The sequence below is a fragment of the Shinella sp. CPCC 101442 genome (genome assembly GCF_024704725.1).
GTDB lineage: Bacteria > Pseudomonadota > Alphaproteobacteria > Rhizobiales > Rhizobiaceae > Shinella.
Map to the genome: position 1 here is coordinate 114015 of NZ_JALIQS010000007.1, position 56361 is coordinate 170375.

52 protein-coding genes and 1 pseudogene (1 of these 53 cut by a window edge) are annotated in these 56361 nt (G+C 62.6%); 23 read left to right on the forward strand and 30 right to left on the reverse strand.

The genetic code is table 11. The annotated features are described in order from the left end of the window. Positions 1–232 precede the first annotated feature (232 nt). On the forward strand, positions 233–760 hold the full coding sequence (locus tag MUO32_RS22915) for a GNAT family N-acetyltransferase (protein ID WP_257950694.1): 528 nt from the start codon (positions 233–235) through the stop codon (positions 758–760). Between the two features lie 189 nt (positions 761–949). After that, positions 950–1372 (forward strand): DUF4864 domain-containing protein, encoded by a 423-nt coding sequence (locus tag MUO32_RS22920; protein ID WP_257950695.1) that lies wholly within the window; start codon positions 950–952, stop codon positions 1370–1372. A 12-nt stretch (positions 1373–1384) separates the two neighbouring features. On the opposite strand, the gene tgt is transcribed toward MUO32_RS22920, so the two are convergent. From tgt to coaD, 6 genes are all read right to left on the reverse strand, one after another. After that, on the reverse strand, positions 1385–2515 hold the full coding sequence (tgt, locus tag MUO32_RS22925) for a tRNA guanosine(34) transglycosylase Tgt (RefSeq protein ID WP_257950696.1): 1131 nt from the start codon (positions 2513–2515) through the stop codon (positions 1385–1387). Beyond that, positions 2512–3573: a tRNA preQ1(34) S-adenosylmethionine ribosyltransferase-isomerase QueA gene (gene queA / locus MUO32_RS22930; protein ID WP_257950697.1), complete on the reverse strand. Its 1062-nt coding sequence runs from the start codon at positions 3571–3573 to the stop codon at positions 2512–2514. The genes tgt and queA overlap by 4 nt, the downstream gene beginning before the upstream one ends. A gap of 8 nt (positions 3574–3581) precedes the next feature. Beyond that, positions 3582–4031 (reverse strand): DMT family transporter, encoded by a 450-nt coding sequence (locus MUO32_RS22935; protein WP_257950698.1) that lies wholly within the window; start codon positions 4029–4031, stop codon positions 3582–3584. A 76-nt stretch (positions 4032–4107) separates the two neighbouring features. Further along, on the reverse strand, positions 4108–4623 hold the full coding sequence (locus MUO32_RS22940; RefSeq protein ID WP_257950699.1) for a peptidylprolyl isomerase: 516 nt from the start codon (positions 4621–4623) through the stop codon (positions 4108–4110). Between the two features lie 79 nt (positions 4624–4702). After that, the gene (locus MUO32_RS22945) at positions 4703–5269 is read right to left on the reverse strand and encodes a peptidylprolyl isomerase (RefSeq protein ID WP_257950700.1); all 567 of its coding nucleotides are present in this window, start codon (positions 5267–5269) and stop codon (positions 4703–4705) included. A gap of 35 nt (positions 5270–5304) precedes the next feature. Next, entirely contained in the window at positions 5305–5799 is a 495-nt protein-coding gene (coaD, locus tag MUO32_RS22950; RefSeq protein ID WP_257950701.1) for a pantetheine-phosphate adenylyltransferase, read from the reverse strand. A 248-nt stretch (positions 5800–6047) separates the two neighbouring features. On the opposite strand from coaD, the gene MUO32_RS22955 reads away from it, so the two are divergent. Beyond that, complete coding sequence (locus MUO32_RS22955) at positions 6048–6173, forward strand: hypothetical protein (RefSeq protein ID WP_257950702.1); 126 nt, start codon at positions 6048–6050, stop codon at positions 6171–6173. 14 nt (positions 6174–6187) lie between these two features. After that, positions 6188–6334 carry a hypothetical protein gene (locus MUO32_RS22960; RefSeq protein ID WP_257950703.1) on the forward strand — a complete coding sequence of 49 codons (147 nt, stop codon included), beginning with the start codon at positions 6188–6190 and terminating at the stop codon, positions 6332–6334. A gap of 121 nt (positions 6335–6455) precedes the next feature. Here the strand turns inward: MUO32_RS22960 and gyrA are convergent, their stop codons facing one another. Next, entirely contained in the window at positions 6456–9245 is a 2790-nt protein-coding gene (gyrA, locus tag MUO32_RS22965; protein WP_257950704.1) for a DNA gyrase subunit A, read from the reverse strand. Between the two features lie 217 nt (positions 9246–9462). Between gyrA and MUO32_RS22970 the strand changes: the two genes are divergently transcribed. Then, positions 9463–10089: a MarC family protein gene (locus tag MUO32_RS22970; RefSeq protein ID WP_257950705.1), complete on the forward strand. Its 627-nt coding sequence runs from the start codon at positions 9463–9465 to the stop codon at positions 10087–10089. 7 nt (positions 10090–10096) lie between these two features. On the opposite strand, the pseudogene MUO32_RS22975 reads toward MUO32_RS22970, so the two are convergent. The 3 genes and pseudogenes from MUO32_RS22975 to MUO32_RS22985 form a co-directional block, all read right to left on the reverse strand. Beyond that, positions 10097–10629, reverse strand: a pseudogene (locus tag MUO32_RS22975) (RNA 2'-phosphotransferase). A gap of 322 nt (positions 10630–10951) precedes the next feature. Then, positions 10952–11353, reverse strand: coding sequence for a cupin domain-containing protein (locus tag MUO32_RS22980; RefSeq protein ID WP_257950706.1), 402 nt, complete (start codon positions 11351–11353; stop codon positions 10952–10954). A gap of 86 nt (positions 11354–11439) precedes the next feature. Next, entirely contained in the window at positions 11440–11976 is a 537-nt protein-coding gene (locus tag MUO32_RS22985) for a single-stranded DNA-binding protein (protein WP_257950707.1), read from the reverse strand. A 292-nt stretch (positions 11977–12268) separates the two neighbouring features. Here MUO32_RS22985 and uvrA point away from each other — a divergent pair, with 292 nt between their 5' ends. The 3 genes from uvrA to MUO32_RS23000 are packed head-to-tail and all read left to right on the forward strand — an operon-like array spanning position 12269 to position 16658. Continuing rightward, the gene (gene uvrA, locus MUO32_RS22990) at positions 12269–15187 is read left to right on the forward strand and encodes an excinuclease ABC subunit UvrA (RefSeq protein ID WP_257950708.1); all 2919 of its coding nucleotides are present in this window, start codon (positions 12269–12271) and stop codon (positions 15185–15187) included. A 6-nt stretch (positions 15188–15193) separates the two neighbouring features. Continuing rightward, positions 15194–15817, forward strand: coding sequence for a glutathione S-transferase family protein (locus MUO32_RS22995; protein ID WP_257950807.1), 624 nt, complete (start codon positions 15194–15196; stop codon positions 15815–15817). Positions 15818–15854: 37 nt separating this feature from the next. After that, entirely contained in the window at positions 15855–16658 is an 804-nt protein-coding gene (locus tag MUO32_RS23000; protein ID WP_257950709.1) for a DUF72 domain-containing protein, read from the forward strand. Positions 16659–16856: 198 nt separating this feature from the next. Here MUO32_RS23000 and MUO32_RS23005 read toward each other — a convergent pair whose 3' ends face one another. Then, positions 16857–18344 carry an NAD(P)H-hydrate dehydratase gene (locus MUO32_RS23005; protein WP_257950710.1) on the reverse strand — a complete coding sequence of 496 codons (1488 nt, stop codon included), beginning with the start codon at positions 18342–18344 and terminating at the stop codon, positions 16857–16859. A gap of 364 nt (positions 18345–18708) precedes the next feature. On the opposite strand from MUO32_RS23005, the gene MUO32_RS23010 reads away from it, so the two are divergent. Together MUO32_RS23010 and glnA are read left to right on the forward strand one after the other, a co-directional pair. Next, positions 18709–19047 (forward strand): P-II family nitrogen regulator, encoded by a 339-nt coding sequence (locus MUO32_RS23010; protein WP_003515720.1) that lies wholly within the window; start codon positions 18709–18711, stop codon positions 19045–19047. A 60-nt stretch (positions 19048–19107) separates the two neighbouring features. Next, positions 19108–20517, forward strand: a complete 1410-nt coding sequence (gene glnA, locus MUO32_RS23015) for a type I glutamate--ammonia ligase (RefSeq protein WP_257950711.1) — start codon at positions 19108–19110, stop codon at positions 20515–20517. Positions 20518–20618: 101 nt separating this feature from the next. On the opposite strand, the gene MUO32_RS23020 is transcribed toward glnA, so the two are convergent. After that, the gene (locus tag MUO32_RS23020; RefSeq protein ID WP_257950712.1) at positions 20619–21656 is read right to left on the reverse strand and encodes a TAXI family TRAP transporter solute-binding subunit; all 1038 of its coding nucleotides are present in this window, start codon (positions 21654–21656) and stop codon (positions 20619–20621) included. A gap of 40 nt (positions 21657–21696) precedes the next feature. Next, entirely contained in the window at positions 21697–22743 is a 1047-nt protein-coding gene (locus MUO32_RS23025; RefSeq protein ID WP_257950713.1) for a hypothetical protein, read from the reverse strand. Positions 22744–22898: 155 nt separating this feature from the next. Between MUO32_RS23025 and hspQ the strand changes: the two genes are divergently transcribed. Next, the gene (gene hspQ, locus MUO32_RS23030) at positions 22899–23231 is read left to right on the forward strand and encodes a heat shock protein HspQ (protein ID WP_257950714.1); all 333 of its coding nucleotides are present in this window, start codon (positions 22899–22901) and stop codon (positions 23229–23231) included. Positions 23232–23308: 77 nt separating this feature from the next. On the opposite strand, the gene MUO32_RS23035 is transcribed toward hspQ, so the two are convergent. Further along, positions 23309–23932, reverse strand: a complete 624-nt coding sequence (locus MUO32_RS23035) for an invasion associated locus B family protein (protein ID WP_244758875.1) — start codon at positions 23930–23932, stop codon at positions 23309–23311. Positions 23933–24238: 306 nt separating this feature from the next. Here MUO32_RS23035 and MUO32_RS23040 point away from each other — a divergent pair, with 306 nt between their 5' ends. Next, on the forward strand, positions 24239–26017 hold the full coding sequence (locus MUO32_RS23040) for an extracellular solute-binding protein (RefSeq protein ID WP_257950808.1): 1779 nt from the start codon (positions 24239–24241) through the stop codon (positions 26015–26017). Positions 26018–26172: 155 nt separating this feature from the next. Continuing rightward, positions 26173–26844 carry a DsbA family oxidoreductase gene (locus tag MUO32_RS23045; protein WP_257950715.1) on the forward strand — a complete coding sequence of 224 codons (672 nt, stop codon included), beginning with the start codon at positions 26173–26175 and terminating at the stop codon, positions 26842–26844. 61 nt (positions 26845–26905) lie between these two features. Here the strand turns inward: MUO32_RS23045 and mfd are convergent, their stop codons facing one another. Then, complete coding sequence (mfd, locus tag MUO32_RS23050; RefSeq protein ID WP_257950716.1) at positions 26906–30412, reverse strand: transcription-repair coupling factor; 3507 nt, start codon at positions 30410–30412, stop codon at positions 26906–26908. Next, a complete protein-coding gene (locus MUO32_RS23055) occupies positions 30409–30717 on the reverse strand; it encodes a succinate dehydrogenase assembly factor 2 (protein ID WP_257950717.1) in 309 nt (102 codons plus the stop codon). The genes mfd and MUO32_RS23055 overlap by 4 nt, the downstream gene beginning before the upstream one ends. 103 nt (positions 30718–30820) lie before the next feature. Here MUO32_RS23055 and recG point away from each other — a divergent pair, with 103 nt between their 5' ends. Next, complete coding sequence (gene recG / locus MUO32_RS23060) at positions 30821–32926, forward strand: ATP-dependent DNA helicase RecG (protein WP_257950718.1); 2106 nt, start codon at positions 30821–30823, stop codon at positions 32924–32926. A 112-nt stretch (positions 32927–33038) separates the two neighbouring features. Next, positions 33039–33254, forward strand: coding sequence for a hypothetical protein (locus tag MUO32_RS23065; RefSeq protein ID WP_257950719.1), 216 nt, complete (start codon positions 33039–33041; stop codon positions 33252–33254). Positions 33255–33321: 67 nt separating this feature from the next. Here the strand turns inward: MUO32_RS23065 and MUO32_RS23070 are convergent, their stop codons facing one another. The 5 genes from MUO32_RS23070 to MUO32_RS23090 form a co-directional block, all read right to left on the reverse strand. Beyond that, the gene (locus MUO32_RS23070) at positions 33322–34026 is read right to left on the reverse strand and encodes a DUF502 domain-containing protein (protein WP_257950720.1); all 705 of its coding nucleotides are present in this window, start codon (positions 34024–34026) and stop codon (positions 33322–33324) included. A 35-nt stretch (positions 34027–34061) separates the two neighbouring features. After that, positions 34062–34556: a GNAT family N-acetyltransferase gene (locus MUO32_RS23075; protein WP_257950721.1), complete on the reverse strand. Its 495-nt coding sequence runs from the start codon at positions 34554–34556 to the stop codon at positions 34062–34064. Beyond that, complete coding sequence (gene glmS, locus MUO32_RS23080) at positions 34553–36379, reverse strand: glutamine--fructose-6-phosphate transaminase (isomerizing) (protein ID WP_257950722.1); 1827 nt, start codon at positions 36377–36379, stop codon at positions 34553–34555. The genes MUO32_RS23075 and glmS overlap by 4 nt, the downstream gene beginning before the upstream one ends. Before the next feature lie 123 nt (positions 36380–36502). After that, positions 36503–37882 carry a bifunctional UDP-N-acetylglucosamine diphosphorylase/glucosamine-1-phosphate N-acetyltransferase GlmU gene (glmU, locus tag MUO32_RS23085; RefSeq protein ID WP_257950723.1) on the reverse strand — a complete coding sequence of 460 codons (1380 nt, stop codon included), beginning with the start codon at positions 37880–37882 and terminating at the stop codon, positions 36503–36505. Between the two features lie 72 nt (positions 37883–37954). Next, the gene (locus MUO32_RS23090) at positions 37955–39601 is read right to left on the reverse strand and encodes a Na/Pi cotransporter family protein (RefSeq protein ID WP_257950724.1); all 1647 of its coding nucleotides are present in this window, start codon (positions 39599–39601) and stop codon (positions 37955–37957) included. Positions 39602–39879: 278 nt separating this feature from the next. On the opposite strand from MUO32_RS23090, the gene MUO32_RS23095 reads away from it, so the two are divergent. From MUO32_RS23095 to MUO32_RS23120, 6 genes are all read left to right on the forward strand, one after another. Further along, positions 39880–41769: a peptidylprolyl isomerase gene (locus MUO32_RS23095; protein ID WP_257950725.1), complete on the forward strand. Its 1890-nt coding sequence runs from the start codon at positions 39880–39882 to the stop codon at positions 41767–41769. A gap of 15 nt (positions 41770–41784) precedes the next feature. Next, positions 41785–42807, forward strand: a complete 1023-nt coding sequence (gene trpD, locus MUO32_RS23100) for an anthranilate phosphoribosyltransferase (RefSeq protein WP_257950726.1) — start codon at positions 41785–41787, stop codon at positions 42805–42807. Between the two features lie 8 nt (positions 42808–42815). After that, the gene (gene trpC, locus MUO32_RS23105; RefSeq protein WP_257950727.1) at positions 42816–43631 is read left to right on the forward strand and encodes an indole-3-glycerol phosphate synthase TrpC; all 816 of its coding nucleotides are present in this window, start codon (positions 42816–42818) and stop codon (positions 43629–43631) included. Next, on the forward strand, positions 43631–44125 hold the full coding sequence (moaC, locus tag MUO32_RS23110) for a cyclic pyranopterin monophosphate synthase MoaC (protein ID WP_374708711.1): 495 nt from the start codon (positions 43631–43633) through the stop codon (positions 44123–44125). The genes trpC and moaC overlap by 1 nt, the downstream gene beginning before the upstream one ends. Beyond that, positions 44125–45348 carry a gephyrin-like molybdotransferase Glp gene (gene glp / locus MUO32_RS23115; protein WP_257950729.1) on the forward strand — a complete coding sequence of 408 codons (1224 nt, stop codon included), beginning with the start codon at positions 44125–44127 and terminating at the stop codon, positions 45346–45348. The genes moaC and glp overlap by 1 nt, the downstream gene beginning before the upstream one ends. A 164-nt stretch (positions 45349–45512) precedes the next feature. After that, complete coding sequence (locus MUO32_RS23120) at positions 45513–46133, forward strand: GntR family transcriptional regulator (RefSeq protein ID WP_257950730.1); 621 nt, start codon at positions 45513–45515, stop codon at positions 46131–46133. A gap of 53 nt (positions 46134–46186) precedes the next feature. Here MUO32_RS23120 and MUO32_RS23125 read toward each other — a convergent pair whose 3' ends face one another. The 5 genes from MUO32_RS23125 to cysG all read right to left on the reverse strand — a co-directional run bounded on the left by MUO32_RS23125 (position 46187) and on the right by cysG (position 51174). Then, entirely contained in the window at positions 46187–46999 is an 813-nt protein-coding gene (locus tag MUO32_RS23125) for a ferredoxin--NADP reductase (protein WP_257950731.1), read from the reverse strand. Positions 47000–47222: 223 nt separating this feature from the next. Further along, positions 47223–47723 (reverse strand): DUF934 domain-containing protein, encoded by a 501-nt coding sequence (locus MUO32_RS23130; RefSeq protein WP_257950732.1) that lies wholly within the window; start codon positions 47721–47723, stop codon positions 47223–47225. Between the two features lie 11 nt (positions 47724–47734). Next, the gene (locus MUO32_RS23135; protein ID WP_257950733.1) at positions 47735–49408 is read right to left on the reverse strand and encodes a nitrite/sulfite reductase; all 1674 of its coding nucleotides are present in this window, start codon (positions 49406–49408) and stop codon (positions 47735–47737) included. A 10-nt stretch (positions 49409–49418) separates the two neighbouring features. Next, positions 49419–49733, reverse strand: a complete 315-nt coding sequence (locus MUO32_RS23140; protein ID WP_257950734.1) for a DUF2849 domain-containing protein — start codon at positions 49731–49733, stop codon at positions 49419–49421. A 1-nt stretch (position 49734) separates the two neighbouring features. Beyond that, a complete protein-coding gene (gene cysG, locus MUO32_RS23145; protein ID WP_257950735.1) occupies positions 49735–51174 on the reverse strand; it encodes a siroheme synthase CysG in 1440 nt (479 codons plus the stop codon). 197 nt (positions 51175–51371) lie between these two features. On the opposite strand from cysG, the gene MUO32_RS23150 reads away from it, so the two are divergent. Both MUO32_RS23150 and mazG read left to right on the forward strand, forming a co-directional pair. After that, entirely contained in the window at positions 51372–51959 is a 588-nt protein-coding gene (locus MUO32_RS23150; protein ID WP_257950809.1) for a nucleoside deaminase, read from the forward strand. Between the two features lie 8 nt (positions 51960–51967). Next, positions 51968–52819, forward strand: a complete 852-nt coding sequence (mazG, locus tag MUO32_RS23155; RefSeq protein ID WP_257950736.1) for a nucleoside triphosphate pyrophosphohydrolase — start codon at positions 51968–51970, stop codon at positions 52817–52819. Positions 52820–52826: 7 nt separating this feature from the next. Here mazG and hflX read toward each other — a convergent pair whose 3' ends face one another. The 4 genes from hflX to trkA form a co-directional block, all read right to left on the reverse strand. Continuing rightward, positions 52827–54146 (reverse strand): GTPase HflX, encoded by a 1320-nt coding sequence (gene hflX / locus MUO32_RS23160; RefSeq protein ID WP_257950737.1) that lies wholly within the window; start codon positions 54144–54146, stop codon positions 52827–52829. Positions 54147–54223: 77 nt separating this feature from the next. Further along, positions 54224–54466, reverse strand: coding sequence for an RNA chaperone Hfq (gene hfq, locus MUO32_RS23165; protein WP_023514954.1), 243 nt, complete (start codon positions 54464–54466; stop codon positions 54224–54226). 98 nt (positions 54467–54564) lie between these two features. Next, positions 54565–55428: a D-amino-acid transaminase gene (locus tag MUO32_RS23170; protein WP_257950738.1), complete on the reverse strand. Its 864-nt coding sequence runs from the start codon at positions 55426–55428 to the stop codon at positions 54565–54567. Between the two features lie 7 nt (positions 55429–55435). Next, positions 55436–56361 carry the 3' portion of a Trk system potassium transporter TrkA gene (trkA, locus tag MUO32_RS23175; RefSeq protein WP_257950739.1) on the reverse strand. It continues 451 nt past the right edge of the window, so only the last 926 of its 1377 coding nucleotides appear in the window; its start codon lies off the right edge, out of view; the stop codon is at positions 55436–55438.

Genomic DNA, 56361 nt, shown 5'->3' on the forward strand with positions numbered 1-56361 from the left:
TTTCCAGCGTCTTTCAGGCTTTTGGTAAATCAACTGGTTCCATAATCTATCTTATGTGATTGTTGTATGTAGCCGGGTGGGGGCAAGTTTGAAGTGCGAATTGCCTCCCTCCATACCGTTATAGCAGCGTGATTTTGGTGATGGGAGTTCGCCGGCCCGGTGTCGACTATGACTGATGATCCATGTAGCTTGCCACTCCGTTACCCCTTTTGCGTTCACCAGCGATACCGAAATGACCGACATCCCCGTGCTCGAAACCGACCGCCTTGTCCTGCGCGGTTTTCAACCTGACGATCTCGATGCCATGACAGCCATGTGGGCCTTGCCCGAGACCGTGCGCTATATCGGCGGTGTGCCGCTGACGCGCGAACAATCCTGGACCCGCCTCCTTCGTCATATCGGCATGTGGGCGGTCATGGGCTTCGGCTTCTGGGCGATCACCGACAAGGCCACGGGGCATCTTGTCGGCGAAGCCGGGTTTCATGAGATGCGCCGGGAAATGATACCGAGCATCGAAAACACGATGGAGGCCGGCTGGGGGCTGCTGCCGGAAATGCATGGCCGCGGCTATGCCAGCGAAGCGCTTGAGGCGATGTGGGTCTGGGCGGCGGCGAACCATCCCGACATGCCGATCACCTGCATCATCGATCCCCGAAACACCGCGTCGCTCAGCCTCGCCATGCGCCACGGTTTTCGATCCTTTGCGCGATCGGTCTATCAGGACTCCGACATTATCGTCCTGAGCCGAGCCTCGTCCTGAAAGAAGACGTCTTTCCTCTAGATATCACGAACAAGTGATATTCGTCTTTTTAATTAAAAAAACTTTTCCAATATATTGGTTTTAAATAATTTTATCGCGCATGATTTTGTCTGGATTCCTGTTTTTCGGCAGCAGCCCTAGGCGACTTCACGTGCTACTCTAACTTCCGTTGAAACGGGAGTGTGCGCCATGAGATTGCCTGCCGCCGTGTTTCTTTGCGTTTCCATGCCCTTGTTTTCGCTGGCGACCGCGCGCGCGGAAGAGCCCGTGGACACGGCGCAAGGCATCATCCAGAGCCAGATCGGCGCCTTTCTGAACGACGATGCGAAGACCGCCTACTCCTTCGCCTCGCCCACCATCCGCGGAAAATTCCCCAATGAGGCCGTCTTCTTCGAGATGGTGAAGAAGGGATATGCGCCGGTTTACCGGCCGGGTAATTTCGCCTTCGGCCGCTCCAAGGTCGAGGGCGACATGGTGGTGCAGGAAGTGCTGATCTCGGGGCCTGACGGCAAGGACTGGACGGCGCTCTATCAACTCCTGAAGCAGCCGGACGGCAGCTACAAGATCAACGGCGTGCACATGGTGCGCGCAGCACCTGGTCCCGAAATCTGACCGCCTGTTTTCTCAGAGAGGGGCGAGATCGCCCCTCGCCCACTCTTCCTGCGTCTGCGCCATGAAGTCGGCGAAGCGGCCTTCCTCGATCGCCTTGCGGATACCGGCCATCAGGTCCTGGTAGTAGGAGAGATTGTTCCAGGTCAGCAGCATGCCGCCGAGGGATTCGTTGGCGCGGACGAGGTGGTGCAGGTAGGCGCGCGAATAGTCGCGCGCGGCCGGGCAGTTCGATTCCTCGTCGAGCGGACGCATATCCTCCGCATGGCGGGCATTGCGCAGGTTGATGCGGCCGCGGCGGGTGAAGGCAAGGCCGTGGCGGCCGGAGCGGGTCGGCATCACGCAGTCGAACATGTCGATGCCGCGCGCGACGGATTTCAGCATGTCGTCCGGCGTGCCGACACCCATCAGGTAGCGTGGCTTTTCGAAGGGCATGTGCGGGATGGTCGTGTCGATCATGTCAAGCATGACCTCCTGCGGCTCACCGACGGCGAGGCCGCCGATGGCGTAACCCTTGAGGTTCAGGTCGGTGAGCGCCTGAGCGGAGCGCACACGCAGATGCGGGACATCGCCGCCCTGCACGATGCCGAACATCGCCTTGCCCGGTTGGTCACTAAAAGCCGCCTTGCAGCGCTCGGCCCAGCGCAGCGACATTTCCATGGCGCGCTCGATTTCCTTGGGCGATGCCGGCAGTGCCACGCATTCGTCGAGCTGCATCTGGATATCGCTGCCGAGCAGGCCCTGGATCTCGATGGAGCGCTCCGGCGACATGTGGTGCAGTGCGCCGTCTATATGGCTCTTGAAGGTGACGCCCTGCTCGTCGAGATTGCGAAGACCGGACAGCGACATGACCTGGAAGCCGCCGCTATCCGTCAGGATCGGATGCGGCCAGCGGATGAGCTCATGCAGGCCGCCTAGGCGCGCGACGCGCTCCGGGCCGGGACGCAGCATCAGGTGATAGGTGTTGCCGAGGATGATGTCCGCGCCAAGCTCGCGCACCTGGTCGAGATACATCGCCTTGACCGTCCCCACCGTGCCGACGGGCATGAAGGCCGGCGTGCGGATCGTGCCACGCGGCATGGAAACCTCGCCGCGGCGGGCCTTGCCATCGGTGGCGAGAAGCTTGAACTGGAAGGTTTCGGTCATCGGTGGTCCCGGAAAAGCAGGCTGGAGTCGCCGTAGGAATAGAAGCGGTAGCCGGTCGAGATGGCGTGCGCATAGGCGCCGCGCATCGTCTCGAGACCGGAAAAGGCCGAGACGAGCATGAAGAGCGTCGATTTCGGCAGGTGGAAGTTGGTCATCAGCATATCGGCCGTGCGGAAGCGGTAGCCTGGCGTGATGAAAATGCCGGTGGCACCAGACCATGGCTGGATCGTGCCGTCGTCGTCGGCCGCGCTTTCGAGCAGGCGCAGCGACGTGGTGCCGACGGAGACGATGCGCCCGCCCCTCGCCTTGACGGCGTTGAGCGCGGCGGCGGTCTCCTCGGAGACATAGCCGATCTCCTCGTGCATCACGTGCTCGGTCGTGTCGTCGGCCTTGACTGGCAGGAAGGTGCCGGCACCGACATGCAGCGTCACGAAATGGCGTTCCACGCCGAGCGCATCGAGCTTTTCGAAAAGCGCGTCGGTGAAATGCAGGCCTGCGGTGGGCGCAGCCACAGCGCCTTCCTCGCGGGCATAGATCGTCTGATAGTCCTTCCGGTCCAGTTCGTCCTCAAGGCGCTTGGAGGCGATATAGGGCGGCAGCGGGATATGGCCGACCAGGGCGATGGCGCGATCGAGATCGGGGCCGGCAGCATCGAAATGCAAGGTGACTTCGCCGCCCTCGCCCTTCTGTTCGACGATTGCCGAGAGATCGTCACCGAAGGTGATGCGGTCGCCGAGCTTGATACGTTTGCCCGGTTTGGCGAAGGCCTTCCAACGGTCGCCGGCAATGCGCATGTGCAGTGTGGCGGAAACCTTCTGGTCGCCTGCCCCTTCACGAAGACGGATGCCTTCCAGCTGGGCTGGGATGACGCGCGTGTCGTTGAAGACCAGTGCGTCGCCGGCCCTCAGCAGCGAAGGCAGATCGCCGACGGTGCGGTCCGTATAGGGCGTGGCGTTGTCCGGCTGCACGACGAGCAGCTTCGCGGCTTCCCGCGGCGTCACCGGGCGAAGCGCGATATTCTCTTCCGGCAGATCGAAATCGAAGAGGTCGACACGCATGGCAGACCTCAGAGAAAGCGGATCATCAGCGCGCCGGCGACGAGCAGCATCGCGCCACCAACGCGGCCGACGGAGATTTCGCGCACGGCCATGCCGAGGAAACCGATGCGATCGAGTAGGATGCCGGCAAGCAGTTGGCCGGAAACGGCAAAGGCCATGACGGCAGCTGCACCGATGCGCGGCGTGAGAAAAATGGCGGTCGTGACATAGACCGTGCCGAGCGCGCCGCCGGCAACATAGAGCCAGAGGTCCGGACCGCGCCAATCCGGCGAGCGGCCTTCGAAGGAGGCGGTGGCGAGAACGACGAAGCCGAGAATCAACGCCCCCGAAAGGAACGAGACGCAGGCGGCGGCCACCGGCATGCTCAGGCCGCGGCCGAGCATGGCATTGATGGGAGCCTGAATTGCGATGCACGCGCCGGCCGCGATGGCGAGCAGCGCCCAGAGGAAAGCAGCCATATCGCCGGTCCTTGAAAAGCGCACAAACAAAACCGCGCCCGCCGGGGCGGGCGCGGTCGAAATCGACGGCGTTCTATCAGGCCGCTACGTCGGCGGCAACCTTCAACGACACGATGGTGTCGGGATCGCGCACGGGCTCGCCGCGCTTGATCTTGTCGATGTTCTCCATGCCTTCGATGACCTGGCCCCAGACGGAATACTGCTTGTTCAGCCACGGGCTATCCGTGAAGCAGATGAAGAACTGCGAGTTGGCGGAGTTCGGCATCTGGCTGCGGGCCATGGAGCAGGTGCCGCGCACATGGCTCATGTTGGAGAATTCGGCCTTGAGGTCCGGCTTGTCGGAGCCGCCCATGCCGGCGCGGGCCGGGTTGAAATCCTTGCCGCCGGTCTTGCCGTACTGCACGTCGCCCGTCTGGGCCATGAAGTCCTCGATCACGCGGTGGAAGACGACACCGTCATAGGCGCCTTCGCGTGCCAGTTCCTTGATGCGTGCGACGTGGCCCGGTGCGAGATCCGGAAGCAGCTGGATGACCACCTTGCCCTTGGTGGTTTCCATGATGATTGTGTTTTCCGGATCCTTGATCTCGGCCATGGTGTCTCTCCTTGAAGTGTGTTGCAAAAGGTGTGTCGCCGTTCTGCGATTACAACGGGCGACACACCAAAAAGTGGAATTATTTGCCGACGGTGACCTTTACCATGCGGTCAGGGTCCGTCACCGAACCGTTGTTGGCATCGTCGCCGAGCTTGATTTTGTCGACGTTCTCCATGCCGGAAACGACCTTGCCGACAACCGTGTACTGGCCGTTCAGGAAATCGCCGGGAGCGAACATGATGAAGAACTGCGAATTGGCGGAGTTCGGATCCTGCGAACGGGCCATGCCGACCGTGCCGCGCTCGAAGGGAATTTCCGAAAATTCCGCCGGGAGATCCGGCTGGCTGGAGCCGCCCGTGCCGGCACCCTGCGCCTGATAACCATCGGCCATGTCGCCATACTGCACGTCGCCCGTCTGGGCCATGAAGCCCTTGATCACGCGGTGGAAGGCGACATTGTCATATTCGCCGGCGGCGGCCAGCGCCTTGATGCGCTCGGCATGCTTCGGCGCCTTGTCGTTCAGCTCGATGACGACAGGGCCGTCCTTCAGCTGGATCGTGATGAAATCGGCTGCCTGGGCGACGAAAGCGCTTGTGGCGGATGCCAGGAACAGGGCTCCTGCAAAGGCATTACGGAGAATGTTCATGATAGCTCCCTTGAGGGGTTCAGGATGATTGGGCTTTAGCCCTTCTGGCGGGCCTTGAGGGCCGCAAAGACGGGCGCCGGCACGAAGGCGCTGACATCACCGCCCATGGCCGCGATCTGGCGGACCAATGTGGCGGTAATGGGCCGCGAGGCGACGCCGGCCGGCAGAAACACGGTCTGCACATCTGGTGCCATCTGGCGATTCATGCCGGCCATCTGCATTTCATAGTCGAGATCCGTGCCGTCGCGCAGGCCCCGGATAAGGAGGCCCGCATTGTGGGTGCGCGCCGCATCGACCACCAGATTGGAAAAGGAGACGACGCTGACGTCCCCTGCCCGCTCCGGCAATGCCCCGGCGATGGAAAGACGGATCAGCTCGGCGCGTTCTTCGAAGGAAAACAGCGGTGTTTTGCCGGGATGAATGCCGATCGCGACGATGACCCTGGGGGCGACGTTCAGCGCCTGCACGAGCACATCGATATGGCCGTTGGTTATTGGATCGAAAGAGCCAGGATAAAAGGCGACTGTCATCGGCAGGGTCCCGTTTGCCGCCTTTTGTCATGGTCCGCCGCAATCTGCAAGGGTGCCGCCCGTCGCATCCCGAACTGTCCCCTGCCAAGAGGATGAACCCGGCATGAACGGGTCGTTCAAGAGCATTTCAGGTGCGCCATGCATAAATACCTGCATCGAAGTCGGGAACAAAGGTCGCAGTCGCGCATTTCCTCGACCGAATACAACGGAACAAGTAACGCGTTTCCTTAGGCTGGAAGGAATACGAAATGGCACTCGCTCTACTTTGCATGACCATGTTCATCGCGCTTAGCCTTGCAACGATCCATGCGCTTCGCGAAGAGGATCGGCCGGCCGCTTCGAAGCTCGCTGCCCGTGGCAAGTGGCTTCGGTGAGCGCGGAAACAATCATGGTCGGACTCACCATCCTTTTCACGATCTTCATCAGCGTGGTCTTCACCTTCGACTTCACGCGCACGATCCTCGACATGAAGCGGGATCGCGCGGCCTTGAAGGCCACCAGGCTGAAAACAGAAGCAGGCGGCTTCGGCGTTTAACACGCCCCCTTGCCGCCGATCCTGCGGGTGGCCTTTCCTCCGGGCTGCCCGCAACAAATGAAAAGCCGGACGGTCGTTCCCTGCCCGTCCGGCTTTTTCGTGTCTTGAAGATGCGAGGCTGTTACGCCTCGCCCTCGCCTGCATCACCGGCCTCGACTTCGCCTTCGGCAACCGCGGCTTCCGCCTCGCCCTCGGCGTCTTCATCGCCTTCCGGTTCGCTGATGCGCTCGACCGAGACCACCTTCTCGTCCTTGGCGGTCGAGAAGATCGTGACGCCCTTTGTGGCGCGGCTCGCGATGCGGATGCCGTCGACCGGCACGCGGATCAGCTGGCCGCCGTCGGAGACGAGCATCAGCTGGTTCTTCTCCTCGACCGGGAAGGCGGCGACGAGTTCGCCGATCTCGTTGGTCTTGGACGTATCCGTGGCGCGGATGCCCTTGCCGCCGCGGCCGGAGGTGCGGAAGTCGTAGGAGGACGACCGCTTGCCGAAACCCTTCTGCGAGACGGTCAGGACGAACTGCTCGCGAGCCTTGAGTTCCTGATAACGCTCTTCCGTGAGATCGCCGACTTCGCCGACCTCCTCGCCAACAAGCGCGATATCCTCCTCGTCGACACCGCTGGCGCGGCGTTCGGTGGCGGAACGCTTGAGATAGGCGGCGCGTTCCCACGGTTCGGCCTCGACATGGCTGACGATCGTCATCGAGATGATGCGGTCGCCGGCACCCAGGTTGATACCGCGCACACCGACCGAATTGCGGCCGGCAAAGACGCGCACGTCATCGACCGGGAAGCGGATGCACTGGCCGAGCGCCGTCGTCATCAGCACGTCGTCCTGCTCGGTGCAGGTTTCGACATTGAGGATCTCGTCGCCCTCTTCCTCGAGCTTCATCGCGATCTTGCCGTTGCGGTTGACCTGGACGAAGTCCGACAGCTTGTTGCGGCGAACCGTGCCGCGGGTCGTCGAGAACATGACGTCGAGGTTTTCCCACGTCGTTTCGTCCTCGGGCAGCGGCATGATGGTGGTGATGCGTTCGCCGGGCTCGATCGGCAGCATGTTGATGAGCGCCTTGCCCTTCGACTGCGGCGTACCGATCGGCAGGCGCCAGACCTTCTCCTTGTAGACGATGCCACGCGAGGAGAAGAAGAGAACCGGCGTGTGCGTGTTGGCGACGAAGAGGCGGGTCGCGAAATCCTCATCCTTCATGGCCATGCCCGAGCGGCCCTTGCCGCCGCGGCGCTGCGCACGATAGGTCGCAAGCGGCACGCGCTTGACATAACCCGCATGCGACACGGTCACCACCATGTCTTCGCGGGCAATCAGGTCCTCGTCGTCCATATCCGGACCGCCCTCGACGATCACGGAACGGCGTGGCGTGCCGAATTCGTCGCGAACGGCGATCAGTTCGTCCTTGACGATGGTCATGATGCGCAGGCGCGACGAGAGGATATCGAGGTAATCCTTGATCTCCTCGCCGATCTTGTTGAGCTCTTCGTCGATTTCGTCGCGGCCGAGCGCCGTGAGGCGGGCGAGACGCAGTTCGAGGATGGCGCGGGCCTGCTCTTCGGAAAGATTGTAGGTCTGGTCCTCGTTGATGCGGTGGCGCGGATCGTCGATGAGCTTGATCAGGACATCGACATCCTTGGCCGGCCAGCGGCGCTCCATCAACTGCTCGCGCGCCGTCTGCGGATCGGGCGCACGGCGGATGAGCGCGATCACCTCGTCGATATTGGCGACGGCGATGGCGAGACCCACCAGGACATGGGCGCGGTCGCGCGCCTTGCGCAGCAGATACTTCGTGCGGCGGCTGACGACTTCCTCGCGGAAGGAGACGAAGGCGCGCAGCATGTCGAGCAGCGTCATCAGTTCCGGCTTGCCGCCGTTCAACGCCACCATGTTGCAGCCAAACGAGGTCTGCAGCGGCGTGTATCGATAGAGCTGGTTCAGGATGACATCGGCATTGGCATCGCGCTTCAGCTCGACCACGACGCGATAGCCGTCGCGGTCGGACTCGTCGCGAAGATCGGAAATGCCCTCGATGCGCTTGTCGCGCACCAGTTCGGCCATCTTCTCGATCATCGTCGCCTTGTTCACCTGGAAGGGAACTTCCGTGATGATGATCTGCTCGCGGTCGCCGCGCATCGGCTCGATGGCGGCGCGGCCGCGCATGACGACGGAACCGCGACCTGTCTCATAGGCCTGGCGAATGCCGGCGCGACCGAGGATCAGCGCGCCGGTCGGGAAATCCGGACCCGGAATGTGCTGCATCAGGTCCAAAAGCTCGATGGCCGGATTGTCGATCAGCGCGATACAGCCGTTGATGACTTCGGAGAGATTGTGCGGCGGAATGTTCGTCGCCATGCCGACGGCGATGCCACCCGCGCCGTTGACCAGGAGGTTCGGGAATTTTGCGGGAACGACGACCGGCTCGCTCATCGTGCCGTCGTAGTTGTCGCGGAAGTTGACCGTTTCCTTGTCGAGGTCGTCGAGCAGCGAATGGGCGGCCTTCTCCAGGCGGCATTCCGTGTAACGCTGGGCGGCCGGCGGGTCGCCATCGATGGAGCCGAAATTGCCCTGGCCGTCGATCAGCGGCAGGCGAAGCGACCAATCCTGCGCCATGCGGGCCAATGCGTCGTAGATCGCCGAGTCGCCGTGCGGATGGTATTTACCCATCACGTCACCGGTCACGCGGGCCGACTTCACATACTTCTTGTTCCAGTCGACGCCCATCTCGCTCATCGAGTAGAGGATGCGCCGGTGCACGGGCTTCAGACCATCACGCACATCGGGCAGCGCGCGGGACACGATCACGCTCATGGCGTAGTCGAGATAGGACCGCTGCATTTCCTCGATGATGGAAATCGGCTCAATGCCGGGAGGGTTCTTGCCGCCGGGTGTCGATTGTTCTGTCAATTTCGGTCACGATCGTTGTTCAGAATCAGATGCAATTTTATAGCCTACCGAGGCTTGAAGCGCCAATTTTGCCAAGGGTTGTGAACAGGCTTTTCCCAGGAAATCCGCCAATTTGCGCATTTTCATGGCCACCCTTCCCTTACGGGGCACGCTCGCCTAACAATGGGGCGACAAGGCCATCAAAAACGGCCGCTCAACGGCGAGGGGAACGCCTGTCATGAACATCGATCTCGTGGTCAATGCGCTCACGACGCTTCTCGTGACCATCGATCCGCCCGGCCTCGCGCCCATCTTCCTCGGCCTGACAGTGGGCATGACGCGGCCGCAGCGCAAGCAGGTCGCACTGCGCGGCTCCATCATCGCCTTCTGCATCCTCGCGGTCTTCGCGCTGACGGGGGCGGGCGTGCTGTCGTTGCTCGGCATCTCCATCGGCGCCTTCCGCATCGCCGGCGGCCTGCTCCTGTTCTGGATCGCCTTCGAAATGATCTTCGAGCGCCGCAACGAGCGGAAGGAGAAGACGAGCGAAGTGGCCATCACCCGCGATCACATTCACAACATCGCGGTGTTTCCGCTTGCCCTGCCGCTGATTGCCGGCCCCGGCGCGATCTCGGCAACGATCCTCCTCTCCGGCTCCTTCCCGTCCGCGCTGGAACGCACCGCCCTTATCGGCGTGCTCGCGCTCTGCATCGGCATCCTCTTCCTGGCGCTCGTCATCGCCGACCGCATCGATCGCTTCCTCGGCAATACCGGCCGCGCCATCCTCACGCGCCTGCTCGGCGTCATCCTGGCGGCGCTTGCGGTGCAGTTCGTCGTGGACGGGGTAAAGTCGGCCTTCGCGCTCTGATGCGTCTCTATGGCAGCGAGAGATAGGCGGGCGGCACGCAATCCGTCAGCCCGACACCATTCTCCGCCTGCCAGAAGACAAATCCATCGGCCTGCATGCGGTTTGCCGCAACCGTCAGAACCACGGGCTTCCCATGCCGCTGGCCGACCTTGATGGCCGTCGTGGCATCTGCCGAGAGGTGCACCTTCTGCCGCGTCTGTGGCAGCAACCCCTCACGCAAGATCGCGTCCTGCGCTGTCACCGCAGTTCCATGAAACAGGATTTCCGGCGGGACCACCGGAGCCAGGCCGAGATCGACAGGCACCGAATGCCCCTGCGCGGCCCGGATGCGATGCCCGTCATCGGAAAGCGTGAAGCGCTTCTTGTCGCTTTCGGAAACGACGATCCGCAGGCGCTCCTCGTCGATATCGTTCCCGGCAAGGCGCACCTTGGCGATTAGCTCCTCCACCGCCACCCAGCCGCCCGGATCGAGCACGATGCCGATCGTTTGCGGCTGTGCCGAAGCACAAGGCTGAGAAACTTGCGGATATCCTTGCTCACAATATCCCCGAACTGCACCTGTTGTTGCCGCATATCCGTCCGTGCGGCAGAAACGTGCAACTGCCCCTATCTATTCGCCGCTCCTCTCGGGATCGCGGCAATCGCCCATGGAGCGAGCCTTTGTATCGATCTCCTTCGCCGAAGAGAAGGCGCTGCCGGGTGGAGGAGGCGCAGACGGAGACGGAACATCAGCGCGTCTTCGTCTCGGCCCTTGGTGACCGTTTTTGGGTGGGAAGACGGCATGAGCGGCGACATTACAGTTCTCTCGCGATGGCCCTGTTTTCAGCACAGTGCCAGAAGGCGCGACATTCCATGCCTGATGTCAGGGATTTTCCGCAAACCACTTGACGATGGAAGGCATGTTCTCCTCGAAACCGCCGGGCAGGAAGACGTTGAGCAGGCCGACACGCTCGTCCGTCCGGTTCTCGAAGTCGTGCATCACTTTTGCCGGAATGCGCACGAAACTGCCGGCCGGCGCCTCCAGCCATTCTTCGCCGGCAAGGATGCTTGCCACGCCCGAAAGAACATAGAACAGCTCGACATTGTCCGCATGGAAATGCGCGCCCGGTCCCGATGTCTTCGGCTCCAGCCACCATTCGGAAACGCAGTACCCATTCCCCGTCTCGCCGTGATCGGCCTTGAAGACCGCATTCATGCGCCCGAGCGGATAGGTTCGCCCCTCGCCCGGTCGGAGGAAAAGCACGTCCGTCTCGGTCTTTTCCATGCGTCTGCCGCGCCTCCCGCACAATCGGCCGTTACCGGCCGCACCAAAGAAAAAGGCCGGCGTTTTGCCGGCCTTTCGTCCCGTTCTCAGAACGGAATGTCGTCGTCCATGTCGCGTGACAGCGAACCGCCGCCACCCGAACGGCTGCCACCGCCGCTACTGCTGCCGCCACTGCCGCCTCCCGAAGCGGGGCGTGATCCGTAATCGTCGTAGTTCGGCGCGCCGCCGCCGCCGAAATCGCTGCCGCCGCGGCTTGCGCCGCCGCCTTCACCGCGACCATCCAGCATGGTCAGCGTCGAGTTGAAGCCCTGCAGCACAATTTCCGTCGAATACCGGTCGTTGCCCGTCTGGTCCTGCCACTTGCGGGTCTGCAACGCGCCTTCGATGTAGAGCTTGGCGCCCTTCTTCACATATTGCTCGATGACCTTGCAGAGTGGCTCGCTGAAGACGACGACAGTGTGCCATTCGGTTTTTTCGCGACGCTCGCCGCTGTTGCGGTCCCGCCAGGATTCCGACGTGGCGATGCGCAGGTTGGCGATTGGCCGACCGTCCTGCGTGCGCCGGATTTCCGGGTCCGCACCGACGTTCCCGATCAAGATCACCTTGTTGACGCTTCCAGCCATACCCGTCTTTCCTGTTGTCGCGCCGGGCTCATGCCGCCCGACATCACTTCACTACACGAATGCGGCATCTTATCGGCTGCCGCGCCGCGGCGCCGCCCCGCAGAAGTGGTAATCCACAGATCAATTGCGAAATTTCGTTCTTTTTTTGTTCTAATAATTCCCTACACTCTTGTCAACCGAATCGGAAACGGGCACGGAATCTTCTGACCGCGCAATGGACAGGCCTCAATCAATCCCTACATAGGGGCCTACCCCTTTTACGAATGCGCAACGACTTCAGACGCTGGACACCATGAGCGAACTCAAGACTATTTCCATTCGCGGCGCACGCGAACACAATCTCAAGGGCATCGACCTCGACCTGCCCCGCAACAAGCTGATCGTGATGACCGGGCTTTCGGGTTCCGGAAAATCGTCGCTCGCCTTCGACACGATCTATGCCGAGGGCCAGCGCCGCTACGTCGAAAGCCTTTCGGCCTATGCGCGCCAGTTCCTCGAGATGATGCAGAAGCCGGACGTCGACCAGATCGACGGCCTGTCGCCGGCCATCTCCATCGAGCAGAAGACGACGTCGAAGAACCCGCGCTCGACCGTCGGCACGGTCACCGAGATCTACGACTACATGCGCCTGCTTTTCGCCCGTGTCGGCGTTCCCTATTCGCCGGCGACGGGCCTGCCGATCGAGAGCCAGACGGTCAGCCAGATGGTCGATCGCGTCGTCGATTTCGGCGAAGGCACGCGCCTCTACATCCTCGCGCCCATCGTGCGCGGCCGCAAGGGCGAGTACAAGAAGGAACTCGCCGAGCTCATGAAGAAGGGCTTTCAGCGCGTCAAGGTCGACGGCCAGTTCTACGAGATCGCCGATGTGCCCGTTCTCGACAAGAAGTACAAACATGACATCGACGTGGTGGTCGACCGCGTCGTCGTGCGTGCCGATCTTTCCTCGCGCCTTGCTGACAGCCTCGAGACCTGCCTGAAGCTCGCCGACGGCCTCGCCATTGCGGAATTCGCCGACAAGCCGCTGCCCGTCGAGGAAACGGCGGCCGGCGGCTCGGCGAACAAGTCGCTGAACGAGACGCATGAGCGCGTCCTGTTCTCCGAAAAGTTCGCCTGCCCCGTCTCCGGCTTCACCATCTCGGAGATCGAGCCGCGGCTCTTTTCTTTCAACAACCCCTTCGGCGCCTGCCCGACCTGCGACGGTCTTGGCAGCCAGCAGAAGATCGACCCGGACCTGATCGTGCCGGAAACCGAACGCACGTTGCGCGACGGCGCCATCGCGCCCTGGGCAAAATCCTCCTCGCCCTACTACAACCAGACGCTGGAGGCGCTCGGTGCCGTCTATGGCTTCAAGCTTTCCAACCGCTGGTCGGAACTGTCGGAAAAGGCACAGAACGCCATCCTGAAGGGCACGGACGAGAAGATCGAGTTCAACTACAAGGACGGCGCACGCTCCTACAAGACGGTGAAGACCTTCGAGGGTATCGTGCCGAACCTCGAGCGCCGCTGGAAGGAAACGGATTCGGCCTGGTCGCGTGAAGAGATCGAGCGCTACATGTCGGCGGCGCCCTGCCCGGCCTGCGCCGGCTATCGCCTGAAGCCCGAGGCGCTGGCGGTCAAGATCAACCAGCTGCATATCGGCGAGACGACGGCCATGTCGATCCGTGTCGCGCGCGACTGGTTCGAGGCCCTGCCGGAGCATCTCAATGCCAAGCAGAACGAGATCGCGGTGCGTATCCTCAAGGAAATCCGCGAGCGCCTGCGCTTCCTGAACGATGTCGGTCTCGAATATCTCTCGCTCTCGCGCAATTCCGGCACGCTGTCGGGCGGCGAAAGCCAGCGCATCCGGCTTGCCTCGCAGATAGGCTCCGGCCTGACGGGGGTGCTTTACGTGCTCGACGAGCCCTCCATCGGCCTGCACCAGCGCGACAATGCCCGGCTGCTCGATACGCTGCGCCACCTGCGCGACATCGGCAACACGGTCATCGTCGTCGAGCATGACGAGGACGCGATCCTGACGGCCGACTACGTGGTCGATATCGGCCCCGCCGCCGGTATCCATGGCGGCGAAGTGATCGCACAGGGCACGCCCGGCGAGGTGATAGCAAACCCGGCCTCGCTCACGGGAAAATACCTGTCCGGCGAGCTTTCGGTTGCGGTTCCGGCGGAGCGCCGAAAGCCGAAGAAAAAGAAGGAAATCAAGGTTGTCGGCGCGAAAGCTAACAATCTGAAAAATGTGACGGCCGCTATTCCGCTCGGCGTCTTTACGGCGGTCACGGGCGTGTCCGGTGGCGGTAAATCGACCTTCCTGATCGAGACGCTCTACAAGTCCGCTGCCCGCCGCATCATGGGCGCGCGAGAAATCCCGGCCGAGCACGAACGCATCGACGGTTTCGAATATATCGACAAGGTCATCGATATAGACCAGTCGCCGATCGGTCGCACGCCGCGCTCCAACCCGGCCACCTATACCGGCGCCTTCACGCCGATCCGCGACTGGTTCGCCGGCCTTCCGGAGGCGAAGGCACGCGGCTACCAGCCCGGCCGCTTCTCCTTCAACGTCAAGGGCGGCCGCTGCGAGGCGTGCCAGGGCGACGGTGTCATCAAGATCGAGATGCACTTCCTGCCCGACGTCTACGTCACCTGCGACGTCTGCCACGGCAAGCGCTACAACCGCGAGACACTCGACGTTGCCTTCAAGGGCAAGTCGATCGCCGATGTGCTTGATATGACGGTGGAAGAAGGCGTCGAGTTCTTCGCTGCCGTGCCTGCCGTGCGCGACAAGCTGGTGACGCTGAACCAGGTGGGTCTCGGTTACATCAAGGTCGGCCAGCAGGCCAACACGCTGTCCGGCGGCGAGGCGCAGCGCGTCAAGCTCGCGAAGGAGCTTTCCAAGCGCTCGACCGGCCGCACGCTCTATATCCTCGACGAGCCGACGACCGGCCTGCACTTCCATGACGTGGCAAAGCTGCTGGAAGTGCTGCACGAACTCGTCAACCAGGGCAATTCGGTGGTGGTCATCGAGCACAATCTCGAAGTCATCAAGACTGCCGACTGGGTCATCGACTTCGGCCCCGAAGGCGGCGATGGCGGTGGCGAGGTGATCGCCGAAGGAACGCCTGAGGATATCGTGAAGGTGGAGCGCTCCTATACCGGCCATTTCCTGAAGGAGCTGCTGGAGCGTCGCCCGATGAAACGGGTGGCGGCGGAGTAGGTCTTGATGATCCTGATCGGCCAGTACGACTCGTCCTATGTGCGCCGTGTGGGTATTGCCCTCAGGCTCTACGGTCTTCCCTTCGAACACCGGCCCTGGTCGGTGTTCAGCGAGGGGGAGAAGGTGCAGGCGATCAATCCTTTGATGCGGGTGCCGACGCTGTTGCTCGACGATGGCGACATGGTGGCCGACAGCAATTCCATCCTCGACTATCTCGACGGCCTCGTGCCAGCGGAGAGCCGCCTCCTGCCGCAGGCAGAGCCGGAGCGCCGCAAGGCCTTGAAGGTCATGACCTTCGCAACCGGTTTTGCCGACAAGGGCGTCAGCCTGTTCTATGAATTGCATCTGCACGACACACCGTCAGCCTATTTCGTCGAGCGCTGCCGCGCGCAGATCCTGACCGTGCTCGCCGCGCTGGAGGCCGAGCGTATGGCGCGGCCGGGTAACTTCTGGTTCGAACGCATGACCCATGCGGATATCGCGGTCGCCTGCGCCTGGCGGCACGTGAGCGAGGCGCATCCCGGTCTCATCGATCCGGCCGCCTATCCGACGCTCTCGGCGCATTGCGCCGGCATGGAGGCCCTGCCGGTGTTCCAGGAGATTTCACAGCCCTTCATCGCGCCCGCCTGAGAGGCGTGCCGCCATCTGTCTGTCGAGGAGAACTGACATGAGCACATCCGGCACCATCAGAACCGGCATCGGCGGCTGGACCTTCGATCCATGGGAAGGCACGTTCTATCCGGAAAAACTGCCGAAGAAGCGCCAGCTGGAGTTTGCCAGCCGCGAGCTGACGGCGATCGAGGTCAACGGCACCTATTATGGCTCGCAGAAGCCGGAAACGTTCGCCAAATGGGCTTCCGAAGTACCTGACGGTTTCATCTTCTCGCTGAAGGCCAGCCGCTTCACGACGAACCGCAAGATTCTGGCCGACGGCGGTGAATCCGTCGAGAAATTCTTGACGCAGGGCCTCACCGAGCTCGGCGATCACTTGGGCCCGATCCTCTGGCAGTTTCCGCCGACGAAGAAATTCGAACCCGACGATTTCGAGGGATTTTTGAAGCTTCTGCCGGAAACACTCGATGGCCTCACGCTGAAACATGCCCTTGAGGTTCGCAACGAGACCTTCATGACGCCGGAGTTCGCAGCCCTCGCCCGCAAATACAAGGCGGCGATCGTCTACGCACAGCATGAAGACTATCCCGAAATCGCGGATGTCGCGGCCGATTTCGTCTATGCGCGCCTGCAAAAGGGCTCAGACGACATCAAGACCTGCTATCCGGAAAAGGCACTCGACGAATGGGCCGGACGGCTTAAGGACTGGGCGGCCGGTGGCGAACCGTCAGACCTGCCGAAAATCGACCCGGATACCAAGCCGGCCAAGAAGGCACGCGACGTCTTCGCCTTCTTCATCACCTCAGGCAAGGTGAATGCGCCGAACGGAGCACGGGAACTGCAGAAGCGGGTGGGCTGAAAATTCGACCCGGGCCGTCAAAAGGGCCATACGATTTCGCAGCGTGAACATGTACCCAAACGCTGCGAGATCAACCGTGACATCCATATGTGGCGGAGATCACGGGCCCGCGGTCGATTGACAGACCTGTCTGAAGACAGGAAATCATCGACCCATCAAGATGCCGAATTCGAGTCTTCTCGACCGCACCAAAAACATTCATATCTCGCTCCAGGCGGGGATGGCCGCCGGCAGCTCTTCCGCTGTCAGCCCTTCGCCCGCAATCCGCCCCGCCTCGCCATGGCGCCAGACGGCGCTTGCTGCGGCTTCGAAAGCAGGCATGCCCTGCGCGAGGTGCGCACCGACTATGCCGGCAAGGACATCGCCGGAACCCGCGGTCGCAAGCCATGGTGGAGCGTTGTCGTTGACGAGCACCCGTCCGTCCGGAGCGGCGATGACGGTATCTGCACCCTTGAGGATGACGACGGCGTTGCTGCGATTGGCAGCCTTGCGGGCGCGATCGATCTTGGAAAGGGCGCCGTCATTGGCAAGGTCAGGGAAAAGCCGCGCGAATTCGCCGTCATGCGGGGTGAGGACCAGTCGCGAACTGTCGCCCGCAAAGAAGGAGAACAGCCTTTCCGGATCGTCTCGGAAGGCGCTGATGCCGTCGGCATCCAAGACAAGCCGCCGGCCGTGTTCGGCCAGCAGGCGGACGAAACGCCGCGCCGTCTCCGCATCGCCGAAGCCGGGGCCGAGCACGAAGGTTTTCAGCCGCTCGTCCTGCAGCAGGGTTGCGAGATCCTGATCGTCATCGACCGTCTTCAACATGATGGCGGTCAGGTGCGCAGCGTTTGCCGGCACCGCTTCTTTCTGTGAGAGCAGCGTGACGAGGCCGGCGCCGGCACGAAGACCTGCCGCCGCGGAGAGCCTTGCGGCGCCCGTTGCCGGGGCCGGGCCGGAAAAAACGGCGAGATGGCCGCGGACATATTTGTGGGTCTGACCTGTCTGCCTCGGCAGGGTGAGACGCCAGACGGCGGGCGTGTTCATCCGCAGGTGCTCGCCATGCCGCGCAAGGATGCGCGCCGGGATTCCGATATCGAAGACGTCGAGCATACCGGCAAGGCCTTTGCCGGGCAGGAGAACGTGGCCGGGTTTTCTGCACATGAAGGTGACGGTCGCCGCTGCTTCGAAGGCAGCCCCTTTCACCTGCCCCGTGCGCCCATCGACGCCGGAAGGGAGATCGACGGCGAGCACGGGCACAACGGCGCGTGTTGCGGCTGCAATCACCTCTGCCACCGCGTCCGGTACGCTGCGCGACAGGCCCGCCCCGAACAGGGCATCGACGACGACATCGCCGGCATGCGGCACATAGTCGGAAAGCGGGCCTACGCTGCCTTCAAAGGCGGCGAAGGCGATGGCGGCGTCGTTCTTGAGGAGAGCCGGATCGCCAAGTGCGTGAACGATCACCACGGCGCCGGCCTCCACAAGCGCACGCGCGGCGACATAGCCGTCGCCACCGTTGTTGCCGGGACCGCAAAGCACGGCGAAACGCAACGCATCCGGGAACAGGCGCAGCGCCGCAGCGGCGACCGCCTGCCCTGCCCGCTCCATGAGACCGTAGCTCGAAAGGCCCGATGCGGCAGCGGCGCGGTCAATGTGCCCCATCTCATCGGGCGTGACGATCAGCGTTTCGATTTCCTGGTGCATACCACACCATGCCCGCAAAGGGGCAAGCGATACAAGCCCGGCGGCAAATCCGTATTTTCGATTATTTTTTAAGCATCTGCATAGTCTCTGTTCTCAAATTTGCGGCTTTCCGCGCCACTTCCTTATAGAGAGCCGCGAGCCGCTGCGAACCGCCATGGAAAGCGACAAATTTTAGGCAGATTCCACTAGCCCTTTTGCACGGAAAGCCGCATCATTGCCGCGTGATGACGAGCGGGATCAACAGAGACACGAAATTCGTCCGATCTGGCATGCATTCTGCTTCAAGTTGGCATGCTACGTGCATTGAGAGTTTGCAGCGGGCGCAAACCGCGCGCGAACGGGAGAAGCGGAGAGACATTTTCTCATGAAAAAGATCGAAGCGATCATCAAGCCCTTCAAGCTCGATGAGGTGAAGGAGGCGCTGCAGGAAGTCGGCCTGCAGGGTATCACCGTCACCGAGGCGAAGGGCTTTGGACGCCAGAAGGGGCACACGGAACTCTACCGTGGCGCCGAATATGTTGTCGACTTTCTGCCCAAGGTGAAGGTCGAGGTCGTTCTGGCGGACGAAAATGCGGAGGCCGTGATCGAGGCGATCCGCAATGCGGCGCAGACCGGCCGCATCGGCGATGGCAAGATTTTTGTCTCCAACGTCGAAGAAGTCATCCGCATCCGCACCGGCGAGACCGGCGTCGACGCCATCTGATCCCGCCTGGCCGTCCGGCCGAGGCACTCCACTCGTCATTTCACACAGGAACCAATACACATGACGACTGCCAACGAAATCCTCAAGCAAATCAAGGAAAACGACGTCAAGTTCGTCGACCTGCGCTTCACCGATCCCAAGGGTAAGCTGCACCACGTCACGATGGACGTCGGCTGCGTCGATGAAGACATGTTCGCCGATGGCGTCATGTTCGACGGTTCCTCGATCGGCGGCTGGAAGGCCATCAACGAGTCCGACATGGTGCTGATGCCCGATCCGGCAACGGTTCACGTCGACCCGTTCTTCGCGCAGTCGACCCTCGTCATCATGTGCGACATTCTCGACCCGGTCTCGGGTGAAGCCTACAATCGCGACCCGCGTGGCACGGCCAAGAAGGCGGAAGCCTACCTCAAGGCCTCGGGTATCGGCGACACCGTCTATGCCGGCCCGGAACCGGAATTCTTCGTCTTCGACGACGTCAAGTACAAGGCCGACCCATACAACACCGGCTTCAAGCTCGACTCGTCGGAACTGCCGTCCAACGACGACACCGACTACGAAACCGGCAACCTTGGCCACCGTCCGCGCGTCAAGGGCGGCTATTTCCCGGTTCCCCCGGTCGATTCGTGCCAGGACATGCGTTCCGAGATGCTGACGGTCCTCACCGAGATGGGCGTCACCGTCGAAAAGCAGCACCATGAAGTGGCTGCCGCCCAGCACGAGCTCGGCGTGAAGTTCGACACGCTCGTTCGCAGCGCCGACAAGGTGCAGATCTACAAATACGTCGTGCACCAGGTCGCCAATGCCTATGGCAAGACGGCCACCTTCATGCCGAAGCCGATCTTCGGCGACAACGGCTCGGGCATGCACGTCCACCTGTCGATCTGGAAGGACTCGAAGCCGCAGTTCGCCGGCGACGAATATGCCGGCCTGTCGGAAAGCTGCCTCTACTTCATCGGCGGCATCATCAAGCACGCCAAGTCGATCAATGCCTTCACCAACCCGACGACGAACTCCTACAAGCGTCTCGTCCCGGGTTACGAGGCCCCGGTCCTGCTCGCCTATTCGGCCCGCAACCGTTCGGCTTCGTGCCGTATTCCGTTCGGCACAGGTCCGAAGTCCAAGCGCGTCGAAATCCGCTTCCCCGACCCGCTCGGCAATCCCTATCTCGGCTTCGCCGCCATGCTGATGGCCGGCCTCGACGGCATCAAGAACAAGATCCATCCCGGCAAGGCCATGGACAAGGATCTGTACGACCTGCCGCCGAAGGAACTGAAGAAGATCCCGACGGTCTGCGGCTCGCTGCGCGAAGCGCTGGAAAGCCTCGACAAAGACCGCAAGTACCTGACGGCTGGCGGCGTGTTCGATGACGACCAGATCGACAGCTACATCGAGCTGAAGATGGTGGAAGTCATGCGCTTCGAAATGACGCCGCACCCGGTCGAATTCGACATGTATTATTCGGCCTGATCGGCACGCGAATTCCTCCCGTCTTCGGGCGGGAGGCTTTCCAAACCAATAAAAAACCCGGCCAATGGCCGGGTTTTTTATTGGTTTGCGCCTTGTCGGTCTTACTTCTGGAGGCGCTGCTTGAGGAGGTTCAGATATTCCTCGTTCGTGTCGTCGGCCATGCTGCCCGCGGCGTTGCCGGAGGCCGGTTTGCAGGCGGGTTTGTAGTCCATGGCCATGCCGGCCTTCACACAGACGCCGACCTGCCAGCCGGGCGGCAAGGCGGTGAGGTCGACGGTCTTCCACTTCGGATGGCCTGTCGTCTTCAGCTTGTCGAGACCCGCGAGGATGAGGCTCGAGAAATCCGCCACCGTCTTGCAGCTGTCGCGGTGATAGGCGTTGCGCTTGATATCGTAGTCATAGGTCATCATCACAGCCTTGACCGCGATGAGATCGACCGGCTGGTCCTGGAAGGAATAGGTGCCGGGCTCAATGCGGGTCGGGGTGTAGGTCGCCAGCAGCGGCGCCTCGGTGATGGGAACAAGATGGAATTTCGCCCTGTCGATCGTATTGCCGGTAAAGAGCGACGCCGGCGCGCCGGCAACGTAGAAGAAGGCGTCGATCTCACCGGAGAGCAGCTTGGGCAGCGCCTCGTCCGGGTTGATATCCAGTCGCTCGCCGGCCTTCACCTGAAGGATGTCCATGATGAGCGTGGCCGTCAGGAAGGTGCCGCTGTCCTTCTTGCCGACGGCAATCTTCTTCCCGACGAGGTCCTTCATGCTGCCGATGTCCTTGCGGGCCAGCACGTGAACTTCCTCGTTGTAGAGCGGGAACATGATGCGAACGCCCTTGACCGCCTTCTGCACCTCCGGGTCGTTCGCCTCGAAGGTCTTCAGATACTCCAGCACGTCGCTCTGCACGATGCCGAACTGGGTGTTGCGGCGGTTGCGCACGCCGACGAAGTTTTCAAGCGAGCCGGCGCTTTCCACCACATTGAGGTTGAGGCCGCATTCCGCGCCGAGGGCTGCGATATCGCGGCCGATCTTGATATAGGTCCCCTGCGGGCCGCCGGTCATGATATTGCGCTCGAAGCTCTGCGCCGAGGCACCGCCAACGGAAAGCGCAAGGCCGAGCGCGGCCGCCAGAACAGATCGCTTCATCAAAAATCTCCTTCCCAGAACCGGCAAGGCGCCGGGGTGATTAGCAGTCGCTGTCGAGATCGCGCATCAGGTTGCGCAGCGCCAGCACCGGCACGCGCTTGAAAACGCCGCCGAGCGCGTTGGTAACGCATTCGCCGGACACCAGCGTGCGCTCGAGCTGATCGCGTTCCGTGCTGCTCAGACGGTCGATGCCGGGTGTGCCTTGCAGCGCCAGCGACACCAACGTGGCGTTGCGCGGGCTGCGGCCATCCGTGGGCTTTGCTCCATCGGCAGGCTTGGCATTGTCGAGCGCCGGCTTGCTGGCGCTTTCCTTCTGTTGATCGGCCTTTGCAGCACGGGCTGCGGCTTCCAGCGCCTCGATCCGTACGGCAAGTGCTATATTGCGGTCGGCCAGCGTGGCGATTTCCTTGTCTCTGGCCGCGACGATGTCGCGCAGCGCCGGAAGGTCCTTTGTGCGGAGCTGCTCTTCCGCCTGCCGGGCTTCATCGAGATCACGCCGCAGCGTAACGGCCTCCGCCGTGAGGCGGTCAGCATCGGCGCTTTGCTTCGACTTTCGTGCATTCTGCGCGTCATCGAGGGCTTTTTCCAGCCGGGCAATCCGGTCGACCTGAAGCGAAAGCTGGCGCTCGCGGTCGAGCACGGCCTCTTCCGCGCGCTTCTTCAGGGCCTCGGCATCTGCGACGAGCTGCGAAGCGAGTTGCAGATCGCTCTGGAGTTTCGGAACGACTTCCTGTGTAAGTCGGGCATTTTCAGCTATCGCGAGCGCGCCCTCGGAGGCATCCGTATTGCTTTTCAGGCTTTCCACCTGACGCTTGAGGCTGCCGTTTTGCTCGGCCAGCGCCTGTGCCTTCTGGCTGTTTTCTTCGACCTGCGCGGCGCGGGCATCAAGCTCCCTGGCAAGATCGGCGATACGCCGGTCGCGCGCTTCGATTTCTCCCGATGGCACGGCGCCGTCCATCATGCGGAACGCACCGTAGCCGGCGGCGGCGCCAAGCGCCAGGCTGACGACGACGGCGAACAGGATGCCGCCGATCCCGCCGCCACCCGAGGTCTGCCCGTTGCCGCTCCTGCCCCACTGATTGTTCATGCCATCCGATCCGCCTGAGACGCTGTTCTTCGAGGTACGCCGAAACCGCTGGAGGCGCAAGCGCCACACCCGGTGTATGAAGGACGTGTGACAGGGGTGGAACTATTGATGTTTCCCGACAATTACCCAAATATAGGGGGAAAGGTAGGTACGCCATGAAGATGCGTAACGCAAAATTTGCCATCGGCGACATTGTCCGCCACCGGGTCTTTCCCTTCCGTGGCGTGGTCTTTGACGTTGATCCCGAATTCGCCAACACGGAGGAGTGGTGGAACGCCATTCCGGCCGAAATCCGCCCGTCGAAGGATCAGCCCTTCTATCACCTGTTCGCGGAAAACGAAGACAGCGAGTATGTCGCCTATGTCTCCGAACAGAACCTCGTGGCCGACGACAGCGGCCAGCCCATTCGTCACCCGCAGGTTCGCGCGCTGATGGATGTGGAACAGGGCCACTATCGCTGGAAAGAAGAAACTGGCGTCTTTCACTGACCGGTCTTCTCAAAGCCTCGGACAACAAAAAACCCGGCCATTGGCCGGGTTTTCCATATCTGTATGAAGCTTGACGCTTACTGGCTCTTGGCAGCCTTCTGGGCGTCTTCCAGCTTCTTGCGAGCTTCCTCGGCCTTCTTCTGCATTTCTTCCTGCAGCAGGCGCTGGCGCTCTTCGAGCTTGGACTGTTCGATCGGCTCGCCGTCGAAGACGCCGGTGAAGCCTTCGAGCGACATCTTGATCGGGTTCGGCGCGCGCTGGAAGTTGATCGAGGTCAGAACCAGTTCGCCACCCTTCTTGAGGCTTGCGATCATCTGGTCGGTGAGCAGCACTTCGGCAACGCACTTGTCGGGCATGCAGATGGCGTAATCGAGCTTCAGGCCCTTGCCGCCGTCGATCTGCATCTGGATGCCCGGCGGGATGAGGCGTGCGCTCGGAACCGAAACCTGCATGATCTTGCGATTGGTCTTGCCCGTGACGGTGATGAGGCCGACGGCCGTGATGAGCTGGCCGCTGCTTGCCGTCAGCAGGTTCTGCACGATGCAGACGTCGTTGTCTTCCTGCTTGGTGCAGACCTTGAACCAGCCCTTCGGCGGAGCGGCCTCCTGGGCGAGCGATACGGAAGGAGCCGCCGCCAGGGCAACCGACGCGGCGAAAGCGGAAAGCACGGTCCGCTTGATGAGGTTCGATGTGAAGATCATGACGAGTTCGGTCTCCTGAAAATCCGGTGCCGGAGCAACGACGCTCCTCCAAGCCCCTCTGGCATTGGGTCAGTCGTGCGCTCTCCTGTCGGCGAATTGAGGCATTTGCATGACCCGCTTCGGCGACATCTGTTACAATGGGCCGCGCCGGATATCCAGCCTTTCCTTGCGAAATTCGCCCATACCGCCGATTTCCCACGCTCGCCGCACTATTGTGTCTATTGCGCGCAGTATAAAGACAAGAATCATATGGAATTGACGAGGAGACCTCCTTTGCGCCCCATCCTGACGGCCCTTGCGGCCTGCATGCTCGGCCTGCCCGTTTCGCTGGGCATGGCCGCCCCCCTGCACGGGATCGCGATGCATGGTGAGCCGGCGCTTCCGGCCGACTACAAACACTTTTCCTACGTCAATCCGGACGTGAAGAAGGGCGGACGTATCGCCTATGGCGTCGTCGGCACGTTCGACAACCTCAATCCCTTCATCCTGAAAAGCATGCGCACCACCGCACGCGGCATGTGGGACCCCGAATTCGGCAACCTCGTCTACGAATCGCTCATGGTGCGCTCGCGCGATGAGGCTTTCAGTATGTATGGCTTGCTCGCCGAGAGCGTGGAATGGGACGAGGACCGCAGCTTCATCGAGTTTCATCTCAATCCCAAAGCGCGCTGGGCGGATGGGCAGCCGGTCACGCCCGAAGACGTGATCTTTTCGTTCGAACTGCTGCGTGACAAGGGTCGGGCACCGTTCAGCACCCGCCTGAACGTGGTCGAGAAACTCGAGAAAACAGGCGAGCACAGCGTCCGCTTCACCTTCAACGACAAAAGCGACCGTGAGGCCCCCCTCCTCATCGCCTTCTCGCCGATCCTGCCCAAGCACGCGATCGATCCCGAAACCTTCGACCGGTCGTCGCTCGCCCTGCCGCTCGGCTCCGGCCCCTACAAGGTCAAGGCGGTGAAGCCGGGCGAGCGGATCGTCTACGAGCGTGATCCGAACTACTGGGGCAAGGAAACTCCCTCCAAGGTCGGTTTCGACAATTACGACGAAATCTCCGTCGAATATTTCCTGCAGGACAATTCCCTGTTCGAGGCTTTCAAGAAGGGCGTGATCGACGTCTATCAGGAAGGCAACCCGACGAAATGGACACGCAACTACGATTTTCCCGCGGTCCAGTCCGGCACCGTCATCAAGGACGCGGTGGATTCGAAACTGCCCCCCGTGATGTTCGGCTTCGTCTTCAACACGCGCCGGCCGGTCTTCCAGAATGCGGAACTGCGCAAAGCGCTCTCGCTCGCCTTCGATTTCGAATGGGTCAACCGCACGCTGTTCGAGAACGCCTATACCCGCACGGAAAGTTTCTGGCAGAATTCCGACCTCTCCTCGCTGAATACCCCTCTCGACGCACGCGAGCGTGACATCATCGGAGCGGCGGCAGACCGGATCGATCCCGCCGTAGCCGACGGAACATTCCGTTTCCCGGTGACCGACGGCTCCGGCCGCGACCGCAAGATTCTGCGTCAGGCGATGGATCATTTCGAGAAGGCCGGATATTCGATCAAAGACGGTCGCATGGTCGATGCCTTCGGCAAGCCCCTCGCCTTCGAAATCATGACGCAGAATGCCGACCAGGAGAAGCTGGCACTGGCCTATCAACGCTTCCTCGCTGCGCTCGGCGTTCGTGTGAGCCTCCGGACCGTCGATGATTCGCAATATCAGAGCCGCAGCCAGACCTTCGACTACGATGTCATCATGAAGGCCTTCCTGTCATCGTTGTCGCCCGGCCTGGAGCAGGTGCGGCGCTGGGGATCGGATGCGCGCGATCGGCAGGGCAGCGAGAACTTCGCCGGTGTCGCCGATCCCGATATCGACCGCGTCATGGCCGCCATTCTCGCTGCCCGCTCGGCGGAGGATTTCCGCTCTGCCGTGCGCCTACAGGACAGGATGCTGCTCTCCGGCAACTACGTCGTCCCGCTCTACCATCTGGGTGAGCAATGGATTGCCCGAAACAAACATATCGGGCGGCCGGAGATGACGCCGCTCTGGGGCTTCCAGCTTCCCGCATGGTGGGACGAGCGCGCGCAGTAAAGGGGCTATCCCCAGAATTGGGGTTACCTTGAGGTAACCTGTTGAAAGCTGTAGCCGGTGGGCCTATCTCGGCGGTAAGTTTGAAGTGACGGCGCAACGCCTGCACAGGATCGCGCCACAGCCGGAAATTTCCGGCCTCTCGAAAGGATATCCGGATGGAAGCCATTACGATCGATGTCGTCTCCGATGTCGTCTGCCCCTGGTGCTACCTCGGCAAGAAACGGCTCGAACAGGCAATCGAAAACGTGAAGGACGACCTTGCCGTCGCGGTGACGTTCCGTCCCTATCAGCTCAATCCCGACCTGCCGCCTGAGGGCGTCGATCACAAGAAACACCTTGCCGAAAAGCTCGGCGGCACGGACGCGGTCGACCGCGCGCACGAAATGCTGGCGGGTCTCGGCAAGGAAGACGGCATCGCCTTCGATTTTCCGGCGGTAAAAATCAGCCCGAACACGCTCGACGCGCACCGCCTGCTGCGCTGGGCGATGATCGAGGGCCCTGAGGTGCAGAGCCGCGTCGCGATTGCCCTCTTCAAGGCCTATTTCGAAGAAGGCCGCAATATCGGCGACCGGGCCGTTCTGCTCGATGTGGCCGATGCCGCCGGCATGGACCGCGCTGTCGTCACGACGCTCTTTTCCGCCGGCGCCGATGTCGATTCGGTCAAGGAAGAGATCGGCATGGCCCGCGACATGGGCGTCACGGGTGTCCCCTGCTTCATCATCGACAACAAATATGCCGTGATGGGCGCACAATCCGTGGATGTGCTGACCAACGCTTTGCGCGAGATCGCGGCGATGAAGGCGCAGGAACACGCCGGTCAGGCCTGAACCTTGCTAGCAAATTCTCCCAAAAGGCCGCCCCGTGAAAACCGGGCGGCTTTTTTGTGTCTTACTGCTTCGCCAACCCGGCAAGCTGGGTCATCACCTGTGCGGCCCCCGTGAGGCGCTTCTCCGGTGTCGGATAGTCGCGGGACAGGAACAGGCTCTGGTCCGCCCGGATTTTCACCAGCGTGCCCTGCTTGGCGATATAGCCGACCAGCGCCGCCGGATTGGGGAACTGCTTGTTGCGGAACTGTACGACGACGCCCTTCGGGCCGGCATCGAGTTTTTCCACATTGGCCACGCGGCAGAGCGACTTGATGTAGACGATCTTCAAGAGGTGCTGCACCTCGAGCGGCAACGGGCCGAAGCGGTCGATCAGTTCGGCGCCGAAGGCGTCGATATCGCCGAGTTCGGTAATCTCGCCGAGGCGGCGGTAGAGACCGAGGCGCAGATGCAGGTCCGGCACGTAGTCGTCCGGGATCATGACCGGCGTGCCGACGGAAATCTGCGGCGACCAGCCACTGTCGGCGACTTCTTCATCGCCCTTGATCTCGGCAACGGCCTCTTCCAGCATCTGCTGATAGAGCTCGAAGCCAACTTCCTTGATATGGCCGGACTGTTCCTCGCCGAGCAGGTTGCCGGCGCCGCGGATGTCGAGATCGTGGCTGGCAAGCTGGAAGCCCGCGCCAAGCGTGTCGAGCGATTGCAGCACCTTCAGCCGGCGCTCCGCCGTGCCCGTCAGCGTGCGGTTGACGGGCAGCGTCAGCAGCGCGAAGGCGCGTACCTTCGAACGCCCCACGCGGCCGCGCAACTGATAGAGCTGGGCGAGGCCGAACATGTCGGCGCGATGGATGATCATCGTGTTCGCCGTCGGCACGTCGAGACCGGATTCGACGATGGTCGTCGAGAGCAGCACGTCGTAGCGGCCTTCGTAGAAGGCGTTCATGATATCTTCGAGTTCCGTCGCCGGCATCTGGCCATGCGCGACGGCAACCTTCAGTTCGGGAACATCCTGGCGCAGGAAATCGTGGATTTCCGAGAGGTCGCTCAAACGCGGGCAGACATAGAAACTCTGGCCGCCGCGATAGTGCTCGCGCATCAGCGTCTCGCGGATGACGAGCGGGTCGAAGGGCGAGATGAACGTGCGCACCGCCATGCGGTCGACCGGCGGCGTGGTGATCAGCGAGAGCTCGCGCACGCCCGTCATGGCAAGCTGCAAGGTACGCGGGATCGGCGTCGCCGAGAGCGTCAGCACATGCACGTCGCTCTTCAGTTCTTTCAGCCGCTCCTTGTGCTTCACGCCGAAATGCTGCTCCTCGTCGATGATCAGAAGGCCGAGATTGGCGAATTTGATCGAGTTGCCGAGCAGCGCATGGGTGCCGACGACGATATCCGTCTTGCCCTCGGAAAGTTCCTTTTTCGTCAGCGCCAGTTCCTTGGTGCCGACGAGGCGGGATGCCTGCTGGACGCGAATGGGCAGGCCGCGGAAGCGCTCTGAGAATGTCTTGAAATGCTGACGGGCAAGCAGTGTCGTCGGCACGACGACGGCGACCTGTACGCCATTCATGGCGGCGATGAAGGCCCCGCGCAGCGCCACCTCCGTCTTGCCGAAGCCGACGTCGCCGCAGACGAGGCGATCCATTGGGCGGCCGGCGCCGAGATCCTCGCGCACGGCGTCAATGGCATTCGCCTGGTCGTCCGTCTCGTCATAGGGGAAGCGGGCAGCGAATTCGTCATAGATGCCATCGGGCGCCGCCAGCACCGGCGCATGGCGCACGAGGCGGGCGGCGGCGATCTGGATGAGGCCGCCGGCCATGTCGAGCAGGCGCTTCTTCAGCTTGGCCTTGCGCGCCTGCCAGGCGACGCCGCCAAGCTTGTCGAGTAGCGCATCCGTGCCCTCGCCGCCATAGCGGGTGAGCAGGTCGATGTTTTCCACCGGCAAGAAGAGCTTCGCATCGTCGGCATAGACGAGCTCAAGACAGGCATGCGGCGCGCCTGCCGCCTCGATGGTGCGCAATCCCACGAACCGGCCAATGCCGTGTTCCGCGTGAACGACGATCGATCCTTCATCAAGGCCGGCGACTTCCGTGAGGAAATCGGCCCCGCGCTTGCGCCGCTTGGAGCGCCGCACCATGCGGTCGCCTAAGATATCCTGCTCGCCGATAACGACGATATCGCCTGCCTCGAAGCCGCTTTCGAGGCTGAGAACGGCGGAACCCGCCTCACCCGGCTTCAGCTTGCGCAGGTCGCCGAACTTTTCGACGGGCACGACATTGCCGAGCCCGTGCTCGGACAGCACTTGCAACAGGCGGTCAAGCGAGCCTTCCGACCAGCCGGTGACCAGCACCTTGGCGCCCGACGCCCGCTTGTCGGCGATATGTTTGACGGCCTGATCGAAGACGTTGACGCGCGCACCCTCGGCGTCCTCGCTGCCCGACGGTCGTGCCCAGCGTATGCCTGGTCGCGCGCTGACGGTTTCGACGTGCCGCGCCTCACCTTCATGCTCGTTGAAGGGGGTCAGGCGGATGGCGTTGCGTTCGTCGAGTTCGCGGGCGAAGCGCTCGGCGTCGAGATAGAGAAGACCCGGCGGCACAGGCTTGTAGGGCGTCGATTGCGCCACCTGCCCCTTGCCGGGCGTCGCTGAGGCGAGGCGCGCATCGTAATAGTCGCGTACGAGACGGGAGCGCTCGACGGCTGCCTCACGCGCCGTATGGTCCGTGACGATACGGAAGCCCTGGAGATAGTCGAAGGCGGTTTCGAGCGCGTCGTAGAACAGCGGCAGCCAGTGCTCCATGCCGGCATAGCGCCGGCCTTCGGAGACGGCCTGGTAGAGCGCATCGTCGCGCGTCGCCGCGCCGAAGGAGGAGAGATACTGCTTGCGGAAATGCGAGATCGTCTCCGGCGTCAGCGTCACCTCGCTCATCGGGTTGAGATCGAGCGAGCGCGCCTGCCCCGTCGTACGCTGGCTGGCGGGATCGAAGGAACGGATCGATTCCAGCGTGTCGCCGAAGAAATCGAGGCGCACCGGCTCAAGGCTGCCGGGCACGAAGACGTCGAGAATGCCGCCACGCACGGCGAATTCGCCGACCTCGCGCACGGTCGCCACACGGTCGAAGCCGTTGCGCTCCAGCCGCGCGGCAATGTCGTCCATGCGGACGACATTGCCCGGCCTGGCGGAGAAGGCGAGGCTTTCAATGGTCTGGCGCGGCGCCGTCTTTTGCAGCATGGCATTGACGGTGACGAGCACGATGGCCGCATGCGGCTTCTTCTGATGCGCGATCAGCGCCGAAAGCGCGGCAAGGCGCCGCGCCGACACCTCGGCACTCGGCGAGACGCGGTCATAGGGAAGGCAGTCCCAGCCCGGCAGCGTCAGCACCGGAATGTCGGGCGCTACGAAGCCGAGCATCTGCTCCAGGTCGGAGATACGCTGGCCATCGGACAGCACATAGGCGACAGGACCGGATGTACGGGCGAGATCGGCGAGGATCAGCGGTTCGACGCCGGAGGGGACGGCGCCGATGGTCAGCGGCCGGCCGGCGGCCACGATGCGTTCGGAAGAAAAACCTGGGATCATGCGCTGGCGTCTTTGAAAAGCGGCGAGAAATCGGGGCGGTAGGCGGCGATGCGCGGGAAAAGCCCGTTCCGGAACGCGTCCGGCACCGGCATTTCGCCCGTCACCCATTTGACGAGGTCGTTGTCCTCCTCGGCCATGATGCGTTCCAGCTCGTCCAGCTCGACTTCGGAGAGCGTGGCGATTTCGGCATCGGCGAAGGAGCCGAGCACCAGGTCCATCTCGCGGATGCCGCGGTGCCAGCAGCGGAAGAGGATGCGCTTGCGGCGCGGGTCGATCTCGGCGCTCGAGCGTGTCGTTCCCGTCATGATCGTCCTGCCTTCCCTAAGATGCTGTCCGGCGCTTCTATAAACCGGCAAAAGCCGCTTGTCAGCCTTGCCAAAGGCACGTTCTCCGGCGATTTTGCCGGCCATGAGACCCGCTTTGCTCGATCCGCTCTTCGCACCGCTCTCCACGCTTCCCGGCATCGGCCCGAAGCTCGGCGAGCTTTTTGCCCGCCTGCTCGGTCAGGAGAGCATCGAGGACTGCCGGGTCATCGACCTCGTGTTCCATTTCCCGCATTCGATCGTCGACCGGCGCAACCAGCCTGGCATCGCCAACGCGCAGCAGGGCGTCATCGTCACCATCACCGGACGCATCGACCGCCACCAGCCGCCGCCGCCCGGTAAATCGAACATGCCCTACCGCGTCTTCCTGCATGACGAGACCGGGGATCTGGCGCTCACCTTCTTCCGCGCCAAAGGCAATTGGTTGGAAAAGGCGCTGCCGATCGATGAAACCGTCGTCGTCAGCGGCAAGGTGGACTGGTTCAACGGGCGCGCCTCCATGGTGCATCCGGACTACATGGCGCGGCTCAGCGAGGCGGACAACGTGCCGCTGGTCGAACCCGTGCACGGCCTTACCGCCGGTCTCACCTCCCGTGTGCTGCGCAAGGCGGTGGAGGCGGCTATCGCCCGCGTGCCGCATCTGCCGGAATGGATCGATCCGCCGCTTGTCCAGCGCCAGAGTTTTCCCTCCGCTTTCGACGCCATCCACCGCCTGCACGACCCCCGCGACGAGACCGACCTCGATGCGCAAGCCCCAGCCCGCCGCCGCCTGGCTTATGACGAGTTTCTGGCAGGCCAGATTTCGCTCGCTCTCGTGCGGCAGCGGCTGCGCAAGGTTGCCGGCCGGCCGGTCGTCGCCACCGGCGCGCTTAGTCGCCCCGTCATCGCCGCCCTGCCCTTTTCCCTCACCAATAGTCAGCAAACAGCGATTGACGAGGTGCTGAAGGACATAGCCGGCGAGCAACGCATGCTGCGCCTGCTGCAAGGCGACGTCGGTGCCGGCAAGACGGCCGTGGCGCTGATGGCGATGCTCGCCGCCGTCGAATCCGGTGGACAGGCCGTGCTGATGGCGCCGACGGAAATTCTGGCGCGGCAGCATTTCACGACCATCGCCCGCATGGCAGCGCCGGCAGGCGTCACCATCGATGTGCTGACCGGGCGTACCAAGGGTCGCGAGCGCGACGCTATCCTCGAACGCATTGCATCGGGCGAAACGCAGATCGTCATCGGCACCCATGCCCTCTTCCAGGACAATGTCGCCTACAAGGACCTGGTTCTCGCCGTGGTGGACGAGCAGCATCGCTTCGGCGTGCACCAGCGCCTGCGCCTGACGGCGAAGGGCATTTCCCCGCATATGCTGGTCATGACCGCGACGCCGATCCCGCGAACGCTGGTGCTGGCTGCTTTCGGTGACATGGATGTCTCGAAACTCACGGAGAAGCCGGCCGGACGTAAGCCGATCCAGACGGTCGTCGTGGCGCAGGAGCGCGTCGGCGAAATCGTGGATCGCCTGCGCGCAGCCCTTGCCGAAGGCAAGAAGGCTTACTGGATCTGCCCGCTTGTCGAGGAATCGGAAGAGAGCGACCTGATGTCCGTCGAGGAGCGGCATGCGACACTGGCCAGCATCTTCGGCCCGCTTGCCGGCATCGTGCACGGGCGCATGAGCGGAGCGGAAAAGGATGCCGCCATGCTCGCCTTCAAGAGTGGCGAGACGCGCCTGCTGGTGGCGACCACCGTGGTGGAGGTCGGCGTCGATGTCCCGGATGCTTCCATCATGGTGATCGAACACGCCGAGCGCTTCGGCCTTGCCCAGCTCCACCAGCTGCGCGGTCGCGTCGGGCGCGGCGAGGAAGCATCGAGCTGCGTCCTGCTCTACAAGGGACCCCTCAGCGAAAACGGCCAGGCACGGCTTTCCATCCTGCGCGAGACGGAGGACGGTTTCCGCATCGCGGAGGAGGACCTGAAATTGCGCGGTGAAGGCGAGCTTCTCGGCACCCGTCAGTCCGGCACGCCGGGCTTTCTGGTGGCAAGCCTCGAAGCGCATGGCGATCTCCTGGAAATCGCCCGCAAGGATGCCGCCTATGTGCTGGAGCGCGATCAGGAGCTGACGAGCGAACGCGGCGAAGCGATCCGTACGCTGCTCTATCTCTACCGCCGCGACGAGGCTATCCGGTTCCTGCGCGCGGGTTGAGCAATCCAGCCAGCTGTTCACCGGTTGTGCTCCGGCCCACAAAATCGTGATTTCGTCGCACGGACACGTGAAGGCATACTTCTCACCCCATCAGCGCAAAAGGAGAAATGCCATGAAGACAGTTCTCGTAGTCGCAGCGACGCTCAGCCTTACGGCATCCGCAGCTTTTGCGGATTGCGCTTGGCACAACAAGACTTCGGCAGAAGCCAAGGTCGACAAGACGATCACGACCGCAAGCGTCACCACCACTGAAAAACAGTCCCGCCTGCCGGCGAAAACCGATCAGATCGATCTGAAAACGCAGAATGACACGGCAACCGCCGAATAGGCCGTTCGCACCGTTCTGCTGTTCAAAATGAGGTAGATAGTCGATGGTCGGGCACCTTGCCCTTCCATCACACCTTTTTCTTGGCTTTTGCCTTGGTCTTGTGCTCTTCGCTCTGGATGAGCTGCAATCCGTTTTCGGGCGGCGTGACCAGACCGACGGAGATGATGAGCTTTGCGGCATCCTCCGCGCTCATATCTAGCGGCACCAGCTTTTCCCTGGGTACATAGACGAGAAAGCCGGCAGTGGGAAACGGTGTCGGCGGCAGGAAGCAGGCGACCATGTCCTTGCCCATGGACTTGAACTTCGTGGCGATTTCGCCGCGCGCATCCGTTGCCACGAAGACGATGGCCCAGAGACCCGGCCCCGGATATTCGATCATCGCCGCCTTGTTGAACGACGTGCCCTTGTCCTTCAGCACCGTCTCGAAAATCTGCTTGAGGCTCTTGTGCACCGTGCGCACGAGCGGCGTGCGATTGAACAGCGAATCGCCGAGTTCGACGATGGATCGGCCGATCAGGTTCTTGCCGAGGAAACCGACAAGCGTGATCAGCACCAGCGCGATCAGCAGGCCGAAGCCGGGAATGGCGAACTGGAGGTAGCTTTCCGGATTATAGCGCGCGGGAATGTAGGGTTTTACCCAGCTGTCCGCCCAATGGATGAAGGTCCAGGTCAGCCATATCGTGATGGCGATCGGCGCGCAGATGACGAGGCCGGTCAGGAAATTGTTGCGCAGCCGCGTCGCCAGCGACTGTCTTGGAAGAAGGTCGGTCATCGGATATCCAGCATGGGGCGAGCGTGGGAGGTCGCTCAGCCGTAGAAACCCGGATGATAGGAAACGGTTCCCCCGCCGTAAACCGGGGAAAACGCCACATGCATGAAATACTCGGGAGGCACGCCATCGAGCGTCAGCTTCGGATCCGAGACAAAGCCGAACCGGTTGTAATAGGCGGGATCGCCCAGCAGCACGCATCCGGCGGCGCCAAGCGCCTTCAGGCGTTCGAGCCCCTCGTTGATCAGCTTGCCGCCGATCCCCTCGCCCTGATGCGCGGGATCGACCGAGATCGGGCCGAGGCCGTACCAATCCGTGCTGCCATCCGAAAGCGAGACCGGCGAAAAGGCGACATGGCCGACGACGACGCCTTCTGCCTCCGCGACCAGCGAAAGAGCAAGCGCCCCGGCCGCGCGCAGGCGATCGATGATCAGATGCTCGGTGCCATCGGCGTGCGGCGCGGTCTTGAAGGCCGTTTCCGTCAGCTGCCGGATAGCATCGATATCGCCAGCGCGTTCAGGGCGAAGGATCATTCCACAGTGACCGATTTCGCGAGGTTGCGCGGCTGGTCGACGTCGGTGCCCATGAAGACAGCAGTGTGATAGGCGAGCAGCTGGATCGGCAGCGAATAGATCATCGGTGCGATGATTTCGTCGACATTGGGCAGGACGATCGTCGCCATGGTCTCCAACTTCGAGGCGGTGGCACCCTTCGCATCCGTGATGAAGATGATCCGGCCACCGCGAGCCGCTACTTCCTGCATGTTCGACACGGTCTTCTCGAAGAAACGGTCGTGCGGTGCGATGACGATGACCGGCATTTTCTCGTCGATCAGCGCGATCGGCCCGTGCTTCAACTCGCCGGCAGCATAGCCCTCGGCATGGATATAGGAGATTTCCTTGAGCTTAAGCGCGCCTTCCATGGCCAGCGGATAGCTGGTACCGCGGCCGAGATAGAGCACGTCCTTGCACTTGGAGAGATCCCGCGAGAGCTGCTCGATCGACGGCTGGATCGTGTTGAGCACGCTTGCCATGATGCGCGGCATTTCGGCGAGCTGGCGAACCAGATCCTTTTCCTCCGCCGCACTGATCGTGCCTCGCGCCCGGCCCGCGCCGATGGCAAGGGCCGCCAGAACGGTCAGCTGGCAGGTAAAGGCCTTGGTGGAGGCCACCCCGATTTCGGGGCCTGCAAGGATCGGGAAGACGGCGTCCGATTCGCGCGCGATCGTCGATTCCTTCGTGTTGACCACGGCGCCGATCTTGAGCCCGTGCTCCTTGCAATAGCGCAGCGACGCCAGCGTATCGGCGGTTTCACCGGACTGCGAGATGAACAGCGCGGCGGATGCCGGGTTCAACGGGATCTCGCGATAGCGAAACTCCGAGGCGACGTCGATTTCGACCGGCAGGCGGGCATAGCGCTCGAACCAGTATTTGCCGACGAGGCCGGCAAGATAGGCCGTTCCGCAAGCGGAAATAGCAAGGCTCGGCACCTTGGAAAAATCAATGTCGACGGCGGTGGGGCGCACGGTGTGCGTGAGGAAGTCGACATAGTGGCTGAGCGCGTGGGAAATCGCCTCCGGCTGCTCATGGATTTCCTTTTCCATGAAATGCCGGTGATTGCCCTTGTCGACGAGATAGGCGGCAGCCGAGGAAATCTGTTTCGGGCGCTCGACCCTGTTGCCGTCCAGATCGAAGACATGCGCGCCGTCGCGGCCGAGAATGGCCCAGTCGCCATCGACGAGATAGGTGATCTCGTTGGTGAAGGGCGCCAGTGCGATGGCGTCGGAGCCGAGGAACATCTCACCCTTGCCATGGCCGATGGCGAGCGGCGGACCGCTGCGGGCGGCCATGATGGTCGACGGATCGTCCTCGAAGATGACTGCGAGCGCATAGGCACCGGTGACGCGGCGCAGCATGGCATGCATGGCCTCTCGACGGCCGAGACCGTCGCGGCGCAGTTTCGCGATCAGCTGCGCGACGACTTCGGTATCGGTCTGGGTGGAGAACGTCGCACCGCTAGCAGCAAGCTCGTCCTTCAGCTCGGAAAAGTTCTCGATGATGCCATTGTGCACAACCGCAACGCCATCGACGAAATGCGGATGCGCATTGCCTTCCGTCGGCGCGCCATGCGTCGCCCAGCGGGTGTGGGCGATACCGATTGTGCCCGCGAGCGGCTCCTCGCCAAGGCGCTTCTCAAGGTTGACGAGTTTGCCCTCGGCGCGGCGCCGCGCCAGCTTTCCCTCGACGATGGTGGCTACGCCGGCAGAATCATAGCCACGATATTCGAGGCGCTTCAGGGCATCGACAAGCCGAGCCGCTACAGGCTGGTTTCCAACGATACCGACAATTCCGCACATGAGCTGCTTCCCTTTTTCGAAACGCTTCGATTTCGCTCTTTCGTAGAGTGTTTTTGCGGCAGGGCAACACGGCCGCGCTCACTTTCGATTGCAAGCGTTAATTTGGGCGCGCCCACCGAGTGCTTACTTGGCGGCCTTCTTCTTTGCATCCTTGATCGCCTGGTTGCGCTCGCGGACAAGAACGGCGCGGCCTTCCTTGTTTTCCTGGCGCGCGCGACCGAAGGCGACGGCATTGTCGGGCACGTCTGCGGTGATGACGCTGCCGGACGCGACATAGGCGCCATTGCCGACAGTGACCGGGGCAACGAGCGCGGTGTTGGAGCCGATGAAGGCATCCGCGCCGATACGCGTGACATGCTTGTTGATGCCGTCGTAGTTGCAGGTGATGGTCCCGGCGCCGACATTGGTATGAGCGCCGATGAAGGCATCGCCGATATAGCTCAAGTGGTTGACCTTCGCGCCAGCGCCGATCTCCGCCTTCTTCACTTCGGTGAAGTTTCCGACCTTCGAGCCCGCGCCGAGGTTTGCGCCGGGGCGCAGACGCGCATAGGGGCCGACCTCGGCATCTGCCGCGACATACGCCCCTTCGATATGCGAGAACGAATGGATCAGCGCACCGCTTTCAATGGTAACGTCGGGGCCGAAGACGACGTTCGGCTCGATCGTCACGTCGCGCGCGATCGTCGTGTCGAAGGAGAGAAAGACGGTTTCCGGCGCGATCATCGAGACGCCGTCGATCATCAGCTCGTGGCGGCGGCGCTGCTGCCAGAGGCGTTCGATGACGGCAAGCTCGGCGCGGGTGTTGCAGCCGGTCAGCTCCTCCTCGGGCGCCTCGACGGCAATCGCCCGACCACCCGCGGCTCTGACGACCTCGACGATGTCGGTGAGGTAATATTCACCCTTGGCGTTGTTGTTGCCGATCCGGTCGATCAGATCGAGCGCCTTGCGGCCGTCGATGGCCATCAGGCCGCCATTGCAATAGGTGATCGCACGCTCTGCCTCGCTGGCATCCTTGTGTTCGCGGATGGCCAGCAACTCGCCGTTCTCGACAAGAAGGCGGCCGTAACCCGTCGGGTCCGCGGTATGGAAACCGATGACGACGACCTCGGCACCATCTGCAAGTCCGCTACGTGCGGCGATCAGCGGCGTTTCCGTGATGAGCGGCGTGTCGCCGAAGACGACGAGCACGTCGTCATAACCCTTGGCGATCGTGTCGCGGGCGGCAAGCACGGCGTGCGCCGTGCCGAGCCGTTCTGTCTGGATGTGGACGGAACTCTGGACCGCGACGTTTCCGGCAGCCGCTTCGACCTTTTCCGCATCGCGGCCGAGCACCAGTGCGATATCGGAAATGCCGGCCTTTGCCAGCGCATCCACCACATGGGCGATCATCGGACGGTTGGCGACGGGGTGCAGCACCTTCGACTGCGAAGACTTCATGCGCGTGCTCTCGCCGGCGGCCAGGATAACGGCCAGGCAGGTGCGTTTCGTCCGGTCAGCAGTCATGGGAATCCCTCGTTCAGCCGTATTCGACGGCGTTCTTTAGCAAAAACGCAGCGGGGGACACAAAGGGATTTCTCAATTGGCGCTGCGCAGGCGGCTTTCGGTCAAAAGACCGCTTTCATCGAGGATCGGATAGGCGACGGAGACGAGATGCGCATTGACGCGTTTCAGGTCGCGCAGCATGTCGAGATGCAGAGAACTCGTCTGGAGGCTGTCGAGGCGACCGTCGCGCAGCCGCTCGAGATGGCGTTCGGAAGACTGTTTTTCCATGCGCCGCACATCCACCTTCACCTCCATGAGTTGTCGGGCAAGACCGGCATCGCGGGTGACGAAGATCGTCTGGGCGATACGCAGATTCTCGATCGTCAGATTGAAGAGGTTGGCGAGCTCCTTGTAGCCGTCTTCGGAGAATTTCAGGCCATTGACGATCTTCTTGCGCACCTGCTCCTGCAGGCCCTTTTCGATGATATCGCCGACATGTTCGAGGTTGATGGCATAGTCGATGATGACGATGGAGCGCGCCGCGCACTCGCCCGTCACGCCCTGGCGACCAAGGCGGGAAAGATAGATCTTCACCTCTTGCTGGAGGGCATCGACCTGACGCTCCAGTTCGACGATGTCCTTCATCGGTGCGAGGTTGTTGTCGTTGAAGGCTCGCATGGTGCGAATCAGCATGGACTCGATGAGGTCGCCGACGCGCAGCACCTCCCGCGTAGCCCCCGAAAGGGCCACGACCGGGCTCGAAAGCGCGGCGTCGTCAAGATATTTCGGCCCGGTCTCCGGCTGTTTTTCTTCGGGAATGAGCTTTTCCATGAGGTGCGACAGCAGGCCGGAGAGCGGCCACAGCACCAGTGCGACCACCAGGTTGAAGGCGAGATGCACATCGACCGGCAGCTTGGAGGCGGGAATGGGCAGCATTGCGAGAAGGGCCGCGACCTGCCCCGCAAAGGGGAGGACGACAAGGCACCCGACGCCACGAACCAGAAGATTGCCGAGCGTGACGCGCCGCGCCGACGCGGTGGATTTCAGCGTCGCGATGACGGGTGGAACGGCACCGCCGAGATTGGCGCCGAGCACGAGGATGACGGTCAGCGCGGGTGACAGGATGCCCATGGCCGTCAGCGACAGGATCAGCACCACCACCGCGAGGCTGGAGGAGGAAATGATGGCGAGCACCGTCGAGAAGGCGAGTGCGACCGGCCAGGCATCGTCGAGCAGTTTCAGGAAGGCGGCGAGCGCCGGCGACTGACGCATCGGCTCGGTCGCAAGGCTCAGCAGGTGCAACGACAGCAGCATGAGGCCAATGCCGACGAGTGCGGAGCCAAGCCCCTGCCGCGCCGTGGAACTGCTCGATTTGTAGAGCACCACGCCGACGAGGATGACCAGCGGCGAAACCGACTCGATGCCTGTCGCGACGAGCCAGGCCGTGACCGCCGTGCCGACATTGGCGCCGAGCAGCACGATCTGCGCCATGCGGGCGCGCACCAGATTGCGCTCGACGAAGGAGGAGACCATCAGGGCGGTAGCGGTGGAGCTCTGAAGGGCGATGGTCGCGACGAAGCCGACGAAGAAGGAGCGGAACGGCCCGCGTGTGCCGAGCGCCAGCCCGGAGCGCAATTTCACGCCGAAGGCGCGCGTCATACCATCCTTCACCTGTGCAAGGCCGAACAGGAGCAGCGCGACCGCGCCGAACAGGTTGATCATGACAACAGTCGATTCCACCGTAATATTCCTCCTGCCCCCAATGGGGACTCAAACCCGCCTCAGCCGTATCGGATCACGAACAAAGCAGGCCGCATAGGGCATTGTGACAGCAATCCATCAATAATTTCAAAAAAATTTGTTTCGTCGGCGAACAAAATTGACGGGCGTGGCGCGTTCCGCGACTGCTCTGCTTTTAGTGAAGCGCCAACGCCGTCTGCACACTTCAATTCGCGCAAACTTTCCGATAAGAGACGATCTCCGGCCGCATGGCCGCCGATATTGAGGAAATGTAGACGATGCTCGAAGCCCTGAGACGCTCCTCCCAGACCTGGGTGGCAAAAGCCCTGCTGATCGTACTGGTCGGTTCCTTCGCTGTTTGGGGTGTGTCGAGCTCACTTATGACCGGCGCGTCGAATTCCGTCGTCACGGTGGGTGACGTCAGCGTATCGCCAACGGACTTCCGCCTTGCCTATGAACGACAGCTCGCCACCCTGTCGCAGCGCTTCGGCACGCGCCTCAATGCCGAGCAGGCCCGCGCCTTCGGCGTTGAAAACCAGGTCTTTGCCGAACTCGTTGCGGGTGCGGCACTCGACCAGCTGTCGCGTGACATGAACCTCGGCCTCTCCGAGGGCCGCCTCGCGCAGCTGATCGCCGACGATCCGGCCTTCCGTGGCGTCAACGGCCAGTTCGACCGCACTGCCTTCTCCGCAGTGCTGCGCAATGCGGGCCTGCGTGAAAACGACTATATCAACAACCGCAGCCAGGTTGCTGTGCGCACGCAGATCGTCGAGGCGGTTTCCGATGGCTACAAGGCACCGGAGGCGCTGACGAACGCGCTTCGCCAGTACCGCAACGAATCCCGCACGATCGACTTCCTGCTTTTGAGCAACGCCAATATCGACCCGATCAAGACCCCGGGCGACGACGTGCTCGCGCCCTGGTTCGAACAGAACAAGGCGAAGTACCGCGCGCCGGAATACCGCAAGTTCGTCTATGTCGCGCTGGAGCCGAAGGACCTCGTGGACGTCGCGGCCATCACCGAGGACGCGGTCAAGGCCGAATTCGAGCGCCTCAAGGACAAGTATCGTACGCCGGCCACGCGCACGATCGAGCAGCTGACCTTCAAGGATCGCGCGAGCGCCGACGCCGCTGCGGCCAAGCTTGCATCCGGTACGACCTTCGACGCGCTCGTGGCCGAAGGCGGCAAGACTGCCGCTGACGTGCTGCTCGGCGATTTCACGCAGGCGAACGTTCCGGACCAGAAACTAGCCGAGCCCGCCTTCGCCGTCGTTGCCGACGGCGGCACGACGCCGGTCATCGACGGCACGTTCGGCCCGATCATCCTGCGTGTGACCAATATTCGCCCTGAAACCACCAAGTCCTATGACGAAGTGAAGGAAGAGCTGCGCAACGAGCTTGCTCTCTCGGAAGCCGCGAACGGCATTCTTGCCGTGCATGACCGTATCGAGGACAGCCGTGCCGAGGGCCTGAGCCTTGCCGAAGCCGCCGCCAAGAACAACCTCAAGGCCGTGACGGTCGATGCCGCCGATGCGCAGGGCAACGACCAGAAGGGCGACGAGATCAATGGTCTTCCGGAAGAGACCGCCCTCCTCGGCGAGGTCTTCAAGACCGACGTCGGTACGGAAACGCAGCCGATCAATGTGGGTCGTGAAGGCTACGCCTGGTTCGAAGTGCTTGACGTCGTTCCCGATCGCGACCGCACACTGGACGAAGTGCGCGACCGCGTCGCTGCCGACTGGACGGCCGAGCAGCAGCGCCAGACGCTCGCCAAGAAGGCGGCAGAACTGGCCGAGCGCGTGCGCAAGGGCGGCGATCTCGCCGCCATCGCCAGCGAGCTGGGCCTGACCGTCGAAAACAAGACGGGCCTGCACCGCGGCGCGCAGGATGCGGTGCTCAGCCCCGCAACCATCGCATCGGCTTTTGCCGGCCCGGTCGGTACGGTTGCCAACACGCCCGGCGTCGATGGCGAAGGCCAGATCCTGCTGAAGGTGACGGAAGTCAATTCCGATGCGACGACCGACGCGCTCTCCAATGACGAGCAGCAGATCGAGGCCGTCGCCCGCGCCAGCGGCGACGACATTCTCGACCAGATGGTGAGTGCGCTCCAGACGTCCTACGGCGTCTCCATCAATCGCACGCTCGCCGAGCAGAACATGACGCGATAGGGAGACGGGAGCCGCATGTCCGACCTGAAACCCTATATCGCCAAGGTTGCCGCGGGCAATGCGCTCGACCGCGAAGAGGCTCGCGGCGCCTTCGAGATCATCATGTCCGGCGCCGCCACGCCTTCGCAGATCGGCGGCTTCCTGATGGCGCTGCGCGTGCGCGGCGAGACGGTGGACGAGATCTACGGTGCCGTCGGCTCCATGCGTGCCCGCATGCTGCCCGTCAGCGTACCCGCCGATGCCATGGATATCGTCGGTACGGGTGGCGATGGTGCCGGCACCTACAATATCTCGACGCTTGCGGCGATCATCGTCGCGGGTGCGGGCGTACCGGTCGCGAAACACGGCAACCGTGCGCTCAGCTCGAAATCCGGCACGGCGGATGCGCTCTCCTGCCTCGGCGTGAAGCTCGATATCGGCCCGGCCGAAATCGCCCGCTGCGTGCACGATGCCGGCCTCGGCTTCATGTTCGCCCAATTGCACCATTCCGCCATGAAACATGTCGGCCCGTCGCGCGTTGAACTCGGCACGCGTACGATCTTCAATCTGCTCGGCCCCCTGTCCAATCCCGGCGGCGTCAAGCGCCAGCTGCTCGGCGTCTTCTCGCCACACTGGCTGGTGCCGATTGCCGAGGTGATGCGCGATCTCGGCTCCGAGAGCATCTGGGTCGTGCATGGCGAAGGCCTTGACGAGATCACCACCACCGGCACCACGAAGGTTGCAGCGCTCGAAGACGGCAAGATCCGCATCTTCGAACTCACGCCCGCCGATTTCGGCCTGCCGCAGGTGGTGCTGGACGATCTGCGTGGTGGTGACGGCGCCCACAATGCCGCCGCCCTGCTCTCCGTGCTCGGCGGCGCCCATATGCCCTACCGCGATATCTCGCTTGCGAATGCGGCGGCCTCCCTGGTGGTCGCCGGCAAGGCCGAGACGCTGAAGGACGGCATGAAGCTCGCAACCGAATCGCTCGAAAGCGGCCGTGCCCGCATTGCGCTGGAACGCCTCGTCGCGGTTTCCAACGAAGGTTCGTCGGAGTAGGATTGGCCATGACCGATATCCTGAAGAAGATCGAAACCTACAAGCTGGAAGAGATCGCCGCTGCAAAGGCGCGCGTGACGCCTGCCGAGCTTCGCGCCCGCATCCGCGACCAGGAGTCGCCGCGCGGCTTCTTCGCCAGCCTCAAGGACAAAAAGGCCGCTGGTAATTTCGGCCTGATCGCCGAAATCAAGAAGGCCAGCCCCTCCAAGGGCCTCATCCGCCCGGATTTCGATCCGCCTGCGCTGGCAAAGGCCTATGAGGCCGGTGGCGCCGCCTGCCTTTCCGTGCTCACCGATACGCCGAGCTTCCAGGGTGCGCCTGAATTCCTGACGGCTGCCCGCGAAGCGTGCGCGCTGCCGGCGCTACGCAAGGATTTCATGTTCGACAGCTACCAGGTGCTGGAAGCCCGCGCCTGGGGTGCGGACTGCATCCTCATCATCATGGCCTCGCTTAGCGACGATACGGCAAAAATGCTGGAAGACGCCGCCTTCTCGCTTGGCATGGATGTGCTGATCGAGGTGCATGACGAAGAAGAGATGGAACGGGCGCTGAAGCTCAAGTCCAAGCTCGTCGGCGTCAACAATCGCAATCTGCGCACCTTCGAGGTCGATCTCGCCGTTTCGGAAAAACTCGCCGGCATGGTCCCGGACGACCGGCTGCTCGTTGGCGAAAGCGGCATCTTCACCCATGCCGATTGCCAGCGGCTCGGCAAGGTCGACATTTCCACCTTCCTCGTCGGCGAAAGCCTGATGCGCAAGGACGACGTGACCGCAGCGACACGCGAACTCTTGACCGGCTCGGCCGGTATGCTGGCGGCGGAATGATGGCCGAAGACGGCCGCACGCTGACCCACATCGGCGCCTCCGGTGAGGCTAACATGGTCGATGTCGGCGACAAGGCCGAGACCGTGCGCATCGCTGTTGCCGAAGGTTATATCCGCATGGCGCCCGAAACGCTCGATCTCATCCTCAAGGGCGACGCCAAGAAGGGCGACGTGATCGGCACGGCGCGTCTTGCCGGCATCATGGCCGCCAAGCAGACATCGAGCCTCATCCCGCTCTGCCATCCGCTGATGCTGACCAAGGTGACGGTGGATATCCGCGAGGACCGCAACCTGCCGGGCCTTCGCATCGAAGCCATGGCAAAGCTCACGGGCCGCACCGGTGTCGAGATGGAAGCCCTGACCGCTGTCAGCGTGGCCTGCCTGACGATCTACGACATGGCCAAGGCGGCGGACCGCGAAATGGAAATCGGCGGCGTCCGTCTTGCCGAAAAATCCGGCGGCCGCTCCGGCGACTACAAGCGCAGAGATCCCTGATGTCCCTACTTCCCGTTGCCGATGCCCTCGACCGCCTGCTTTCAGCGGCCAAGCCCACGCAACGGACGGAAATGGTTTCGCTCCACAACGCGGAAGGCCGCGTGCTGGCGCAAGACGTCGCCGCCCGCCTGACCCAACCGCCCTTCGACAATTCCGCCATGGACGGCTATGCCGTCCGCCACGCCGATATCGCCGCGCTCGGCGCGATCCTCAAGGTCGTCGGCACGTCGGCTGCCGGCCATGCCTTTCAGGGAACGGCCGGCCCCGGCGAGACCGTACGCATCTTCACCGGTGCGCCCCTTCCGACCTTCGCTGATACCGTGCTCCTTCAGGAGGACGCGGAAAAGCTGAACGGGGATCGTATCCGCACCACCTTCCTCACCCCAAAGGGTCGTCACATCCGTCCGCGCGGCCAGGATTTTGCCGAGGGTGAGGTGGTGCTCAAGGCCGGCGCCGTGCTGGATGCCGGCCGCCTCACCGTCGCAGCGGCGATGAACCACGCGGAGCTGGCCGTCTATGCCCGTCCGCGCATCGCGGTGCTTGCCACGGGCGACGAACTCGTCACGCCGGGCACATCTCCGGGTGTCAGCCAGATCATCGCCTCCAACACCTACGGTGTCTCCGCCATCGCCCGCGCCGCTGGCGCCGAGATCATCGACCTCGGCATTGTCAGCGATGACAAGCAGGCGATCCTCGATGCCGTGCAGAAGGCGCTCAGTCTCGATATCGACGTGCTCGTCACACTCGGCGGCGCTTCCGTCGGCGATTTCGACCTCGTGCAGCCGGTGCTGGGCGAAGCCGGCATGGAACTGGACTTCTGGCGCATCGCCATGCGTCCCGGCAAGCCGTTGATGGTCGGCCGCCTCGGCGACGTGCAGATCGTCGGCCTTCCCGGCAATCCCGTCTCCAGCCTCGTCTGCGCGCTGCTCTTCCTGGAGCCCCTCGTGCGTCGCCTCGCGCATCTCCCGGCAAGAGACCGCCGCCGCAAGGCCATTGCTGCCGTTCCGATCAAGGAAAACGATCACCGGCAGGACTATGTCCGAGCGCGTATCACCCGCGGCACGGACGGGGAACTCCACGTTACACCCTTCGGCAAGCAGGATTCCTCGATGATGAAGATTTTTGCCGAGTCGGAAGGCCTGCTTATCCGCCCGCCGAATGCTCCCGCCATGGAGGCCGGTGCGGCCTGCGAGGTCTTGCTGGTGCGTGAACCGTCTCGCTGACATTCTCGGTCGCTCCCGCCATCGAGCCTTTTCTCCACTTCCGTTGCTAAGGAATAGCCCTTCCTTGCATTTCGGCATCGCACAGCGGCGAGACTGATATATCAGCTGGTTTGCCATTCAAAATACGACATGCCACCATGTGATATATCAACTGGAATCACCGAATGACGGAAGCGGCTGCCTCGCAGGCCCACCTCGCCTATCTCGCCCTTGAAGGCCTCATCGTCACGCTCAAGCTGAAGCCCGGTTCGCTGGTCACGGAGCGGCAGCTGATCGACCTTGCCGGGCATGGCCGCACGCCGGTGCGCGAGGCGATCCAGAAGCTGGAATGGCAGGGGTTGATCGCGGTGCGCCCTCGGGCCGGACTGCAAATCACGGCGATCCGGCCCGAGGACCATGCGCAGGTGATGGCAGCACGGCGGCAGTTGGAGCCGCTTGCCGCCGATCTCGTCGCCCGCCATGCCGGCGAGGAGCATCGCGAGCGGCTCGTCGCCTGCGCGCAGACCATGACAGCCTGCTCGATCCGCTCGGATCTCGAAGGCTTTTTTGCCGCCGACAAGCTCTTTGACGAAATCATCGAGGAAGCCTGCCCGAACCGTTTTCTGACAGGGGCGCTCGCGCCCTTGCAGACCCACGCCCGTCGTCTCTGGTTCGCACGCGCCGACAGCAGGCACATGGACCGTTCCGTGGACCTCCACGTCAAGGTCATCCGCGCGATCCGCAACGGCGATGGGCCCGCCGCTTCAGCCGCGATGAGCGACCTTCTTGACGCGCTCTCGGCCTGAAAACAGAAAAGGCGGCTCGATGGCCGCCTTTTTCTTTGAAATTTCACATCCGCTCAATCGACGAAGGCACGCTCGATGACGAATTCGCCGGGCTTGTTGTTGGAGCCCTCGACCAGGCCCGCCTCTTCCAGCAGCACCTTGGTTTCCTTCAGCATCGCCGACGAACCGCAGATCATGCCGCGATCGACCGCCGGGTCGAAATGCGGCACGCCGAGATCGGCAAACATCTTGCCGTTCCTGATGAGGTCGGTGATGCGGCCCTGGAAGGCGAAGTCCTCGCGCGTCACGGTCGCATAGTGACGCAGCTTGTTGCCGACGACTTCGGCGAGGAATTCGTGGTTGCGGATTTCCTCGACGAGGTCGAAGCCGTATTTCAGCTCCGACACTTCGCGGCAGGTGTGCGTCAGGATGACGTCGTCGAATTTTTCATAGGTCTCGGGATCGCGCATCAGGCTGGCGAAAGGCGCGATGCCGGTGCCGGTCGAGAACATGTAGAGGCGCTTGCCGGGGGTCAGCGCATCGAGAACCAGCGTACCCGTCGGCTTCTTGCGCATCAGCACGGTGTCGCCGGGCTTGATCTGCTGGAGATGCGACGTCAGCGGGCCATCCGGCACCTTGATCGAGAAGAACTCCAGTTCCTCGTCCCAGGAGGGGCTTGCGATCGAATAGGCGCGGTAGACAGGCTTGTCACCGACCATCAGGCCGATCATGGCGAATTCGCCGGAGCGGAAGCGGAAGCTTTCGGGGCGCGTCATGCGGAAGCTGAACAAGCGATCCGTATAGTGCCGCACGCTCGTCACCGTCTCGGCGAAAACGCCGGCGGGAATGGCGGGGACGAACTCTTCGGTCTTGGCAGGTGCGTTCATTTCGGGATCGATCCTGGCTGCGTCTGATAGTCTTGACGATAGGCAGATATTACATGTGGAGCGTCAAAGGAAGGTATTCCATACCAATGCGCTGATTGGCCGCGCAATAGTTTGCCGCATCCGTGCTTTTCCCGCAAAGGGCAATGCGCGTCCTTGATCTCGCACAAGATTACACCGCGATTGCGGCGTTTCGCCGGCCAATCCGGGAAAACCGGGCCTGAAATCAGGCCCGGCGGCGCCAGCTGTAGGAGCCGGCATCCTGCGAGGAACGCGCGGTCGGCTGGTAGTGGTTTTCGATGCCGGGCAGGCGGTTTTCCGCAAGCCGCTTCAGAGCCGTCGCATTGGTGACGGCAAAGCTGTCGACGCCACAGCGCAGCATCAGCGGGATCTGGTCGATCAACACGTCGCCCACCGCCCTCACCTCGCCCGCAAATTTCAACCGCGCGCGCAGCAGCGAGGCATGGCTGAAGGCACGGCCGTCATTGAAGGCCGGGAAAGCGACCGCCACCAGCGCCAGCCGGTCGAGATGGCCTTCCAGCTTGCGCACATCGTCAGCCGGGTTGATCAGCACGCCAAGACCGGTGTCATCGCCCTCGGAAACCTTCGCCAGGAAATGATCGAGGCTCAAGATCGCCTTCTCGTTCGATCCAGCCTTGGTCTCCTCGGTTTCGATGATCCAGGGATCGTCGGCCACGAAGCCGGATTCGTTCCAGATTTTTACCATGACCGTGCTCCTCAGGCTGCCGCTGCCGTCTTATCACCGTAGAGCGCATCCTTGAAGGGCTGCGGCCCGACACGGCGATAGGCGTCGAGGAAGATTTCGGAGGGATCGAGGCGCAGGCCGAGATAGGTGTCGACGATCACCTCGACCGCATCCGTCACCTTCTCCGGCTCGAAACCGCGACCGATGATTTCACCGATCGACGTGTTCTCGTCACCCGAGCCGCCGAGCGTGATCTGGTACAGTTCCTCGCCCTTCTTCTCGACACCGAGCAGGCCGATATGACCGACATGGTGGTGGCCGCAGGCATTGATGCAGCCGGAAATCTTGATCTTCAGCTCCCCGATCTCGGCCTGACGCTCCGGTGCACCGAAGCGCAGCGAAAGCTCCTGCGCGACCGGGATCGAACGGGCATTGGCCAGGGCGCAGTAGTCCAGCCCGGGACAGGCAATGATGTCGGTGATCAGCCCGGCATTGGCGGTCGCAAGACCGGCAGCGACGAGGCCGCGATAGACGGGCTCCAGATCGGCCAGCGCCACATGCGGCAGGATCAGGTTCTGCTCGTGGCTGACGCGGATTTCGTCGAAGGCATATTCTTCGGCGATATCCGCGACGGCTTCCATCTGCGCGTCGGTCGCATCGCCCGGAATGCCGCCGATCGGCTTCAGCGAGATCGTCACCATGCCATAGTCGGGGTGCTTGTGTGGCTGCACGTTCTGGTGAATCCAGCGGGCGAAATCGGCATCGGCCTTTTTCCACTGCGCAAGGTTCGCCCAACCCTCGGCGCGGGGACTAAGGTCCGGCGGGGCGAAATAGGCGGAGATGGCGGCGACGTCGCGCTCCGGCAGCTTCAGTTCCGTGTCCTTGAGGTCGGCGAACTCGACTTCCACCTGGCGCGCCAACTCCTCAGCACCCGTTTCATGCACGAGAATCTTGATGCGTGCCTTGTACTTGTTGTCGCGGCGGCCATGCAGGTTGTACACGCGCATGACGGCGGTCGTGTAGGACAGAAGATCCTCTTCCGGGAGGAAGTCACGGATCTTCTTGGCGATCATCGGCGTACGGCCCTGCCCGCCGCCGACATAGACGGCAAAGCCGATGCGGCCGTTCTCGTCCTTCTTCAGGTGCAGGCCGATATCATGCACCTGGATGGCTGCGCGGTCGCGCTCAGCGCCCGTGACGGCGATCTTGAACTTGCGCGGCAGGAAAGAGAATTCCGGGTGGACGGAGGACCACTGGCGCAGGATTTCCGCATAGGGACGCGGATCGGCGACTTCATCGGCGGCGGCGCCGGCAAAGTGGTCGGCCGTGACGTTGCGAATGCAATTGCCCGAGGTCTGCAGCGCGTGCATCTCGACGGTGGCGAGATCGGCCAGCGCGTCCGGCAACTCGGACAGTTTCGGCCAATTGTACTGGATGTTCTGGCGCGTGGTGAAATGGCCATAGCCGCGGTCGTATTTGCGGGCGATGAGCGCGAGCATGCGCATCTGGCGGCCGTTCAGCGTGCCATAGGGAATGGCGACGCGCAGCATATAGGCGTGCAGCTGCAGGTAGACGCCGTTCATCAGGCGCAGCGGCTTGAACGCATCCTCGGCCAGCTCGCCGGACAGGCGGCGGCCGACCTGATCGCGGAACTGCTCCACACGGTCGGAGACAAAGGCGTGATCGAATTCGTCATAACGATACATTGGAACTTCCTCAGGCGGCTGGGGCCGTCGCAGTCAGGCCGGTGTAACCGGCGGCATAGGGGATCGAAGGACCTTCGGCGCGGATGCGCTCGCGCATACGCAGCGGCCGCAGAACACCATCTATTTCTTCAACGTCCACGACGTTGACGTCAACCACCTTGTTGTCGGCGAAGGCCTGCTTGCCGGTGGTTTCCAGCGCATCGACGGCTTCCTTGTGGCGCGCGACGAAGGCGGCCTGCAAGGATTCGTTCCAGGTGCCGGCGGCATCCAGCCAGACGGAAATGCCGTCGGAAAGGCGGTTGGCTGTCAGAACCTTGTCGGCCATGTCATGCTCCCAATGCTGCTGTGTCGCGAACCGTCTGCCTGATGGCAAGCGGTTCGGAATGTTCGAAATTGGCGCCCGCAACGGCGTCGCCGATGATAACCATGACCGGGCCGGACAGTTCGTCGCGATGCTCGAGCCCCGGCAGATCCTTGAGCGTGCCGTGCAGCAGGCGCTTTTCGCGGCGGCTGGCATTTTCCACCACGGCGACGGTCGTTTCGTCGGGCAGGCCGGCTTCCATCAGCCTTGCTGCGACGGAAGCAGCGACCGAGCGGCCCATATAAACGGCAACGGTGGCACCGGAAATCGCAAGACGCGCCCAATCCGGCAGGACGGAACCCGTCAGGTCGTGGCCCGTCGTGAAAACGAGCGAGGAGGCAACGCCGCGCAGCGTCAGCGGCAGTTCGAAATCGGCGGCGGCGGCAAAGGCGGAGGTGATGCCCGGCACGATCTCGTAGGTTACGCCCGCCTGGCGGAGTGCCGCCATTTCCTCGCCCGCGCGGCCGTAGACAAGGGGATCGCCGGACTTGAGGCGTACGACGCGCTTTCCCGCCTTGCCGAGTTCGACGAGCAAGTCGTTGATCTCTTCCTGGGACTTGGAGTGACAGCCCTTGCGCTTGCCGACGGACAGGCGCTCGGCATCGCGGCGGCCCATGTCGACGATCGCCTGCGGCACCAGCGCATCGAAAACGATGACATCGGCCTCCATCATCACCCGCTGGGCGCGCAGCGTCAGCAGGTCTTCGGCACCCGGGCCGGCGCCAACCAGCCAGACATGGCCGGCGGCCTTGCCCTGCGAATTCAAAAGCGTGTTGGCCGAGCGGCGCGCCAGTTCGATATCGCCGTTGTTGACGGCATCGGCGACAGCGCCCTGGAAGAAGCGGCGCCAGAAGACGCGGCGGGTGACACCGCGCGGCAGAATGCGATCGACCGCGTCGCGGTAGCCGTTGGCAAGGCTGGCGAGACGGCCAAGCGACGGCGACAGGATCTGATCGACCTGCGCGCGAATCATCTGGGCCAGCACCGGGCCGGCGCCCTCCGTGCCGATGGCGACGGCGACCGGCGCGCGGTTGACGAGGGCCGGCGTGAAGAAGTCGCAGTGGTCGGGCTGGTCAACGGCGTTGACGGGGATGCGCAGCTTACGGGCAGCGGCGGAGATCGCGCGATCTGCAACTGCATCGCCCGTTGCGGCAAAAACCAGGGTGGCGTCGGCGATCGCATCCTCGGAAAACGGCGCGCGGACAAGCTCCAGCCCCTTGTCGGCGATGAAACGGGCGAAATCGGCCTCCGGCGCTTCAGCGAGAACAACGATCCGGGCATCCGTGTTGAACAGCAGGCGGGCCTTTGCAAAAGCCTCCTCCCCTTCGCCCACGACAACGACAATCCTGCCGCTGACGCGGAAGAACGCCGGGAATGTCGAAAGCTTCTGGTTTGCTGCGCTCATGGTTCGGTCCGATTGAAGTGTGCGCACTATCGCGAAAAACACCTGGAAACAAAAGAAACAGAAATTCCAATGGTCATGGAGGGGCGTATTGTTTTGCTCTGTGACCTCGCATTTTGAGCATAAGTCACCGGCCACACTTGCCTGCCCGCCCGAGCGCCCGTTAAGGATGCCGCATGATGCCAACAGGGAACCCCGCCATGGACCAGGCCGCGCTTGCCAAACGTCTGCTCGACGTGATGGAATTCGATATTCTGCCACTAACCCAAAAGGGTGTCGCCTCCGGCAACAAGATCTTCGGCGCGGCGATTCTCAACAAGTCGGACCTCTCGCTCGTTCTCGCGGAAACCAACAACGAGACGGAAAATCCGCTCTGGCATGGTGAAATTCACACGCTGAAGCGTCTCTACGAGCGCGTGGAGAAGCCAAACACCAGGGACTACGTGTTCCTGTCGACGCATGAGCCCTGCTCCATGTGCCTTTCCGCCATTACCTGGGCCGGCTTCGACAATTTCTACTATTTCTTCAGCCATGAAGATTCGCGCGACAGCTTCGCCATCCCGCACGACCTGCGGATCCTCAAGGAAGTGTTCCGGCTCGATCCCGGCGGCTATGCGAAGACCAACGCCTTCTGGCACTCCGCCGCCATCGCCGACCTGATCGCCACCGCCGACGAAGCCGCCAAAACGGACCTCAAGAAGCAGGACGCCGCAATCCGCGCCGCCTATGATGCGCTGTCGGAAAGCTATCAGGCCGGCAAGACAGACAACAACATTCCGCTGAACTGAGAAGAACCATGCAGCCGAGCCGCGACATCGAGCGCCTGATCGACATCATGGCGGCCCTGCGCCAGCCGGAAACCGGCTGCCCGTGGGACATCGTCCAGACCTTCGAGACGATCAAGCCCTACACGATCGAGGAGGCCTATGAGGTTGCCGATGCGATCGAGCGCAACGACATGGACGACCTCTGCGAGGAGCTTGGCGATCTCCTCCTGCAAGTGGTCTTCCATGCGCGTATGGCGCAAGAGCTTGGTGCGTTCGATTTCGGCAATGTCGTCGAGGCCGTCACGCGCAAAATGATCCGACGCCACCCGCATGTTTTCGCGCGCTCGGAGGCGGATACGCCGGGCGCGGTGAAGCTGCAATGGGACGCGATCAAGCAGGCGGAGAAACGCGAGCGCAAGGAACGACGCACGAAACGCGGTCTGCCGGAAGATCCGCTGCGCGGCCATCTCGGCTCGGTACAGCGCTCTTTCCCCGCTCTTGTCGAAGCACTGAAGCTTCAGGAGCGGGCGGCGACGGTCGGCTTCGACTGGTCGGAGCCCGCACCGATCCTCGACAAGATCGAGGAGGAAGTCGGTGAATTGCGTGAAGCGCTGCGCGATGGAGACCAGAAGGCCGTGGCCGACGAACTCGGCGACCTGATCTTCGCGCTGGTCAATATCGGCCGCCATGTCGGCGCCGATCCGGAAATGGCGCTGCGCGGCACGAACACGAAATTCCGCAACCGCTTCTCGCATATCGAGGACAGTCTCGCCGCCAGTGGCGAAAGCCTCGAAGCCGCGACGCTGGAGCGCATGGAAGAGCTGTGGCAGGCCGCAAAGCAGATCGAGCGCAGCCTGCATAACGTTACGTCAGAGAGCTGACGTAACGTTAGCGTTCCCATTCCTCGCGCATCGGCTTGCCGCCGATGCCGAGGCGGCGATCGAGTTCGGCGGCTTCGGTTTCCGTCAGCCGCAGTTCCAGTCGCACATTACCGTCTTCCATATCCTCGCGGACATCGACGATCGAATGATCGTAGATCCACGGCAGGAGCTGGAGCTGCATGACGGGCACGACGATGTCACGATCGACGAGCACGCCGGACAGGCGCTGGTTGATTTCGGACAGCAGCGTATCGACACCCTCGCCCGAAGTCGCGGATACGGCGACGACGTTCGGCTGCGTTTCGGCCTTCTGAACCAGCGCGTCACGCGCCTCGGGCTCCAGCCGGTCGATCTTGTTCCAGACTTCGATGATGCGTTCGGCACCGTCCTTCTCGTCGATGCCGAGATCGGTGAGGATGCGCAGCACGTCCGACGACTGCGCACCGTTGTCCGGGTCGGACATGTCACGCACGTGAAGAACGAGGTCGGCTTCCAGAACCTCTTCCAGCGTCGCGCGGAAGGCGGCGACGAGGTGGGTCGGCAGGTCGGAGATGAAGCCCACGGTGTCGGACAGGATGACGGTGCGGCCCTGCGGCAGCTTCATGCGGCGCAGCGTCGGATCGAGCGTGGCGAAGAGCATGTCTTCCGCCAGCACGCCCGCGCCGGTGATGCGGTTGAACAGCGTCGACTTGCCGGCATTGGTGTAGCCGACGAGCGCCACGATCGGGTGCGGCACCTTCTTGCGCTTGGAGCGGTGCAACTGGCGGGTACGGCGAACCTGCTCCAGCTCGCGCTCCAGCTTGACGATCTTATCCTGCAAAAGCCGGCGGTCGGCCTCGATCTGCGTTTCGCCGGGACCGCCCATGAAGCCCGCGCCACCGCGCTGGCGTTCAAGGTGGGTCCAGCTGCGCACGAGTCGGCCCTTCTGGTAGTTCAGATGCGCCAGTTCGACCTGCAGCGTGCCTTCCTTGGTGGAGGCGCGGCGGCCGAAGATTTCGAGAATGAGGCCGGTGCGGTCGATGACCTTGGCGTTCCATTCCTTCTCGAGATTACGCTGCTGCACCGGCGTCAGCGGGTGATCGACAATGACGAGACCGGCATCGTTGGCGTCGAGCGCCGCCTTGATTTCCTCGATCTTGCCGGTTCCAAGCAGCGTGCCGGGCTTCGGCTGGCTGACGGGCACGAGCATCGAGGAAACAATGGTGAGGTCGATGGCGCGCGCGAGACCGACAGCCTCTTCGAGGCGGGCCTCGTCGGAGCGCGTCACAACGGTCGGATCCGGCTTCGTGCGCCCCTTCAGGACGGGAGCGATAACGACAGCGCGCATGTCGTCCCGGCGTTTTTCGACGTCCGGGACGATGGAATCCTTGGATGAATCAGATTTTTTAATGGTCTTGGATCCTGTCAGGAGCCGCTTTCCTCGGTCTCGAACATCTGCAGCGGCTGGCCGGGCATGATGGTGGAGATCGCGTGCTTGTACACGAGCTGCGAGTGACCGTCGCGACGGAGCAGCACGCAGAAATTGTCGAAGGAAGTGACAACCCCGGTCAGCTTGACCCCGTTGATGAGAAAGATCGTGAGAGAAATCTTTTGCTTGCGAACGGTATTAAGAAAAAGATCCTGCAGGTTCTGAGAACGTTCCGCCATCGCGCCGCTTCTTTCTGATTGCCGGCCCTTCAGACCGGTTGAATGAAATAAATTGCCCCCGGGCCCGACAGCAAAGTGCCGGACCGTCGATTTTGGTATCAAATCACGGTCTTCTCCGCAACGGCGAAAAAAGCATCCCTGATTTTCTGCGCCGTCATGCCGGGATGGCCATTGGCGATGGTATGCCCGTCGATGGACACGACCGGGAGGCAGATGGTCGTGGCCCCGGTGATGAAAACCTCGCGCGCTTCAAGCATTTCCGCAACCGAAAAGCGTCGTTCTTCCACCGGAATTCCGAGTCTGCCCGCCACATCCAACACCGTGGTGCGGGTGATGCCGTTCAGGATCGCGTGGTCAGCCATGCGCGTCACCAGCGTTCCGGTCTTGTCGACGATCCACAGGTTCGTAGCACCACCTTCGGTGACGTTACCGTCCGCATCGACGAAAATCGCCTCCTGCGCACCCGCGTCCTTCGCCTGCTGGCGAGCCAGCACATTCGGAAGCAGACCTACCGTCTTGATATCCACCCTGCCCCAGCGGTTGTCCGCGACGGTCGCCGCCTTGATGCCGGCAGCATATTTCGCCGCGTTCACCGCCGGGTTCAGGTTCTTTGCGGTGACGATGAGGGAGGCCCGCACCTCCGGTGACGGGAACACATGGTCGCGCCGGGCGACGCCGCGCGACACCTGGAGATAGACCATCCCGTTGACGACCCGGTTGCGGCGCAGAACCTCGCGCATGATTGCCGTCATCGCGGCGCGCGGCATGGGTGTGCGGATGCGGATTTCAGCGAGCGAGTGATCGAGCCGGTCGAGATGGCGCGTCAGGTCGATGACAAAACCCTTCTGCACCTGGCAGACCTCGTAGACCGCGTCGGCGAAGACGAGGCCGCGATCCTCGATGGACACCGCAGCATCGGCATGGCGGACATAACGACCGTTGACATAGGCAAAGCGCGGCATGACGATCCTAGAAGTACTGAATGCTGACGCGGAAAAGCTGCTCGACATGGCGCACGGCCGCCGCCGCCGCAAAGAGCACCACCCGGTCCTTCGCCTTGATTTTGGTATTGCCGTCCGGCCGGATCACTGTCTTGTCGCGGTAAATCGCGCCGATGCGAATGCCGGGTGGCAGCTCGATTTCACGCAGCGGCTTGCCCACGAGCGGCGACGTCTCCAGCGCCTCGGCCTCGATCACTTCGGCCGAGCCCTTCTGCACCGCATAGACGGAGCGGATGCGCCCCTTTCGCACATGCTGCAGGATGCCGGAAATCGTCACGGCGCGCGGATTGATGCTTGCGTCGATGCCGAGCGTCTTGGTGAAATCCTGGTAGCTCGGATCGTTGATCAACACGAGGTTCTGCTTGCATCCGAGGCGCTTGGCCATGACGCTGCCCAGAATGTTGATCTGGTCGTTGTTGGTCAGCGCGACGATGAGGTCGGCATCCTGAATATCGGCTTGCAGGAGCATTTTCTGGTCGAGCGCCGAGCCATGCAGGACGACGGCGTTGCGCAGCTTGTCCGCCACCGCCACGGCCCGCTCCCGGTCGTTCTCGATGATTTTCAACCGGGTCTTCGGCTGGTAGTCCTCGATGGCCTTGGCAACGAAGTAACCGATATTGCCGCCACCGGCGATGACGATACGCGCCGCCTCCTGCTCTTCGTGGCCAAAGAGGGCGAGCGTGCGCCGCACATGCCCCTTGTCGCAGACCACATAGGCAAGGTCGCCGGAATGCAGTTGATCGGAAGAATTCGGTACGGAAAGCTTGCCGTTGGAAAAGATGCCCGTGACGGTCGCGTTGAGGTCCGGAAAGAGTTCGCTGAGCTGCTTCAGCGGGGTCTCGACGACGGGGCAGTCCTCCATGCACTCGATCGCCACCATGACGATGCGGTCCT

Excerpts from the sequence above, each read along its gene's own strand:
- MUO32_RS22915 (WP_257950694.1), top strand. The coding sequence starts at position 233 with ATGACCGACATCCCCGTGCTCGAAACCGACCGCCTTGTCCTGCGCGGT.
- MUO32_RS22920 (WP_257950695.1), top strand. The coding sequence starts at position 950 with ATGAGATTGCCTGCCGCCGTGTTTCTTTGCGTTTCCATGCCCTTGTTT.
- tgt (WP_257950696.1), bottom strand. The coding sequence starts at position 2,515 with ATGACCGAAACCTTCCAGTTCAAGCTTCTCGCCACCGATGGCAAGGCC.
- queA (WP_257950697.1), bottom strand. The coding sequence starts at position 3,573 with ATGCGTGTCGACCTCTTCGATTTCGATCTGCCGGAAGAGAATATCGCG.
- MUO32_RS22935 (WP_257950698.1), bottom strand. The coding sequence starts at position 4,031 with ATGGCTGCTTTCCTCTGGGCGCTGCTCGCCATCGCGGCCGGCGCGTGC.
- MUO32_RS22940 (WP_257950699.1), bottom strand. The coding sequence starts at position 4,623 with ATGGCCGAGATCAAGGATCCGGAAAACACAATCATCATGGAAACCACC.
- MUO32_RS22945 (WP_257950700.1), bottom strand. The coding sequence starts at position 5,269 with ATGAACATTCTCCGTAATGCCTTTGCAGGAGCCCTGTTCCTGGCATCC.
- coaD (WP_257950701.1), bottom strand. The coding sequence starts at position 5,799 with ATGACAGTCGCCTTTTATCCTGGCTCTTTCGATCCAATAACCAACGGC.
- MUO32_RS22955 (WP_257950702.1), top strand. The coding sequence starts at position 6,048 with ATGGCACTCGCTCTACTTTGCATGACCATGTTCATCGCGCTTAGCCTT.
- MUO32_RS22960 (WP_257950703.1), top strand. The coding sequence starts at position 6,188 with ATGGTCGGACTCACCATCCTTTTCACGATCTTCATCAGCGTGGTCTTC.
- MUO32_RS22970 (WP_257950705.1), top strand. The coding sequence starts at position 9,463 with ATGAACATCGATCTCGTGGTCAATGCGCTCACGACGCTTCTCGTGACC.
- MUO32_RS22980 (WP_257950706.1), bottom strand. The coding sequence starts at position 11,353 with ATGGAAAAGACCGAGACGGACGTGCTTTTCCTCCGACCGGGCGAGGGG.
- MUO32_RS22985 (WP_257950707.1), bottom strand. The coding sequence starts at position 11,976 with ATGGCTGGAAGCGTCAACAAGGTGATCTTGATCGGGAACGTCGGTGCG.
- uvrA (WP_257950708.1), top strand. The coding sequence starts at position 12,269 with ATGAGCGAACTCAAGACTATTTCCATTCGCGGCGCACGCGAACACAAT.
- MUO32_RS22995 (WP_257950807.1), top strand. The coding sequence starts at position 15,194 with ATGATCCTGATCGGCCAGTACGACTCGTCCTATGTGCGCCGTGTGGGT.
- MUO32_RS23000 (WP_257950709.1), top strand. The coding sequence starts at position 15,855 with ATGAGCACATCCGGCACCATCAGAACCGGCATCGGCGGCTGGACCTTC.
- MUO32_RS23005 (WP_257950710.1), bottom strand. The coding sequence starts at position 18,344 with ATGCACCAGGAAATCGAAACGCTGATCGTCACGCCCGATGAGATGGGG.
- MUO32_RS23010 (WP_003515720.1), top strand. The coding sequence starts at position 18,709 with ATGAAAAAGATCGAAGCGATCATCAAGCCCTTCAAGCTCGATGAGGTG.
- glnA (WP_257950711.1), top strand. The coding sequence starts at position 19,108 with ATGACGACTGCCAACGAAATCCTCAAGCAAATCAAGGAAAACGACGTC.
- MUO32_RS23020 (WP_257950712.1), bottom strand. The coding sequence starts at position 21,656 with ATGAAGCGATCTGTTCTGGCGGCCGCGCTCGGCCTTGCGCTTTCCGTT.
- MUO32_RS23025 (WP_257950713.1), bottom strand. The coding sequence starts at position 22,743 with ATGAACAATCAGTGGGGCAGGAGCGGCAACGGGCAGACCTCGGGTGGC.
- hspQ (WP_257950714.1), top strand. The coding sequence starts at position 22,899 with ATGAAGATGCGTAACGCAAAATTTGCCATCGGCGACATTGTCCGCCAC.
- MUO32_RS23035 (WP_244758875.1), bottom strand. The coding sequence starts at position 23,932 with ATGATCTTCACATCGAACCTCATCAAGCGGACCGTGCTTTCCGCTTTC.
- MUO32_RS23040 (WP_257950808.1), top strand. The coding sequence starts at position 24,239 with ATGCTCGGCCTGCCCGTTTCGCTGGGCATGGCCGCCCCCCTGCACGGG.
- MUO32_RS23045 (WP_257950715.1), top strand. The coding sequence starts at position 26,173 with ATGGAAGCCATTACGATCGATGTCGTCTCCGATGTCGTCTGCCCCTGG.
- mfd (WP_257950716.1), bottom strand. The coding sequence starts at position 30,412 with ATGATCCCAGGTTTTTCTTCCGAACGCATCGTGGCCGCCGGCCGGCCG.
- MUO32_RS23055 (WP_257950717.1), bottom strand. The coding sequence starts at position 30,717 with ATGACGGGAACGACACGCTCGAGCGCCGAGATCGACCCGCGCCGCAAG.
- recG (WP_257950718.1), top strand. The coding sequence starts at position 30,821 with ATGAGACCCGCTTTGCTCGATCCGCTCTTCGCACCGCTCTCCACGCTT.
- MUO32_RS23065 (WP_257950719.1), top strand. The coding sequence starts at position 33,039 with ATGAAGACAGTTCTCGTAGTCGCAGCGACGCTCAGCCTTACGGCATCC.
- MUO32_RS23070 (WP_257950720.1), bottom strand. The coding sequence starts at position 34,026 with ATGACCGACCTTCTTCCAAGACAGTCGCTGGCGACGCGGCTGCGCAAC.
- MUO32_RS23075 (WP_257950721.1), bottom strand. The coding sequence starts at position 34,556 with ATGATCCTTCGCCCTGAACGCGCTGGCGATATCGATGCTATCCGGCAG.
- glmS (WP_257950722.1), bottom strand. The coding sequence starts at position 36,379 with ATGTGCGGAATTGTCGGTATCGTTGGAAACCAGCCTGTAGCGGCTCGG.
- glmU (WP_257950723.1), bottom strand. The coding sequence starts at position 37,882 with ATGACTGCTGACCGGACGAAACGCACCTGCCTGGCCGTTATCCTGGCC.
- MUO32_RS23095 (WP_257950725.1), top strand. The coding sequence starts at position 39,880 with ATGCTCGAAGCCCTGAGACGCTCCTCCCAGACCTGGGTGGCAAAAGCC.
- trpD (WP_257950726.1), top strand. The coding sequence starts at position 41,785 with ATGTCCGACCTGAAACCCTATATCGCCAAGGTTGCCGCGGGCAATGCG.
- trpC (WP_257950727.1), top strand. The coding sequence starts at position 42,816 with ATGACCGATATCCTGAAGAAGATCGAAACCTACAAGCTGGAAGAGATC.
- moaC (WP_374708711.1), top strand. The coding sequence starts at position 43,631 with ATGGCCGAAGACGGCCGCACGCTGACCCACATCGGCGCCTCCGGTGAG.
- glp (WP_257950729.1), top strand. The coding sequence starts at position 44,125 with ATGTCCCTACTTCCCGTTGCCGATGCCCTCGACCGCCTGCTTTCAGCG.
- MUO32_RS23120 (WP_257950730.1), top strand. The coding sequence starts at position 45,513 with ATGACGGAAGCGGCTGCCTCGCAGGCCCACCTCGCCTATCTCGCCCTT.
- MUO32_RS23125 (WP_257950731.1), bottom strand. The coding sequence starts at position 46,999 with ATGAACGCACCTGCCAAGACCGAAGAGTTCGTCCCCGCCATTCCCGCC.
- MUO32_RS23130 (WP_257950732.1), bottom strand. The coding sequence starts at position 47,723 with ATGGTAAAAATCTGGAACGAATCCGGCTTCGTGGCCGACGATCCCTGG.
- MUO32_RS23135 (WP_257950733.1), bottom strand. The coding sequence starts at position 49,408 with ATGTATCGTTATGACGAATTCGATCACGCCTTTGTCTCCGACCGTGTG.
- MUO32_RS23140 (WP_257950734.1), bottom strand. The coding sequence starts at position 49,733 with ATGGCCGACAAGGTTCTGACAGCCAACCGCCTTTCCGACGGCATTTCC.
- cysG (WP_257950735.1), bottom strand. The coding sequence starts at position 51,174 with ATGAGCGCAGCAAACCAGAAGCTTTCGACATTCCCGGCGTTCTTCCGC.
- MUO32_RS23150 (WP_257950809.1), top strand. The coding sequence starts at position 51,372 with ATGGACCAGGCCGCGCTTGCCAAACGTCTGCTCGACGTGATGGAATTC.
- mazG (WP_257950736.1), top strand. The coding sequence starts at position 51,968 with ATGCAGCCGAGCCGCGACATCGAGCGCCTGATCGACATCATGGCGGCC.
- hflX (WP_257950737.1), bottom strand. The coding sequence starts at position 54,146 with ATGCGCGCTGTCGTTATCGCTCCCGTCCTGAAGGGGCGCACGAAGCCG.
- hfq (WP_023514954.1), bottom strand. The coding sequence starts at position 54,466 with ATGGCGGAACGTTCTCAGAACCTGCAGGATCTTTTTCTTAATACCGTT.
- MUO32_RS23170 (WP_257950738.1), bottom strand. The coding sequence starts at position 55,428 with ATGCCGCGCTTTGCCTATGTCAACGGTCGTTATGTCCGCCATGCCGAT.